Source organism: Dickeya sp. MK7 (assembly GCF_000406305.1).
Lineage (GTDB): Bacteria > Pseudomonadota > Gammaproteobacteria > Enterobacterales > Enterobacteriaceae > Dickeya > Dickeya fangzhongdai.
The window spans coordinates 1,155,533-1,196,820 of record NZ_CM001984.1 but is presented as its reverse complement, the minus strand read 5'-3'; the positions used below and the strand labels follow the sequence as shown (position 1 = coordinate 1,196,820).

The following is a 41,288-nucleotide window of genomic DNA, read 5'->3' as shown; positions in this document are numbered from 1 at the left end:
CCAGAAGAATCCCGCCAATCCACCACAGTACCGTGGTCGTGGCCATTTGACGCTGCGTTACGCCGTCGACAATGATGCCAACCAGTCTGGGCGGCAGCAATTGCAGGATAGCAATCACAATCAATAGGATTACCGCCCCCAGATAGCGCTTCCATTCACGGCGGAAATACCATCCTAGTTGAACAAAAAGTCTCACGCGATTTCAGTCCATTAGCTACAGAATTATGATGCAGGGAACAGATTATTATACATAAAGTGTATGGCGAATAAATTTTATACCTGCAGGGGCAAAGCCGTTGTCTGTTTCATGCACTCCATAGCGAAACTGGATGTGACATCAACCAACCCCGGAATGCCATTAACCAGCCGTTTGTAAAAAGCGTCATAGCTTTTCATATCCGCCACCTGAACCTGCATCAGATAATCGTATTCTCCCGCCATACGGTAAAACGCCAGCACCTCCGGCATATCGGAGACAAAATGGGAAAACTCCTGGTACCAGGCGCTATTGTGCTGCTGGGTTTTCAACAACACAAATGCCGTCAGCCCCAGCCCCAGCTTTTCATTATCCAGCAAAGCGACGCGGGACTTGATGTACCCGTCATCTTCCAGTCGTTTTAGCCGTTTCCAGCAAGGAGTGGACGTCAGGTTCACCGCCTCGGCCAGCGCCTGCAACGACAGAGTACAATCCTGCTGTAGCAATGACAGCAGCATACGATCGGTTTTATCCAGCATATCGACATAAAAGAGAAAAGTTTTCTCTCATTAGCCCTTTTTAAAAACAAAAAGGCAATCTTTTTTTCTGCAAAAAACGATACGCTAAATCCTATCCTCGCCATTGTGCGTACGCGTTGCGTCGGATGGCGAAACAGACTTTGAAAACATAATTCTTATTCAGCAGGACAACATCACATGACCAGCACCTGGGTACGCGACGCCGTCAGCGCGATTGAGGCCGATTTTCAACGTTCGGCAGACACTCACCTGATTCGCCTGACCTTGCCGGACTACCCCGGCATCTACTTTTACCTCAAGGATGAGAGCACGCATCCGAGCGGCAGTCTGAAACACCGCCTTGCCCGCTCCCTGTTTCTGTACGGTCTGTGCAACGGCTGGATTAACGAGGGCACGCCGATTATTGAGGCCTCGTCCGGCAGTACCGCCGTGTCGGAAGCCTATTTCGCCCGCTTGCTGGGACTGCCGTTTATTGCCGTGATGCCTGCCTGTACAGCCAGACGAAAAATCGAACAAATCACGTTCTATGGCGGGAATTGCCATTTCGTTGAACAATCCGGCCAGATTTACGCCGCCTCCGAAGCGCTGGCCAAAGAGCTGCACGGCCACTACATGGATCAGTTCACGTACGCCGAACGCGCTACCGACTGGCGCGGCAATAACAACATCGCGGACAGCATCTACCGGCAAATGGAACGTGAACCGTTCCCGGTACCGGACTATTTGGTGATGAGCGCGGGCACGGGCGGTACTTCCGCCACGCTGGGGCGCTACATCCGTTACAAAGGTTTAGATACGCAACTGGTGGTGGTGGATCCGGAAAACTCGGTGTTCTACGACTGCTATCGCCAGCAAGATCGCACACTCACCGGGAAATGCAGCAGCCGTATCGAAGGCATCGGCCGCCCGCGCGCCGAGCCGTCGTTTATCCCCGGCGTGATCGACGACATGATGAAAGTGCCCGACGCCGCCAGTATCGCCACCCTTTACTGGCTGGAACGGATTCTGGGGCGCAAGGTCGGCCCGTCCACCGGTACCAACGTCTGGGGTATGCTGCAACTGGCCGGGCAGATGGTGGCGGAGGGGCGCCGCGGTGCGATCGTCACGTTGCTGTGCGACAGCGGCGAGCGCTATCTCGACACTTACTACAATCAGGATTGGGTACGCGCCCAGATTGGCGATATCACCCCTTATCTTCAGCAACTGACTGAAGGATATCGAATTCCGTGACGCTATCCCGGGAGGCCGCGTTCCCCTTACGCTGAACTGCGCCGGGATTTCAGGTACCATAGCAGCCAGAATATGGTTGACGGATAGCGGCCGCCTGGCGGCTCCCACGCATGAGGGTGAACGAGAATGACAAGCGCAGTTGTAGTTTTCAGTGGTGGACAGGATTCCACCACCTGCCTGATACAGGCCCTGCAGCAGTATGATGAAGTCCATTGCGTCACATTTGATTACGGGCAACGCCACCGCGCTGAAATCGACGTCGCCGCGGAGCTGGCGCAGACGTTGGGAGCCAGAGCGCACAAGGTGCTGAATGTCGGCTTGCTCAACGAACTGGCGGTCAGTAGCCTGACCCGTGACAATATCCCTGTCCCCGAATTTGATGCCAATGCCGACGGATTGCCCAGTACCTTTGTTCCCGGTCGAAACATTCTTTTTCTGACGCTGGCCTCGATTTACGCCTATCAGGTGGGCGCGGATACCGTTATCACCGGCGTCTGCGAAACCGACTTTTCCGGCTACCCCGACTGCCGTGACGAATTCGTCAAGGCGTTGAATCAGGCGGTAACGTTGGGTCTGGCAAGAGACATTCGCTTTGTTACACCGCTGATGTGGCTCAACAAGGCAGAAACCTGGGCGCTGGCGGACTATTATCAACAGCTTGATACCGTTAAAAACCATACGCTTACCTGCTACAACGGCATTAAAGGAACGGGGTGCGGGCAGTGCGCCGCATGCCACCTGCGGGCAAAAGGGCTGGCGGAATACCAGCATAACCCATCGGCCGTGATGGCTTCCCTGAAGCACAAAACCGGTCTGAAATGAAGGTACCGGTACCAGACAAGCCAACGCTCGTCTGGTACTGATCTTTCACATTCAGTTTTCGCTACTGTCGGGGAATTGCGTTTTTGCCAGTTTTCCCCGACGATGCTCCGACTTACAGGCGCAAGCGGGATTGGTTACGCTCGATCAGCGCACTGCCGATTCCCGGCACTTCCTGCAGCTGTTCAATCTGGGTAAACGGCCCATTTTGCTCACGATAAGACACAATCGCCTGCGCCTTTTTCAGTCCTACCCCATTGAGCGCCGCGGCCAGTTGTTCCGCCGTTGCGGTGTTAATACTCACTTCCTCTTCATCTGTCGCCGACGTGGTCGCCTTTTCAAGCTTCTGCTCCGGCGAAGCGGATTTCACCGCAGCGACGCCGGTTTTATCCGGCGCCGTCACGGCTGGCGCGGCATGAAGCCACGTTGATACCCCGGCAAAACTCATCCCCACAATCAGACATAACGCTTTAATTCCTGAATTTTTCATGCTGCTTCCTCCTTGTGTTTGACAGCCCGGTCACAATGCCCGAGCCTTCAAAACACGGCAAACAGCAAACTAAAAATGTGGAAAAGGCCGCGAAAGCGGCCTTTGGATGTTGCAGTGATTTGCAAAATTCTGCGAGGTTTATTGCACTTCTTGTGCAGCGCTACCGTACTTGATCTTCGCCTGACTGCGCAGGCTCGTCAGCAGGGTGTCAAACAGCGCGCCGACAGAACTCTGTTCCACCTGGGCGCCGAACTGTTTCTTCTGATCATCCGACAAGACATGCGGTTTCACTGCGTCCAGCGCGATCAGCACGACATTGCCGGCCTGATCCTGAGCCACCGCGTAAGAAGGCTTGTCTTTCTTCGGCTGCTGCATCGCAAACACCGTTTCGGCCAGCGCATCGGTCTGTCCGGTAGAGGACATCTCTTTCGCTGCGCTAAAGCTCAGGCCAGCAGCCGTCATGCTGTCGGTTTTCCCCTGATAAAGATCAGCCATAATCTTTTCAGCTTCAACCTTGGCCTGTTGTTCGGCTTTCTGGCGTTTCAGCGTCTGAACCACCTGATCGCGCACCTGATCCAGCGACTGGGTCGCCTCCGGTTTATGTTCGGTCACGCGCAATACAAACGCACGGTCGCCTTCAACGCTGATCACATCCGAGTTATTACCCGGCGTGCCATTCTCGCCGACTAGCGAACCACCGAAAATAGCCTGGGTGACCGGCTGGAAGTTCAGTGCAGCCGGCACATTGTCACGCGTAAACCAGTCGGTCTGAACCGCTTTGATATTGGCGACTTTCTCAGCGGAGACCAACGATTCATTATCATTGCTGGCGGCTTCGCTGATTTTCTGCTGCAGAGAATAGAACGCATCCAGCGCTTTCTCGCGTTTTACCTTCTCCGCCAAATCGGCGCGAACCTCGTCCAGCGCCTTGACGCGCTGCGCCTGAATATCATCCAGACGAATAATCAGGTAGCCGACCGAGGATTTGATGACGTCAGACAGCTGGCCTTTCTCTTTCAGACCGGCCTGTTTGATTTCATCTACCGTAGAGCCGTTATCCATCCAACCCAGGTCACCGCCGTTGCGACGGGAAACGATGTCGGTAGATTTCTCTTTAGCCAACGCGGCAAAATCAGCGCCTTTCTTCAGTTGCTCCAGCGCGGCTCTGGCGTCTGCTTCGGTTTTCAACTGAATGACGCTGTATTTTTTACGTTCCGGCTGGGTGAACTCACTCTTATGCTGCTCGTAGTAGGCCGCGATATCGGTGTTATCCACCTTGGTTTTATCCATGATGGAAGCGGCATCCAGCATGATATAGCTGACTTTGAACTGTTCAGGCGCCAGATAGCGACCCTTGTTCTGATCGTAGAAGTTTTTCACTTCCTCATCAGAAACGGTCTGGTTCTTGGCGCGAGCGCTCAGATCGATAGTTGCCGTGCGAATGGTGCGATCCTGCGCCGCCATCGCCACCAGGTTATCGAGCTCCTGCTGCAATACGAAGTCAGTATTGCCCAGCCCGCGAATCAATTGCTGGGTTAACAGCTGCTTGCGCAGAAACTGCGCGTAGGCATCCGGCGTCAGCCCCAGCTGACTCACCTGCGCCAGGTATTTATCATTATCGAAACGGTTGTTGGTCTGGAACTCAGGCACGGAGAAAATCGCCTGTTTGACCTGTTCGTCGCTGATATTCAGTCCCAGATTATGGGAATATTGAACAACCAGCGTTTCGTCGATCAGCTGTGACAGTACCTGCCTGCGCAACTGCTGCATATACCCTTCGTTGGCAGCCAGCGCGGAGAAATTCTCTCCCAGCATCTCTTGCTGACGACTGCGTTCGTTCTGTACGCCCTGCTCTAGCTGAGCCCGGGTAATTTCCTGCCCATTCACCTTGGCCGCGTAATCGCCTGAACCTCGTATCAGGTAATCCCCCACGCCGGTCAACACGAATGAACCAATAATCAAGGCAAGAATAATTTTCAGCACGACGTTGTTAGCGGCCGCGCGTAAATTGTCCATCATAATGTGACAACACTCCGCTGTAGAATGGATAACACTTCCCCTGCGCAGGCCGTAGCCATGCCTCCCTGCTATTGCTATAGCCGCATTCGGCTAGGGCGCACTCAAGTATTTGCCTGATAACAGTAATCTTAATGACCTGTAAAAAAAGGCACATCATACCATGATGCGCCTTATATCTTACCCTACCCAGTACGCCGAGTCAGGTAGTTGTTTGGACTGGAAAACCGTCCCACCTCAGATTTTGCTACTTAATCATCAATTCACTGAGTCTTTCAGTGCTTTTCCAGCACGGAAACCCGGCACTTTAGCGGCCGGAATGCTGATTTCTTTCCCGGTTTGCGGGTTACGGCCGGTGCGTGCTGCGCGCTCACGCACGGAGAACGTACCAAAACCGACTAAAGCAACGTCATCCCCTGCTTTCAGAGATTCAGTAACAGACCCAATAATTGCATCCAACACACGCCCTGCTGCCGCTTTGGAAATATCAGCATCTGCGGCAATTTTGTCGATCAATTGTGACTTGTTCACACTCTCATCCCCTCTGAAATACTGTCATTACGCCAGAGCGCCCAGCGCAACACGTAGCTTTATCAATTCAGTCAAGCCGCAGACTACCAGCCAGCAGGCTCAACAGTGCTCTAACTTAGCGGCACGAAAAAAGGCTGGCAAGCACCATTTTACTTACCAGCCTTTATTTTCTCAGTGGTTTTTGCGATAGGTCACTATTTTTTGGCTACCGACTTCACCACATCCATGCCATAAGGCGAGTTCTGCAAAGCAATAGTGAGCACTTCCTCAATGCGTTTGACCGGGTGAATCTCCAGGTCGGCAATCACATTCTGCGGAATCTCTTCCAGATCGCGCTTGTTCTCTTCCGGAATCAGCACGGTCTTGATCCCGCCACGATGCGCGGCCAGCAGTTTCTCTTTCAACCCGCCAATCGGCAGTACCAGCCCGCGTAGGGTGATTTCACCGGTCATCGCCACATCGGCGCGCACCGGGTTGCCGGTCAGGCAGGACACCAGTGCGGTACACATGGCGATACCGGCGCTCGGACCGTCTTTCGGCGTAGCGCCTTCCGGCACATGCACATGGATATCGCGCTTTTCATAAAAGTCGGAGTTGATCCCCAGCTTTTCCGCTCTGGCGCGCACTACGGTCAGCGCAGCCTGAATCGACTCCTGCATGACCTCGCCCAGCGAACCGGTATAGGTCAGCTTGCCTTTGCCCGGCACACTGGCGGTTTCGATGGTCAGCAAGTCGCCGCCCACTTCCGTCCAGGCAAGGCCCGTTACCTGACCCACGCGGTTCTCTTCGTCCGCACGGCCGTAATCGTAACGTTGAACGCCGAGATATTCCTTCAGGTTATCGCCGGTGATCTGGATATGCTTGAGTGCTTTGTCCATCATCAGCGATTTCACCGCCTTACGGCACAGTTTAGAGATTTCGCGCTCCAGACTACGCACCCCGGCTTCGCGGGTGTAGTAGCGAATAATGCCGATAATGGCGCTATCTTCGACCGTCAGTTCGCCTTTTTTCAGAGCGTTGCGCTCAATCTGTTTCGGCAGCAAATGCTGGCGGGCGATATTGAGTTTTTCGTCCTCGGTATAACCGGACAGACGAATCACTTCCATACGATCCAGCAACGGCGCTGGAATATTCATGGAGTTGGACGTCGCCACAAACATCACGTCGGACAGGTCGTAATCTACTTCCAGATAGTGATCGTTAAACGCTACGTTCTGTTCCGGATCCAGCACTTCCAGCAAAGCGGAAGCCGGGTCGCCGCGCATATCGGAGGACATCTTATCGATCTCATCCAACAGGAACAGCGGGTTTTTCACCCCCACTTTGGCCATCTTCTGAATCAGCTTGCCCGGCATGGAACCGATATAGGTACGGCGGTGACCACGGATTTCCGCTTCATCACGCACGCCGCCCAGCGCCATACGTACATATTTACGACCGGTGGCTTTGGCGATCGACTGACCCAGAGAGGTTTTACCCACCCCCGGCGGCCCGACCAGACACAGGATCGGCCCTCTGATCTTGCTGACACGGCTCTGCACCGCCAGATATTCGAGGATGCGTTCCTTGACGCGTTCCAGACCATAGTGGTCGCTGTCCAGCATCTCCTGGGCTTTAAGCAGATCTTTCTTCACCTTGCTGCGCGCCTGCCACGGTACCTGCACCATCCAGTCGATGTAGCTGCGCACCACGGTCGCCTCAGCCGACATCGGCGACATCATACGCAGCTTCTGCAACTCGGCTTCAGCTTTTTCACGCGCCTCTTTCGGCATGCTGGCGGATTCGATCTTGCGTTTCAGCGCTTCCTGTTCGTCAGGCGCGTCATCCATTTCTCCCAGCTCTTTCTGAATAGCCTTCATCTGCTCATTCAGGTAATACTCGCGCTGGCTTTTTTCCATCTGTTTTTTAACGCGGCTGCGGATCCGTTTCTCCACCTGCAACAGGTCAATCTCGGACTCCATCATCGCCATCAGGTATTCCAGACGTTCGGTCACGTCGGACATTTCCAGCACAGACTGTTTGTCCGCCAGCTTCAGCGGCATGTGCGCGGCGATGGTATCGGCAAGACGCGCCGCATCATCAATACTATTAAGAGACGTTAATACTTCAGGGGGAATTTTCTTATTCAGTTTGATGTAGCCTTCAAACTGATTGATGGCCGTGCGCATGAGCACTTCCTGCTCACGCTCTTCAATTGCCGGCGACTCCAGGTATTCCGCCTGGGCCGCAAAATGTTCTCCGCTGTCAGAGAGTGTCGTGATGCGCGCTCGCTGCAAGCCTTCCACCAGCACCTTTACGGTACCATCAGGCAGTTTCAGCATTTGAAGAATAGAGGCGACCGTCCCTACCGAGAAAAGATCGTTAACACCAGGCTCATCCGTTGAGGCTTCTTTCTGTGCCACCAGCATGATCTTTTTGTCGTGATCCATAGCCGCTTCAAGGCACCGAATTGATTTCTCCCGACCAACAAACAACGGAATGACCATGTGCGGATAAACCACCACATCGCGCAACGGCAATACGGGGATTTCTATGCGTTCGGAACGCTCAGGGTTCATAGAGCTCTCTCTTAGTTTCGTTTCCGCCAGGTTAAGGGAATCCGTGAACGCGGGCATCACGGGTTTCACCTATAGGTAATCGAGTATATGGGGATAAATATCTCACATTCAACGACTGAACGTGTGTAAAAAAAATGGGGGGCTAAAACCCCCCATTTTATCGTTTACCGTTGTTTTTTAGGCTAATTATTCGCCAGATGCCTGCTGTGCTTCAGGCTTGCCGTAAATCAGCAGCGGCTCGGTTTGCCCCGAAATGACAGAATCGTCGATCACCACTTTATCCACGTTTTCCAGCGAAGGCAGGTCATACATGGTTTCCAGCAGCGCAGCTTCCACGATGGAGCGCAAACCACGAGCGCCGGTCTTACGCGCCATGGCTTTTTTCGCAATGGCGGTCAACGCTTCGTCACGGAACTCCAGCTCCGCGCCTTCCAGTTTGAAAAGCGCCTGATACTGTTTGGTCAGCGCATTCTTCGGCTCGCGCAGGATCTGGATCAACGCTTCCTCATCCAGTTCTTTCAGCGTCGCTACCACCGGCAAACGCCCGATAAACTCGGGGATAAGACCAAACTTGATCAAATCGCCCGGCTCTACCTGGCTCAGCAGTTCACCTTCTGTCGCCTTCTGGGACAGGCCCTTCACCGTGGCGTTGAAACCAATGCCGCGACCGGTATCGGTACGCTGTTCAATAACCTTGTCCAATCCGGCAAATGCACCGCCACAGATAAACAGGATTTTGGAGGTATCCACCTGCAAAAACTCCTGCTGCGGGTGCTTACGCCCGCCCTGCGGCGGAACGGCGGCGATAGTGCCTTCAATCAGCTTCAGCAACGCCTGCTGCACCCCTTCTCCGGACACGTCGCGAGTGATGGACGGGTTGTCGGATTTACGGGAAATCTTGTCGATCTCATCGATGTAGACAATACCGCGCTGCGCTTTCTGCACATCGTAGTCACACTTCTGCAGCAGCTTCTGGATAATGTTTTCAACGTCCTCGCCCACATAACCGGCTTCGGTCAATGTGGTGGCGTCAGCCATAGTGAAAGGCACATCCAGGAAACGAGCCAGCGTTTCCGCCAGCAATGTTTTCCCGCTACCGGTCGGACCGATCAGCAGGATGTTGCTTTTGCCCAGTTCGACGCCATTATTGCTGTCGCCATTACGCAGACGTTTGTAGTGGTTGTAGACAGCAACCGCCAGCACCTTTTTCGCCTGTTCCTGACCGATAACATAATCGTCCAGATGACGGCGGATTTCGTGTGGCGTCGGTAACGCACTGCGCTCACGGTGTGGCGCTACTTCTTTAATTTCTTCGCGAATAATGTCGTTACACAAGTCAACACATTCATCGCAGATATACACTGACGGCCCGGCGATCAGCTTACGAACCTCGTGTTGGCTTTTGCCGCAGAAAGAACAGTACAGCAGTTTTCCTGAACCGTCTTTGCGCTTATCTGTCATGAGTCAAACCTCTTCTCTAGTCTCTTGCCCGCAGGCCAACCACATAGCAATCGCGCCACAGCAAACGCCAGCCTACTACCATAATGGCCGGCACCCCGCGTCATCTGGCTATTTCGCATCCCTGACGTTATTCACGATGGGTAAGTACAGAATCTACCAACCCATAGTCTACTGCCTCGGCGGCAGAGAGGAAACGGTCACGCTCCGTGTCCCTTTCTATTGCTTCAAGAGGCTGACCGGTATGTTTGGCCATCAACTCGTTCATCCGAGCCTTCACCTTAAGGATCTCTTTAGCGTGAATCTCGATATCCGTCGCCTGTCCCTGGAATCCGCCCAGCGGCTGGTGGATCATCACCCGGGAATTCGGCAGGCAGAAGCGCTTGCCCTTGGTACCCGCCGTCAGCAGGAAAGCGCCCATCGACGCCGCTTGCCCCATACAGATGGTGCTGACATCCGGCTTAATAAATTGCATGGTGTCGTAAATCGACATGCCGGCGGTAATCACGCCCCCTGGAGAGTTAATGTACAGATAGATATCTTTTTCAGGGTTTTCGGCTTCCAGAAACAGCATCTGCGCCACAATCAGGTTAGCCATGTGATCCTCGACCTGACCGGTCAAAAAGATCACGCGTTCCTTCAGGAGTCGGGAATAGATATCGTAAGAACGCTCCCCACGCGAAGTCTGCTCAACCACCATCGGCACCAAGGCCATGTGAGGGGCCAGTTTTTCTTGTTCGCCACTGTATGACATTAACGTCTCCTAGATAAAATGCATTTGGCGCATACCGCCTGATTCTACTTGAGATGGAAAGTGATGACCATGCTCAGACACGCAGTTAGCCATCTCTCCGTCGCCGGAATCGGGCGAGTTTCCCTGACGATGCAATCTACGCGGTATTAACCAGTTGGGGACCGATGCATCCTTTTTCAAGCTTACACCAGCGATTCATTTTGGTTAAAGCGATATCCTGCGCTGAAAGCGGGTTTGATTGCGCCTTGATTAATCAGCCATAAATAGATTAATCGCTATTAATCATAGTGCAGATTTGGCAGGAGCTGGCGGCAGGCCGTTCAGTTTGTCGCATCAGGGAAGAAAAAGCCCGCAGCATAAACCGCGGGCTTTTGAAGAAACGATTTCAGGTGAAAAAGCGTGATTAGGCAGCGGTTGTCTGATTCATCAGCTCGTTGAAGCTGACCGCTTTTTCTACCACTTTCGCCTTGGACAACAGCGTTTCGATAGCCTGTTCTTCCAGGGCAACGTTACGCATATTGTTCATCATTTCTTTGTTTTTCTTGTAGTAGTCAACCACTTCACGCGGATCTTCGTACGCAGAGGCGATTTCGTCGATCAGCACGTTGACGCGGTCTTCATCGGCTTTCAGCTCGTTGGAAGCGATCACTTCGCCCAGCAGCAGGCCAACAACAACGCGGCGTTTAGCCTGCTCTTCGAACAGTTCGCGCGGCAGTTCCAGAGCCTGTTTCTCATTGCCGCCGAAACGCTGAGCAGCCTGACGACGCAGCACATCGACTTCGCCGTCGATCAGTGCGGCCGGCACATCAATGTCGTTCGCCTTGACCAGACCGTCGATAACCTGAGTTTTCACGCGGTTGCGGATCGCGCCTTTCAGCTCGCGTTCCATGTTCTTGCGGACTTCGGCGCGCAGGCCATCCAGAGAACCGTCTTCAACGCCAAAGCGTTTGATGAAATCGGCAGTCAGTTCCGGCAGTTCACGCTCTTCCACTTTCTTCAGCACGATGGCGAATTTAGCGTCCTGACCTTTCAGGTTTTCAGCGTGGTAGTCTTCCGGGAATTTCACCTCGATGGTGAACTCATCGCCCGCTTTGTGACCAACGATACCGTCTTCAAAGCCCGGGATCATACGGCCCTGGCCCATAGCCAGAACGAAATCGGAGGCTTTGCCGCCTTCGAATTCTTCACCGCCGACAGAACCGGTGAAATCGATGGTTACGCGATCTTCAGCAGTCGCGGCGCGATCGGTTTCTTTCCAGGTTGCCTGCTGTTTGCGCAGGGTATCCAGCATGCCGTCGACGTCGGATTCGGAAACGTCCACCAGCGGTTTTTCAACCTCGATGGTGTCCAGATCTTTCAGCTCGACTTCCGGATAAACTTCGAACTCTACGGAGTAGGTAAAATCACCACCGATCTGGTACTCGCCCGGAACATAGTTCGGCGCGCCAGCCGGATTGATTTTTTCTTTGATGATGGCATCAACGAAGTGACGCTGCATCAGATCGCCCAGCACGTCCTGACGGACGGATGCGCCGTAGCGCTGCTCAACAATTTTCGCCGGCACTTTGCCTTTGCGGAAACCATCGATACGAACTTTTTTAGCCACATTGACCAGTTCGCTCTTAACGGCATTCTCAATGCTGTCAGCAGCAACGGTAATCGTTACGCGGCGCCCAAGGCCTTGAGTGGTTTCAACTGAAACTTGCATCTTGTTACCTCAAAAAATCACAGTGCTCGGTCAACCTCAGAGGCCGTTTTCATAAAGCGCCCTGGGGCGACCTTGCTGATCACAGTCTCACAGAACCAGGACGGCCACTTTACCGGACCAGTTCCCTATAGTCAGAAGCGTCCCGAATACATTCCGGAAAATAAGACGCGGCATTATAGCGGCATCGATAGACCGAGTCGAGGAGAGTAACCAGACTATTGGCGGAGGGCTTTCACACTTTTTATCTGCAAACCGCCTGTAAATGGATCAACCGGCGTTGCCGGCGGTTCGTCGCCGGGCAGTTCAGGTCACTCAACGCTGCAATCCCGCGCCGCCACAGGGCGGAGACGAAGGCACCGCCATCTGCAGGTCCAGCCACTCTTTCGGCGTGTAGGTATGCAGCGCCAGCGCATGCACCGCTCCCGCCAGTTCATCAGCCAATACGCGGTAGATCGCGCGATGGCGGCCAATCACACGCTCGCCGGTAAAGCATTCGCTGACCAGCACCACCTTGAAATGACTTTCAGAGCCGGCAGGCACGTTATGACGATAACTTTCGTCAATAACTTCAATGTGTTGTGGTTCAAACTCCGAACGCAACTTGGCTTCTATCGTTTCACGAATCATAGGGTTACCTTTTTCAGGCGTCAGTGAAAATTGCGTCGATAACACGGCCTTTTATCACTGACTGCTCGCTTATCCACTTCAAATTTAGTCATTTTTTGATTATTAATGGGAATATATTGACCATCTGGATACGCGGCGACAGTCGGATTCATCAACCCGACATGCCATTCTCCGCTTCCAGACGTCATTCACGCATAGCACGCTGGAAAAAAGGAATGCAGCTCAGCAGGATACTGACCACTTTCTGCTCTTTCTCTTGTCCAAGACGATGATATGATACCGGACTATGTTTATCAGCCAACCACCGTTTCATGACGAGAAGACACGCATGTTAAAAAATTCATTTTCCCGTTGTTCGCCGCACTCGTGCTGGCAGGATGCGCCAGCAAGAGCAACACGCTGGATGTCACCCCGAAAATCGCCCTGCCGTCGCAGGATCCTACCCTGATGGGTGTCACCATCAGCATTAACGGCGCCGACCAGCGTGCCGATCAGTCGCTGGCGCGGGTCAACCGTGACGGCCAGTTGGTGACCCTGACGCCGTCGCGCGATTTGCGTTTCCTGCTGCAGGAAGTGCTGGAAAAACAGATGTCGACCCGCGGTTATATGATCGGCACCGGCGGCCCGGTGGCGCTGCAGGTGGTGGTTAATACCCTGTATGCTGATGTCGCCGAAGGCAATCTGCGTTACAACATCACCACCCGCGCGGATATCTCCATTATTGCGCAGGCCGCCAACGGCAATAAGCAGATTAAGAACTACCGCGCCAGCTATAATGTACAGGGCGCGCTTACCGCCACTAACAGCAAGATTACCGAGTCGGTCAATCAGGTGTTGAGTGATGTCATTAGCGATATGGCTCAGGACACCAGCATCAGTACCTTCATCAAAACCAACTCCCGGTAACAGTTTATTCCGCCTCACCTCCCTTGCCCTGTCAGGGCAAGGGAAAAGGACCTCGCATGCTCAGCCGTCTTTTTTCGCTTTTCCGTGAACGCAACAGTGTCATTCTTCTGATTTTGGGTTTTGCCTCGGGTTTACCGCTGGCACTGACTTCCGGCACGTTGCAGGCGTGGATGACGGTAGAAAATGTGGATCTGAAAACCATCGGCTTCTTCTCGCTGGTGGGGCAAGCCTATGTCTTCAAGTTCCTGTGGTCGCCGCTGATGGACCGCTATACGCCGCCGTTTATGGGGCGCCGCCGCGGCTGGCTGCTGGTGACGCAGCTGTCGCTGGTAGCGGCGATCGTCTTTATCGGTACGCTGAATCCCTCGCATCATTTATGGTGGCTGGCGATGCTGGCCGTCATCATCGCGTTCTGTTCCGCATCGCAGGACATCGTGTTTGATGCGTACAAAACCGATTTGTTGCCGCCGGAGGAACGCGGCAGCGGCGCGGCCATTTCCGTTCTAGGCTATCGGCTGGCTATGCTGGTTTCCGGCGGCCTGGCGTTGTGGATTGCCGATCGCTTTCTCGGCTGGCACGCCACCTACTGGCTGATGGCGGGTCTTTTGTTGCTGTGCACGCTGGCGACCTGGCTGTCGCCGGAGCCCGCCGTCAGCGAACCCGCTCCGCGCTCTCTTGAACAAGCGGTCTTCGCACCGCTGAAAGATTTTTTCAGCCGCAATAACGCCTGGCTGATTCTGATGCTGATTGTGCTGTATAAGCTGGGGGATGCGTTTGCCGTCAGCCTCAGCACTACCTTTCTGATCCGGGGGGTCGGTTTCAATCCAGGCGAAGTGGGGTTGGTCAACAAGACGCTGGGCCTGTTCGCCACGATTATCGGCGCGCTGTACGGCGGAGTGCTGATGCAACGCTGGACGCTGTTCCGGTCATTGATGTTGTTCGGCCTGCTGCAGGCCGTGTCGAATGCCGGTTACTGGCTGTTGGCTGTCACGGACAAGCAGTTATTCACCATGGCATCGGCGGTGTTTCTGGAAAACCTGTGCGGCGGCATGGGAACCGCGGCCTTTGTGGCGTTATTGATGATGCTTTGTAACAAATCGTTTTCCGCAACCCAGTTCGCTCTGCTGTCCGCTCTGTCGGCAGTCGGGCGGGTTTACGTCGGCCCGATTGCCGGCTGGTTTGTCGAACTGTACGGCTGGGCATGGTTTTACCTGTTTTCGATCATCATCGCCATTCCGGGGCTGTTCCTGTTGAAAATTTGCCGCCCATCGCTGGAACAGGCGCAATCGGGAGGCGCTTTCGCTCGTCGTAGCGCCTATCCACACCTTTATACGCTGGCTTCCCGCCTGTTTTTTATCGGCTGCGTACTGTTTGCCGGCGGTCTGCTTGTCTGGGGAATGATGGGTCTGGGCTGGTTAGGAAACACCGGCGCGGAAAACATGCTGATGACCGCCGGCGCTATACTGGCGGTACTGGCGATGCTACTTGGCGGCATGCTGGATTATCTGTCGTCACACCGCCTGTAAATCGGGCGGTTGTAAATCAATAAATGCAGGCTATCGCTAAAAAGCGCGCCGTCATTATCTATTATCACTTTATTAAATTATTTTTCTTCTCAGGCATCAGCGAGTAGAAACATTTATTTCATTATTCTTAATAATTCCGCCTGAGCACGTTATTTAACGCAACCTTATAGAAACGAAATATTAACACTAGAGCGAAATAGTATTCAGAAATAGTTGTAATTCCTGAAAAGCGATACATACTTTTTCTGTAGTCGGTTTACCCACTGTTTTTAAAAGTAATTTTGAGAAATGTATCTCAGATGTGACAGGTCAGGCAAAAACTGTAAACAGCAGGCTGACATCTCTTTAATCATGTTTACAGTGCGGTAACCTTCCCGTAAAATGCCCGCTCGCGTGAAATGACAATAGAGCCCTTGTAATTGAGGTCGCTAGATGAGACTCAGGAAATACAATAAAATTTTTGGGATGTTGTCTTTAATCGCAACCACACTGCTTCTCAGTGGTTGTGATATGGCATTGATGAACCCCAAAGGACAAGTCGGGTTAGAGCAACGTTCGTTGATACTGACAGCACTCGGTTTGATGCTGATCGTTGTTATCCCGGTGATCATTATGACGATTGCCTTCGCCTGGAAGTTCAGAGCTTCCAACGAAAAAGCGAAGTACACGCCAAACTGGTCGCACTCCAACAAAATCGAAGCCGTTGTCTGGACGGTTCCCATCATCATTATCATCATCCTTGGGACGATCACCTGGAAAACCACCCATTCGCTTGATCCCTACAAGCCTCTGGATTCCAATGTCAAACCCATCAATGTTGAAGTGGTGTCGCTGGACTGGAAATGGCTGTTCATCTACCCGGACCTTGGCATCGCCACGGTCAATGAACTGGCATTCCCGACCAATGTTCCGGTCAATTTCAAGATTACGTCCGATACGGTGATGAACTCCTTCTTTATTCCGCGTCTTGGTGGTCAGATCTATGCCATGGCCGGGATGCAGACCAAGCTGCACCTGATCGCCAACGAGCCGGGCAAGTACGACGGCATTTCCGGCGGTTACAGCGGCAAAGGGTTCTCCGGCATGAAATTCACCGCCATCGCGACCCCGGATCAGCAAGCGTTTGACCAATGGGTTGAGAATGTACGCAAGTCATCCAAGACGCTGAGCACGATGAATGACTTTAACAAACTGGCGCAACCGACCGAGTACCACCCGGTGGAGTACTACTCTCAGGTCCAACCTGAGCTGTTCAGCCAGATCATTACCAAATTCATTGGCAACAACATGAACATGCAGCACGGTGCCGAAGGCGAGCCTAAGAAAGAAGAAGGCATGCAGAATCACCAGGGCATGAACATGAGCGAGCACTCCTCTCATTAAAAGGAGTCGAGGGATAAACGATGTTCGGAAAATTAACTCTTGATGCGATCCCCTACCATGAGCCGATTATCATGGTCACGGTGGCGGCAATCATTTTAGGCGGATTGGCGCTGCTGGCTGCCGTTACCTATTTTGGTAAATGGAAATGGCTGTGGTCCGAGTGGTTCACCTCCGTAGACCACAAGAAAATCGGTATCATGTACATCATCGTCGGTCTGGTGATGATGCTGCGTGGTTTTGCCGATGCCGTCATGATGCGTGGTCAGCAGGTGCTGGCCTCCGCCGGTGAAGCGGGTTTCCTCAACCCTCACCACTATGACCAGATCTTCACCGCCCATGGCGTGATCATGATCTTCTTCGTGGCGACGCCGTTCGTGGTCGGCCTGATGAACCTGGCGGTTCCGCTGCAGATCGGCGCACGCGACGTAGCCTTCCCCTTCCTGAACTCACTCAGCTTCTGGCTGTTTGTAGTCGGCGTGATTCTTATCAACCTGTCTCTGGGGATAGGCGAGTTCGCCCAGACCGGTTGGGTAGCCTATCCGCCGTTGTCAGGTAAGGAATACAGTCCCGGCGTCGGGGTAGACTACTGGATCTGGAGTCTCCAGATTTCCGGTGTGGGTACCACGCTGACTGGCGTTAACTTCTTCGCCACCATCATGAAAATGCGTGCGCCTGGCATGACGCTGATGAAAATGCCGGTGTTCACCTGGACGGCGTTGTGCACCAACGTACTGATTATTGCCGCTTTCCCGATTCTGACGGTAACCATCGCTCTGCTGACGCTGGACCGTTACCTCGGCACCCATTTCTTCACCAATGATATGGGCGGCAACATGATGATGTACATCAACCTGATTTGGGCCTGGGGCCATCCGGAAGTGTACATCCTGGTGCTGCCGGTCTTCGGTATTTACTCCGAAGTGGTGGCAACCTTCTGTAAAAAGCGTCTGTTCGGTTATACCTCGCTGGTATGGGCGACTATCGCGATTACCGTTCTGTCGTTTATCGTCTGGCTGCACCACTTCTTCACTATGGGGTCGGGCGCCAACGTCAACGCCTTCTTCGGTATCGCGACGATGATTATTTCTATCCCGACCGGGGTTAAAATATTCAACTGGCTGTTCACCATGTACCAGGGGCGTATTCAGCCGCACTCCGCCATGCTGTGGACCACCGGCTTCATCATCACCTTCTCCATCGGTGGTATGACCGGGGTACTGCTGGCCGTGCCGGGCGCCAACTTTGTACTGCACAACAGTCTGTTCCTGATCGCTCACTTCCATAACGTGATCATCGGCGGCGTGGTGTTTGGCTGCTTTGCCGGTATCACCTACTGGTTCCCAAAAGCATTTGGCTTCAAGCTGAATGAAACCTGGGGCAAACGCGCCTTCTGGTTCTGGATCATCGGTTTCTTCGTAGCCTTTATGCCGCTGTACGTGCTGGGCTTCATGGGGATGACCCGTCGTCTGAGCCAGCAGATCAATCCGGAATTCCACCCGCTGCTGGTGGTGGCCTCTATCGGCGCCGGCCTGATTGCGCTGGGCGTCCTGTGCCAGATCATCCAGTTTGCCGTCAGTATCCGCGATCGCGACCAGAACCGCGACCTGACTGGCGACCCGTGGGATGCGCGTACGCTGGAATGGGCAACGTCTTCTCCGCCTCCGTTCTATAACTTTGCCATTGTGCCGCAGGTTCAGGAACGCGATGCATTCTGGGAAATCAAAGAAAAAGGCGATGCTTATCGCAAACCGGCCCAGTATGAAGAAATTCATATGCCGAAGAATACCGGCGCAGGCGTGATCATCTCCGCATTCAGCCTGGTATTTGGTTTCGCGATGATCTGGTACATCTGGTGGCTGGCGATTATCGGTTTTGTGGGCATGGTTGCGACCTGGATCGTGCACAGCTTTAATCAGGACGTGGATTACTACGTACCGGTTAAAGAGGTCGAACAAATCGAAAATCAAAACTTCGATAAACTCAGCAAAGCAGGCGTGAAAAATGTCCACTGATACGTTAACTCATCACAATGCAGCCCATGCCGAGCATGGGCACCACGACACCGGCGGCAATAAAGTCTTCGGTTTCTGGATCTACCTGATGAGCGACTGCATCCTGTTCGGGATGTTGTTCGCGACCTACGCCGTTCTGGTGAACGGCACCGCTGGCGGCCCGACCGGCAAGGAACTGTTCGATCTGAAGTTCGTGCTGGTGGAAACCTTCGCCCTGCTGTTCAGTAGTATCACCTACGGCATGGCGATGATCGCCATGAACAAAGGCAACAAGAGCCAGGTTAACGCCTGGCTGGGTTTGACCTTCCTGTTCGGGCTGGTGTTCATCGGTATGGAAATCTACGAATTCCATCACCTGATCGCAGAAGGCGCCGGTCCTGACCGCAGCGCGTTCCTGTCCGCGTTCTTTGCGCTGGTCGGCACCCACGGTATCCACGTGACCTCCGGTCTGATCTGGATCGCCATCATGATGATCCAGGTAACGAAATACGGCCTGACCAGCACCAACAAGACCCGTCTGATGTGTCTGAGCCTGTTCTGGCACTTCCTTGACGTGGTATGGATTTGTGTCTTCACTGTTGTTTATCTGATGGGGGCGATGTAATGAGTCATTCCACACACGATCATGCCGGCGCCAGCCACGGTAGCGTGAAGTCCTATCTGATTGGTTTCGTCCTGTCCATCATCCTGACCGTTATTCCGTTCGGTCTGGTGATGAACGGTTCGGCTTCCCACAGCGTCATTCTGCTGACCGTGCTGGGCTGCGCCGTTATCCAGATTCTGGTTCATCTGGTGTACTTCCTGCATCTCAATACCTCATCAGAAGAGCGTTGGAATGTGGTAGCCATTGTGTTTACCGCCCTGATTATCGCAATCGTGGTGGTGGGATCCCTGTGGATCATGATGAATGCGCACCACAACATGATGATTCAGTAACCGAGCCTTTTACATGATGATTAAGCAATACCTGCAGGTCACCAAACCCGGCATTATTTTTGGCAACCTGATTTCCGTTATCGGCGGATTTTTGCTGGCAGCCAAGGGCACCATCAACTATCCGCTGTTTGTCGCGACCCTGATCGGGGTGTCGCTGGTCGTTGCATCGGGTTGCGTCTTTAACAACGTTATCGATCGCGATATCGACAAAAAAATGGAGAGGACCAAGAATCGGGTTCTGGTGAAGGGGCTGATTCCGCTGAAGAACACGCTGATTTACGCTTCGATGTTGGGTATTGCTGGCTTCGCGTTACTGTACCTCGCGGCAAATCCGCTGGCCATGTGGCTGGCGGTGATGGGGTTTGTGGTATATGTCGGCGTTTACAGCCTGTACATGAAACGCCATTCGGTTTACGGCACGTTGATTGGCAGCCTGTCGGGTGCGGCGCCGCCGGTAATCGGCTATTGCGCTGTCAGCAATCAGTTTGACGCCGGCGCGCTGATTCTGCTGCTGATTTTCAGCCTGTGGCAGATGCCGCACTCCTATGCCATCGCGATTTTCCGCTTTAAGGATTATCAGGCCGCCAATATTCCGGTGCTGCCGGTCGTCAAAGGCATTTCCGTGGCGAAGCATCATATTACGCTTTATATTCTGGCGTTTATGATTGCGACCCTGATGCTGTCGCTGGGCGGTTACGCCGGCTACAAATACCTGGTGGTGGCGGCGGCGGTCAGCGTCTGGTGGCTTGGCATGGCGTTGTCCGGCTACAAAAGCCCGAACGACGATCGCGTATGGGCAAGAAAGCTGTTCGTGTTTTCCATCGTGGCCATCACCTCCCTGAGCGTCATGATGTCGGTGGATTCGATGGCGCCGATGCAGGAAAGCCTGCTGACTTACCTGCACTGATATCATCAGTACACGCTTACCGACAGACGGGCTTGCCCGTCTGTTTTTTTCATGCAGCGATCGGCACCGAATTGGCCGGTCTACACTGAGGCCCGCCACAGAGGGTTTTCCCAGTCATCAGCCTGACTGAAATCAAACTTACCACACCCGCCCTCTCCTCCCCCAGCAAGCCTCGCTGAGTGTGGCGCGAATCAGGGAACGCTGAAAAACCTGGCGCTAAAGTGCCGGACGTTTTAGGATAAAAAATCACTTTTATTTGCTAATCGTCCGCAAGCGCTGATGGATCCTCTTTCCGATGTTCTAGCCTTATTGAAGCCAGTTAACTACATGTCTGCCGGATTTGACGGCGGCGGCGACTGGGCGATTCAATTCCCTGACCAAACGGGAACGATCAAGAGCGGCGCGATAGTCACGGGGCGCTGCTGGCTAGCGGTGGAGGGGGTTGGCGAGCCGGTTCAACTCGAAAGCGGCGACTGTTTTGTTCTTCCGCGAGGGGAACCGTTTCACCTTGCCAGCCAAATGGACGTTAAGCCGGTGCAGGCGGCGGAGGTGTTCACGGGAGCGGAAAGCGGCGGCATAGTTAGCTGGAACGGCGGCGGCGACGTATTTATCGTCAGTAGCCGCTTCTCCGTTTCCGAACTGCATGCCGACATGCTGTTGAAACTTTTGCCCCGCATCGTTCACATCCGTAGCACCGCGGATCAAACAACACTACGGTGGCTGGTAGAACGAATGATGCAGGAACTGCGAGTACCGCAGCCCGGCGGCGTCCTCATCTTGCAGCATTTGGCGCACATGATCCTGGTGCAAGCGCTCAGGCTGCATCTGGATTGCCGTGACGTCGGGCTGCTGTCGGCTCTGGCCGACAAAAACGTTGGTGCGGCAATCGCCGCCATCCATGAAAAACCCGCCCTGAACTGGACGGTTCAGGAACTGGGCGAACTGACGGGTATGTCGCGCTCCTCATTCGCACAGCGTTTTAAAGAAGCCGTCGGTACGTCTCCAATCAATTACCTGACGCAATGGCGTATGCTGCTTGCCAGCGATCGACTAATGAACTCAGACGATCCGGTTTCCACCATCGCCTTTTCGCTTGGGTATGAATCGGAAAGCGCATTCAGCACCGCGTTCAAGCGAATTATAGGGCACTCCCCAAGGCGATATAGCCGCTCGGTAAGACCGGGCGCATAACTTGCCTCAGCCCTTACCCCCGGATGAAACCTCAAGGGCGTCATATCCCTCGCTCTTAATTCAGAGTAGCATTTCCCCAAAAACGTCACATCCCGACCCTGGACGATAGCGAAAGATATTTGGATTTTACGGTATAGATCGTACAAAACGAGTTCAATAGAATGCCCCAACGGCTTGAGATTGAGGCGCCTAATCACCCCGTCATCAGCCGTTTTTTCACCATGCTTTTTTCACCGGGAAATGAAAAAGGGGGCTCGACCATGCGAGTTTTTGTTACTGGAGCCAGCGGATTCGTCGGTTCCGCGGTTGTCCGCGAATTGATCGCTAATGGATACCAGGTTCTTGGGCTTGTCCGCTCAGACAAGTCCGCCGATGATTTACGGGCTATCGGCGGTTCGGCTCATCGCGGCGACATAGAGGATCTCGACAGCGTTCTCGCCGGAGCTGCGGTCTGTGATGGCATTATCCATACCGCCTTTGACAATGATTTTTCCAAATTTCAGGCCAACTGCGAAACTGACCGCCGCCTGATCGAGGCACTGGGATCAGTTATCGAAGGCTCCACCCGCCGGCTTGTGATTACATCAGCCATTGGCATTCTTCCCAAGAGCCAAAGAACCACCGAAGACTCAATGCCCGCAATGGGGCCTGCAGCGAATCCGCGTGCAGCAACGGAAGAAGCCGTCGACGCGGTCATAGCAAAGGGCGTCCATGCCTCGATCGTCCGGCTCGCCTCATCCGTTCACGGCGCAGGCGACCATGCGTTCGTGCCTTTACTGATCGACATTGCGCGCAAAACAGGGGTTTCGGCCTACATAGGAGACGGTCAAAATTGCTGGCCAGCCGTGCATCGTCTCGACGCTGCAATGCTGTATCGTCTCGCACTGGAACGAGGTACCTCGGGCGCTCGCTATCATGCCGTCACCGAGGAACGCATTCCGTTCAGAGACATCGCTATTGCTATCGGTCGTGGGTTAGGCGTACCCATTATTTCGAAGTCCGCAGCCGAAGCAGAAGCGCACTTCGGATGGTTCTCGCATTTTGTTTCATTCGACCTGGACGCATCAAACCGCCTGACGCGGGAAAGACTCGGCTGGAACCCGATTATGCCTTCGCTGCTTTCCGATCTCGAAGGAGAGATGTATTTCCAGACACCTGAATCTGCACACACCTAGCGTCGACTGAGCGGGCAATCCGGCCTGGAATGCAATCTGCTAAACAGACAGAAGAAATGCTAAACCGGCTTTGCTCCTTGCTATCAGGGTGAACCTGAGTTGCGCAGCTCACTTATGAATAATCGTTCACCAACGAGCACATGTTGCAGCGACTGGCGATGGAGCGAAATGCGTAGAACAGCGAAGGCGGCCGACCTCCATCGCACGTCGGCCTGGCAACAAAGGAGGCATGCATGAAACAGATTTATCCCGATCTCTGGCAGACCCGTGTGGAGCACCCATTCTCGGGCGTAAACTCCCACGCCTATCTGCTGGTACAAGACACCGGCAACATCCTCTTTTACAACTCTGGCTCGCGGCAGGAGTATCGACACATTCAAGCTCTGGGCGGGGTAGCCTATCAGTTTTTGAGCCACCGGGATGAAGTAGGCGGCGCACTCGCCGAGATAAAAACGCTTTTTGGCTCGAAACTCTGTTGCCACCGACTAGAGGAAGCGGACGCCAGAAAGGTAACGCCGGTCGATTACCTGTTCGATAGCCGGGAGACCCTTCAGGGCAACATTGAGGTGATACCAACCCCCGGTCATACCAAAGGCAGCGTGTGTTTTCTGGTTCATTCAGTTTATGGGCAAACATATCTCTTTACCGGAGACACTATCTATATGAACCACGGGATGTGGGAAACCCGCACCAATTGGTATGAAGGCGGCTCGAAATCGGACCTCAAGAGCAGCCTTATGCTTCTGCGCGACCTCGAACCCACGGTAGTTATTTCAAGCGCCTCGGTTGGCACCGTTCCGTTCAAAGCGGTCTTCGCAGAGGAATGGCGATCTGATATCGACAATGTCCTTCGCGCGCTGTCCTAACGTTTCTCAGCAGAGCGTCCGGATCTCACACTTTCGCTTTTGGCGGCAGGAGAAGGCGCACGTCACATGATGGAGGGCAAGAAGTGAGCTAGCGTGAACTAACCCGTGCCCTTCTGACTGCCGCCGCGATGCGCCACTGTGGCTCCCGGCCCATAAAACGCTGGCGCCGTACAAAGGTTAAAACCCTCGCTGATTCATTGCCTTATTTTATATTTATCGCCACTACCGACCGCGTAATGAACCTGGCGGCGGACATTTTTTATCCTCCCTCCCCTGTTTTGCCAAATACAGAAACAAACCTGTCGTTTACGCTTTTGGGCCCGGACACTAAAATAGCGCTAACGAAATGTCAGAGGTAGCAATGAACGATAATCGCATGACCCCTGTTGAGCAGAGGGCGACATGGGGACTGGGTCTGGTCTTTTCACTTCGCATGCTGGGCATGTTCATGGTGCTTCCGGTGCTGACCACTTACGGAATGGCCCTGCAGGGCGCCAGCGAATCACTGATTGGCGTAGCGATCGGCATTTATGGCCTGATGCAGGCGATCTTCCAAATCCCATTCGGGCTGATGTCCGACCGCATCGGACGTAAACCGCTGATTGTCGGCGGCCTGCTGATATTTGTGCTGGGCAGCGTCATCGCCGCGCTTAGCGATTCTATCTGGGGCATTATTCTGGGTCGCGCGCTGCAAGGCTCCGGCGCGATTTCCGCTGCGGTCATGGCGCTGCTGTCGGATTTAACCCGCGAACAAAACCGTACTAAAGCGATGGCGTTCATCGGCGTCAGCTTCGGCGTTACCTTTGCCATCGCCATGGTGGTCGGCCCGATCGTCACCCACGCGTTGGGTCTGAATGCGCTGTTCTGGGGGATCGCGTTGCTGGCGCTGCTGGCTATCGTTATTACCCTGGCAATCATCCCCTCGTCGTCATCCCATGTGTTGAATCGCGAGTCCGCTATCGTACGCGACGGCGTCAGCAAAGTGCTGGCCAACAGCCGGCTGCTGAAACTCAACTTCGGCATCATGTGCCTGCACATTCTACTGATGTCGAGCTTTGTGGCATTACCGCGGGTAATGGAGCAGGCAGGTCTGGCGCCGCAGCATCACTGGAAGGTCTATCTGGTGACGATGCTGGCGTCGTTCGCCGCCGTCGTGCCGTTCGTCATCTATGCCGAGGTCAAACGGCGGATGAAGCAGGTCTTTATTGCCTGCGTCATGATTCTGATTGCGGCAGAGCTGGTATTGCTGCAGGCGGGCAGCCATGCATTGTGGCAGATACTTATCGGCATTCAGCTGTTCTTCCTGGGGTTCAACGTTATGGAAGCGCTGTTGCCGTCACTGATCAGCAAGGAGTCGCCTGCCGGTTACAAAGGCACCGCGATGGGGGTTTATTCCACCACCCAGTTTATCGGGGTGGCGATTGGCGGCAGCCTCGGCGGCGCGCTGTATGACCTGCATGGCGCATCGCTGGTGTTCAGCGCCGGCGCGCTGCTGGGGCTGGCCTGGTTGCTGGTCAGCTTCACCATGCAGGAGCCGCCTTATCTGAGTAGCCTGCGCATTGCCCTGCCGGATGAAGCGCTGCGGGACAATGCGCTGTCCGATAAACTGCAGCAGCATCCGGGTGTGGCGGATGTGGTGATTGTGCCGGATGAACTCAGCGCCTACGTGAAAATCGATCGCAAAAAGACCAGCCGGCAGCAGTTGGAGCAGTTGGTCAGTCAATAAGGCTCGATGGCTTGCCCACGCCGGGCAAGCCGTATCAAAACATCCCGTTGGTGTTGGCGCTCGTTTCAGGTATCGGCTGAACCACATCCCAGTGCTCCACGATCTTACCGTTATCAACGCGCAGAATATCGACCACCGCCCGTCCCCGATCGTTGGGATCATTCCGTGCAAATACATGCAGATAGACCAGATTACCGTCAGTAGCGGTGCGGATAATACGGTGCTCGGATTGCGGATAACGACGGAATAAATCGGTGAAAAAGGCCACAAATGCCTCGCGCCCGGTCGCTGCATACGGATTATGCTGAATATAGTCTGCGCTCAGGTATTTATCCGCCAGATCGACCCGGCGATGGCTTAACACTTCCGTATAAAACCCAACCACCAACGCACGGTTCTTTTCTTCCTGCACCAGATCCCGCTTACCAGCCAGCCCGGCGATCTCCGCCTCACCTAGCGGGGATGCCGTCTGAGCCAGGGCAGGCAACATCGTTGACAGACTCAACGCCAATACAGCACACAATATTTTCATCCATCATGACCTTAATAACGTCTGGCGGAAAATGGGGCGCCGTACATCGATCGGGGTATCTACGGCGCGCTCAGGCTTGTCGGGCAATGCTCAGGCTGGCACGGGTGCATCTGACGCGATCAGCCCTTCGCGGCGTAGCGTGCTCCAGAATTCCGGCGGAATCGCCACTTTCATTGACTCGGCATTGGCGCGTACCTGTCCTGGAACCCGCGATCCTGGGATAACGGCGGATACAATCGAAGGCGCTGCCGCAAACTGTAATGCCGCCGTGCGAATGTCGATACCAAACCGATCGGCAATCGCCGCCAGCCGCGCACGTTTTTCTATCGCTCCCGGCGGAATGTTGTCGCTGAAGTGATAGCGGCTACGCCCGCCCAGAAAGCCGTCATTCAGCGGGGTGCCGACAACCACTGAGATTCCTTTTCTCTGTAACGTCGGGAAGGTGTTATGTAACGTTTCGGCATGATCGAGCAGTGAATACTGACAGGCCAATAGCACGATATCCGGCGTCGGCACGTCTGATTCGGCAGCCAGCACCGCGGCATTCGGCGTGTTGATGCCAAATCCCCAGCCACGGATCAGCCCTTCATCACGCATCCGCGATAATTCCACCATCGCGCCCTTGGCAGCCTGGGCGAAATGCTCCTGCCACGGGCGCGGCAGCTCGGTATTATCCGGTGATAAATCATGGATATAGACAATATCGAGTTTCGGCACCCCCAACCGTTGCAGACTATCTTCAACCGAACGACGTGTACCGGCGGCAGAGAAATCGTATTCATAACTGAATGGCGCAGGCGATGCCCACAATGCGGCATTGGCTGTAGGTTTTGTCGTCGGTCTCAGTACCCTGCCGACCTTAGTGGAAATAATGTATTCATCCGGGCGCTTACTGCGCAAAAATCGCCCAAGACGGTATTCACTTAAGCCATAGCCATAAAACGGCGACGTGTCGAAATAGCGCACCCCTGAATCCCAGGCGGCCTCCAGTACGCTATGCGCCTGCTCATCGCTGATCGCCGCAAAAATATTGCCGATTTGCGTCCCTCCCATACCAAATCGATACGGCGTACGGTAGCGCATGCCGGGTATCGACTGATTTAACGGCAGGCTGGTACGAATAATGTTTCCCCGGGTTGGCAAAATAGAACCACGTTCTTTCAGCGATGGTGGAAGCACCGCCGGAGTACCGTTATTACTTTGTGCTTGAGCGATGCCGTTAAAAGCCAGTGTCGTAATGGCACTGCCAGCGGCAACCTTGAGAAAGTGTCGACGATTCATTGCGCTCTCCTTGTAACAGACTTTTTGATGACTTCGGCACACTCAGCACGCAAGGCAGTAGGACATCCCTGTCCTCTGCTTTATGTTGTCCCAGACGTGGTATGAGTTCGCATTCTTTTACCGTCGACACCTACTGGCTGTGAAGTACTTACAGTCGTGTTAGCTGCATGAATACGTTTGTTTTTTATGTATCAATCTGATTTGAAAAGTTATTTATTTTTTGTCAACACAGACCGGGAGAGCTTTACAATGCGAAGGGAACAGAACCGGAAAATTGCAGCAAAACCATCACTACCTCCCCAGTAAATACTTTAAGGCTGGCAATGAAAAAGGCGCCTCAGGCGCCTTATCAACAAACCATGCATTTCTGTCGCTGATTAACCGCAACAGGGATAGCGTGGATCAATCGCGGAAGTTATTGAACTGGAAAGGTTGACCCAGATCGGCGCCGCGCACCAGCGCAATCACGCCCTGCAGGTCGTCGCGGGATTTCCCAGTAACGCGTACCTGTTCGCCCTGAATCTGCGCCTGAACCTTGAGCTTGCTGTCTTTGATCAGTTTGACGATCTTCTTCGCCAGCGTAGCTTCAATACCCTGTTTCAGCTTGGCTTCCACGCTGTAGGTTTTGCCGCTGTGCTCCATTTCTTCAGGGATTTCCAGCGAACCGCCTTCAATTCCGCGTTTTGCCAGCTTTTCCCGCAGAATTTCAATCAATTGCTTAACCTGAAAATCCGATTCGCTGGCCGCCTTGATGGTTTGTGCTTTTTCATTCAGATCGAAGCTGGCCGGCACATTACGAAAGTCCCAGCGGGTGCCCAGCTCGCGGGTGGCGTTTTCCACCGCATTGCGGACTTCCTGCATGTCGATTTCCGAAACAATATCGAAAGATGGCATAATTTTTTCTCCTGACAATAGCTGCCGAGCATGATAACCGCTCACGCCAAATAAGCAAAATTCGCCCGGCTTACTGCTACTCGCGCAACAAGCGGCGGCGGACGGCGGCGGAATACTTTATGATAAGCCGGATAAACACAGGCTGGCCCCCGACAAAGGAAACTGCGGATGAAAATTACTGTTCTTGGCTGTGGCGCCATCGGTCAACTCTGGCTCAATGCGTTACACCGGCAAGGGCATGATGTACAAGGCTGGCTACGTATCCCGCAAACGTCCTGTCAGGTTAACGTTACGATGCTCTCCGGCGAGCGTTGTAACCTTAATCTGACAGCCAATAACGCCGAACATCTGGCGCAAAGCGAACTGCTGCTGGTCACGCTGAAGGCCTGGCAGGTATCCGATGCGGTTTCCGCCCTGCTGCCCCGGCTACGCCCCGACTGCACCATTCTGCTGTTGCACAACGGAATGGGAACCTGGGAAGAGCTGCCGGCAATCAGCCGGCCATTGCTATTAGGGGTGACCACGCACGCGGCACGGCGGGATCCGACGACGGTGATGCATGTCGCGGCAGGCATCACCCATATCGGTACGCTCGACCGTTCGACAAATCGGGAAGAAGAACAAAGCCAACTGGCGGAAACGCTGCATCAGGCTCTGCCTGACGTCGCCTGGCATAACCACATTACCGCAACCTGCTGGCTGAAACTGGCCGCCAATTGCGTCATCAATCCGCTAACCGTGCTGTATCAATGTACCAACGGCGAATTGCAAGCTTACCCGGAGCAGGTTGAGACGCTCTGTCAGGAAGTGGCGCAGGTCATGGACCGCGAAGGCTTCCATACTTCGTCGGAAAGCCTGCAACTCTACGTCAATCAAATCATCCAGAACACGGCTGCCAATACCTCCTCGATGCGTCAGGACGTACTGGCGCAGCGCCATACGGAGATCGACTACATCACCGGTTACCTGCTGCGCCGCGCCCGCGCCCACGGGCTTTCCCTGCCGGAAAACAGCCGTCTGTTCGACTATATCAAACGAAAGGAGAGTGAATATGACCGCCTCGGTTCTGGTCTGTCTGGCGCCTGGTAGCGAAGAAATCGAAGCTGTGACCACCATCGATCTGCTGGTCAGAGCAGGAGTCCGCGTGACCACGGCCAGCGTGGCGAGCGATGGCAGTACGGAAATCACCTGCTCCCGCGGCGTAAAGCTGATTGCCGACGCGCCACTGGTGGCCGTTGCCGATCATGACTTTGACGCGGTCGTGCTGCCCGGCGGTCTGCAAGGCGCGGAGTGTTTCCGCGACAGCCCGCTGCTGGTCGAACGCCTGCGGCAAACCCATCAGGAAGGCAAAATCGTGGCGGCGATCTGCGCGTCTCCCGCGGTGGTGCTGGAGCACCACCAGTTGTTTCCGATCGGCAATATGACCGGCTATCCAACGCTAAAAGAGCGGATTTCACCGGAAAAATGGCTGGAAAAGCGCGTGGTGTTCGACCCACGCGTCAATCTGCTGACCAGCCAGGGCCCCGGCACCAGTATCGACTTTGCCCTGAAGCTGATCGATCTGTTGCTGGGTAAAGATAAGGCGGCAGAAATCGCCGCGCAGCTGGTGCTGCCGCCGGGAATCTACAACTATCAAGACCCGGCCTGAAGCACAGAGACAAAAAAAGCGCCGGGTTAGGCGCTTTTTTCTGGTTTACGTCATGAACGGTCTGTCAGGGGCGATAGACTTTGACGTTGTTGAACCCTTGTTCGCGCAGGTACAGCGCCTGCAAACGGCTCATCACTCCGCGCTCGCAATACAGCAGGTAGGTTTTGCTCTGATCAAGGTCGCCGAACTGCGTCCCCAGTTTGTAGAACGGCAGCGATTTTACCTCCACCTGTCCCAGCGCCAGCGGGTGCTCATCCTGCTCGTCCGGCGAACGAATATCCAGCAGAATATCGCTCGCGGCAAAGGCGCCGACCGTTTCCACTTCGGTCACATCCTGCCGGGTCTGTTCGGCAATATCGCGGATATCGATGTTACGCGCTTCCTCCACCACCCGTTCAAGAATCGAGAAATCAAACAGACTTTCTTCATGCTCGATTTTGGCCTTCACCGCCTTCACCGTCGGGCTTTTGGAAATCACGCCGCAGTATTCGGGCATGGTTTTGGCGAAATCTTCGGTGCCAAGCTCGCGCGCCATGCGGATGATGTGTTCTTTATCGTGAGAAATCAGTGGACGCAGGATCAGCGTATCCGAGGCGTTATCAATCAGCCGCAGGTTGGTCAGCGTCTGGCTGGATACCTGGCCTAGCGCTTCGCCGGTCACCAGCGCCTGCACGCCATAGCGTTCGGCAACGCGCGACGCCGCCCGCACCATCATGCGCTTGAGCACCACGCCCATCTGGCCGTCGTCCACCTTCTCCAGGATTTCACCGACCACCGGTTCGAAATCGATGGCGACAAAACGCACCCGGTGTGAACTGCCGAAACGGTTCCACAGGTAATGCGCGACCTGACGCACGCCGATTTCATGCGCGGCGCCGCCCAGATTGAAGAAGCAGTAATGCACCCGACAACCACGGCGCATCAGCATGTAGCTGGAAACACCGGAGTCAAATCCGCCGGAGATCAACGACAGCACGTCTTCCTGCGTGCCGATGGGGAAACCGCCGATCCCTTCGTAGCGCCCTTTAATCAGCAGCAGGCGATCCTGCTCGATTTCCAGATGCACCGTGACCTGCGGAGCAGTCAGATTAACGCGCGCGCTCTCGATATGCTGATTCAGTCCGCCGCCGACGTAGCGCTCCACATCCTGAGAGCTGAAATCGTGCTTGCCGCGGCGCTTCACCCGCACGCAGAAGGTTTTACCCTCCAGTTGCTCGCGGTAGGTGGTCAGCGTTTGTTCAAAAATATGGTGGACATCGGTGTAAGCGCACTCTTCCACTTCAAGAATGTGGTGAATGCCCGGGATACGCGTCAACGCATCACGTATCGCTATACGTTGATTTTCGTCTTTGGCGCGAACGTCGATATGATCCCAGTGACGGACAACCGCCAGCGTTTCATCATACTGTTTTAAAACGTTACGGATGTTACCGGTAAGAATTTTTATAAAGCGCAATCGCACAGATTGGCTCTTGATGGTGATTTCCGGGAACAATTTAATGATAAACTTCATGGCGGCTATCGTTAGTTGGTTCTGAGGGCGTAAAACAGGTACGCGGATAAAACGCAGGTACCCTGAGCGCTAAAATTACGTTATCGGTAAAACCATCCTTGTCCGGGTGGCGTTACCAATAGCATCCAGGGCGCGGAGTATACCACCATATTGCGGTAAGCTGCGCGGATTAAGCGCATAATTGCGTATCATTGAGGCGCTTGCCGTGACAATCCGGTGGCGTCGGCGCCGACAGGCGCGTATAAACAAGATCCGGAAACGAATATGCCGAAAAAAACTGAACAACCCGTCAGCTTTGAAAGCTCGCTCGCCGAACTGGAGCAGATCGTGTCGCGTCTGGAATCGGGCGAACTGCCGCTGGAAGAGGCGCTGAACGCCTTTGAGCAGGGTGTCCAGCTTGCCCGTCAGGGGCAATTGAAATTGCAGCAGGCCGAACAGCGCGTTCAGATTCTGCTGAATGACGATCCCGATGCCGCCCTGACACCTTTTACGCCGGATAATGAGTCGTTATGACAGATTTTCTCAAGCAGCTCACTGCTCACCATCAACGCATCAACGCCGCACTCAACCAGTTTATTTCCACCCTGCCTTTTCAGAGTAGTCCACTGGTGGAAGCTATGGCGCACGGCGCATTGTTAGGTGGCAAGCGTCTGCGTCCTTTTCTGGTCTATACCACCGGCCAGTTGTTCGGTATCTCGCAGGATAACCTCGACGCGCCGGCCGCCGCCGTTGAATGTATTCATGCCTACTCCCTGATTCACGATGATTTACCGGCCATGGATGATGACGATCTGCGGCGCGGTCAGCCTACCTGTCACGTCAGATTCGGCGAGGACAAGGCGATTCTGGCGGGCGATGCCTTACAGACGCTGGCGTTCTCCATTCTGGCGGACGCGCCGATGCCGCAAGTCAGCGACCGCGATCGGCTGGCGATGATTTCCGAACTGGCCAACGCCAGCGGCGTGGCCGGCATGTGCGGCGGTCAGGCGCTGGATCTGGAAGCGGAAGGCCATCAGGTTGACCTGCTGGCGCTGGAGCGCATCCACCGCCATAAAACCGGCGCGCTGATTAGGGCCTCGGTACGATTGGGCGCGCTGGCCGCCGGCGAGCGCGGGCGCCTCGCCCTGCCTTGCCTCGACCGCTACGCCAACGCTGTCGGACTGGCCTTTCAGGTGCAGGACGATATTCTTGATGTGATTGGCGACAGCGCCACCACCGGCAAACGCCAGGGCGCCGACCAGCAGCTCGGTAAAAGCACCTACCCGGCGTTGTTGGGACTTGAGCAGGCCAAAATCAAAGCCCGGGAACTGTGTCAGGAATCCCTCTCGGCGCTGAATGAACTGGAAGAAACGCTGGACAGACCCGCCGCTATTGCACCGTTGCGGGCGCTGGCGAACTATGTCGTTGAACGTGATAAATAATTTTAATATCAATACCGCTTGATGAGTATCCGATGACCTTTGATATAGCGAAATACCCCACGCTGGCGCTGGTGGAAAACCCCGAGGAACTGCGCCTGCTGCCAAGGGAAAGCCTGCCCAAATTGTGCGACGAGCTGCGACAGTATCTGCTGGACAGCGTCAGCCGCTCAAGCGGGCATTTTGCCTCGGGTCTGGGTACGGTCGAGCTGACCGTGGCATTGCATTACGTCTATAACACCCCGTTCGACCATCTGGTGTGGGACGTGGGCCACCAGGCTTACCCGCACAAAATCCTGACCGAACGACGCGACCGCATCGCCACCATCCGTCAGAAAGGCGGCCTGCACCCGTTTCCCTGGCGCGGCGAGAGCGAGTACGACGTGCTGAGCGTCGGTCACTCCTCGACGTCCATCAGCGCCGGCATCGGTATGGCCGTAGCTGCCGAACGTGAAGGACAGGGTCGCCGCACCGTCTGCGTGATCGGCGACGGCGCCATTACCGCCGGCATGGCGTTTGAAGCCATGAACCACGCCGGTGATATCAAACCGGATATGCTGGTCGTACTGAACGACAATGAAATGTCGATTTCCGAAAACGTCGGCGCGCTGAACAATCATCTGGCGCAATTGCTGTCCGGCAAGCTCTATTCCACCCTGCGCGAAGGCGGCAAGAAAGTGCTGTCCGGTCTGCCGCCCATCAAGGAACTGGTCAAACGCACCGAAGAGCACCTGAAAGGCATGGTAGTGCCCGGTACGTTGTTCGAAGAGCTGGGATTCAATTATATCGGCCCGGTGGATGGCCATGACGTGCAGTCGCTGGTCCAGACCCTGAAAAATATGCGCAGCCTGAAAGGCCCGCAGCTGCTGCATATCATGACCAAGAAAGGCAAAGGCTATGCGCCGGCCGAACAGGACCCGATCAGTTGGCATGCAGTGCCGAAATTCGATCCGGCCAGCGGTACGTTACCGAAGAACAAAGAAGCGCTGCCTACCTACTCCGCCGTTTTCGGCCAGTGGCTGAAGGAAACCGCCGCCGCGGATAACCGCCTGATGGCGATAACCCCGGCCATGCGCGAAGGCTCGGGCATGGTGTCGTTTTCGCGTGAATATCCGCAACAGTACTTCGACGTCGCCATCGCCGAGCAACACGCGGTGACCTTTGCCGCCGGGCTGGCGATCGGCGGTTATCGCCCGGTGGTGGCGATTTATTCCACCTTCCTGCAACGCGCCTATGACCAGGTTATTCATGACGTCGCTATCCAGAACCTGCCGGTGTTGTTCGCCATCGATCGCGGCGGCATCGTCGGTGCCGACGGTCAGACCCATCAGGGCGCGTTTGATCTTTCGTTCCTGCGCTGCATCCCCCAGATGGTGATCATGACGCCCAGCGACGAAAACGAGTGCCGGCTGATGCTGCATACCGGCTACCACTACCAGCAGGGGCCGTGTGCGGTACGCTACCCGCGCGGCAATGTGCTGGGTGTAGCGCTGACGCCGCTGGAAACCCTGCCGCTCGGCAAAGGCGTGATGAAGCGTCAGGGGGAGAAGGTCGCCATTCTGAATTTCGGTACCCTGCTGCCGGAAGCGCAACAGGCGGCTGAGGCGCTTAACGCCACGCTGGTGGATATGCGCTTCGTCAAACCGTTGGACGAGACGCTGATAGCCTCGCTGGCCGCCAGCCATGACGCGCTGGTCACGCTGGAAGAAAACGCCATTATGGGCGGCGCCGGCAGCGGCGTGAACGAGTACCTGATGGCGAAACGCCTGGCCGTGCCGGTGCTCAACCTCGGCCTGCCCGATATCTTCATTCCGCAAGGTACTCAGGCGGAAATCCGCGCCGACCTGGCGCTGGACGCGGCTGGCATCGAGCGCCGCATCCGCGACTGGCTGGCTTGACTGGCGCCAATTAGGCGGACATAAAAAAACCGGGGTAACCCGGTTTTTTTACAGCGGCAGATTTCTTACCGTCACGAGAAAAGCGGCGCTCGTGCGCACAGCTGCTATATCACATAGTGCCCGGCCACATACAAAACCGCGGCTGAAATCACCCCTGCGACAATATCGTCGACCATGATGCCCATACCGCCATGTACGTTGCGATCAAACCAGCGAATCGGCCAGGGCTTGAAAATGTCCAGAACCCGGAAAATCACAAACCCGGCGACCACCCATCCCCAGTGGGTCGACGGCACCGCCATCAGGGTGATCCACATCCCGACAAATTCGTCCCAAACGATGCTGCCGTGGTCATGCACGCCCATGTCTTTCGCGGTGCGATGACACAGATAAACGCCGATGCAAATACTGAGCATCACCAACAGCGAATAGAGCTGCAACGGCAACAGCATCAGCAGATACCACACCGGGATGGCCGCCAGCGAGCCTGCGGTGCCGGGCATCCACGGCGACAGGCCGCTGCCGAATCCGGTCGCCAGCAAATGCCACGGATTACTCATCCGCAGGCGGCTTTTGGCGACCAGCGATCCTTTGTTTTCATGCGCCAAAATGGTCATACCCTTTCAGATTAACAGTCACCGGTTGCCCTGAACGGAAGAAGCTCAGCCCTTCAGAAGCCGGCCCGATCTGGCCGATGCAGGTATAGCGAGCGCCCAGATGGCCGATCGCCACTTCCAGCGCACCCCGGTTCAGCTCCGGTACGGTAAAGCACAGTTCATAATCTTCACCGCCGCCGAGCGCCCATCGCATCACTTGTTCCGGGTCGTCATGGCGTAGCAACGCGCTGGAATACGGCAACGCATCCAGATTGATGCGCGCGCCGCAATCGCTGGCCTTAAGAATATGCCCCAAATCAGACGCCAGCCCGTCAGACAGATCGATAGCCGCACTGGCCAGATCGCGCAGCGCCTGCCCGTGCAGAATACGCGGCTGGGGGCGCAAATGGCGCTGCAGCAGCCATTGACGATCGTCGGCGTCGGACACCTGAAGTCGATCCTGCAAAATAGCCAAACCGGCGGCGCTGTCGCCCAGCGTTCCGGTGACGTAAATCCAGTCGCCGATGCGCGCTCCGCTGCGTTTCAGCGCCCGGCCCGACGGCACCAGCCCCTGAATGGTTAGCGTCATGCTGAGCGGCCCACGGGTAGTGTCGCCGCCAATCAGTTGCATATCGTAGTAAGAAAGCTGTTCAAACAGGCTATCGCTGTAGGCGGCGAGCCAGTCGGCATCGATACCAGGCAAAGTCAGCGCCAGCGAGACAAAAGCCGGGTCGGCTCCCATTGCCGCCAGATCGCTCAGATTGACCGCCAGAGATTTGTACGCCAGATCGGCCGGATCGATGTCGGGCAGGAAATGAATACCGGATACCAGCGTATCCGTGCTGACCGCCAGCAACTGTTTGTCCGGAATGTTCAGCAGGGCGCAGTCATCGCCGATCCCCAGTTCAACATCCCGTCGTGAATAGCCCACCCGGTTGAAATAGCGGGCAATCACATCAAACTCACCTTGAGCCATAATCTTTCCAGATCGTGGTAACCTAAAAAACCAAGGCCGGAAAACCGGCCCTGACTGACTTATCTTTTACCCGGCCGCAGGTGAGGCCCGGCTTTGTCCAGCACACCGTTCACGAACTTGTGGCTGTCTTCGGCGCCAAACACTTTGGCCAGCTCAATCGCTTCGTTGATGGCAACCTTGTAAGGCACATCCTCGCGTTTGCTGAGCTCATACACCGCCAGACGCAGAATGGCTCTCTCCACCTGCCCGAGTTCGTCCAACTGACGGGAAAGATACGGCGCCATCTGGGCATCCAGCTTTTCCGCCTGGGTGGCAACGCCCGCCAGCAACTCGCGGAAATAGGCGATGTCCACGCCTTTGACATCCTGCTCGCTCAGGAACTGGAGTTCAACATCGGCAATATCGTTTTTGGACAACTGCCAGGAATAAAGCGCTTGAACCGCACATTCACGAGCGCGGCGACGAGCAGCAGGTTTCACGGAATACCCCTTACAAAATAAATCAGGCTGACTTGATTGAGTGTAATACATTGATCATTTCAAGCGCGGTCAGAGCGGCTTCCGCCCCTTTGTTCCCCGCTTTGGTGCCGGCGCGCTCAATGGCCTGCTCGATACTTTCCGTAGTCAGCACACCGAAGGCGACCGGAATGTCGCTGTTCATCGCGACGTGAGACAGACCGGAGCTGCATTCGCCGGCAACAAATTCAAAATGCGCGGTACCGCCGCGGATCACCGTACCCAGCGCCACTACGGCGTCATATTTCTGGCTGTTGGCCAGCGCACGCACGGTCAGCGGCAATTCATAGGCGCCCGGCACCCACACGACGGTGACGTTTTCTTCTTTCACCTGGCCGATACGCTTGAGAGCGTCCAGCGCGCCTTCCAGCAGGCTGTCATTGATGAAGTGATTGAAACGGGCAATAGCAATCGCCACGCGGGCATTCGGAGCGGCAACAACACCTTCAATAATGTTCATAGCTTTCCTTTGACTGTTTTACGACCCCGCAGGGGGGCGGATTCTATCATATTCTTCCGGGCGCGTATCCGCTTTTGACCCAGTGGCGGATATCCATCGCATGACACGCGCAGGGATGTGTTATTGAGGCTTCAGCGTCAGGCGGATATCCGGCCCCACCTGACAGAGGTCCGTCATAGCAAACGCGGGCGCCTGCGACAGCTGCTCCAGCCCCGGCAGCACGCACAGCGGCCGGGCCGCTTCCCCCAGCAATCTGGGCGCGAGATAGACGATCAGCTCATCCACCACGCCGGCCTGCAACAATGCGCCGGCCAGACGAGGGCCCGCTTCCACCCACACCGTATTGATCTGACGTTTGCCCAGCGACATCATCAGGGCGACCAAATCAATGCCGCCGCCGTGCAGCGGCATATCCAGTTGCTCCACGCCGTCCGGCCATGACTGACCATCCTGACGCGGACGCGCCAGCCAGGTTTGTCCCGGCTGGCTGACCAGACGATGCTGCGGGGTCACGCGCGACTGGCTATCGACAATGACGCGCACCGGCTGGCGCACGGCGTTTTCAGGGTAAAGCCGCTGGGTATCCGCATCCAGTTCCGACCAGCGCACGGTCAGCGACGGGTCATCCGCCAGCACGGTGGCGCTGCTGCTGAGGATCGCCGAACTCTGCGCCCGAAAACGCTGCACATCCTGGCGGGACTGCGGCGACGTGATCCACTGGCTTTCGCCGGACGCCATCGCCGTACGGCCATCCAGCGAGGCACCGAGTTTAAGCTGCACGTAAGGGAAACCGGTGCGCATCCGTTTCAGAAAGCCACGGTTAATTTTTTCCGCCTGTTCCATCATCACACTGTGCCGCACCTCGATGCCGGCCTGTTGCAGACGGTGCAGACCGCGACCAGCCACCTGCGGATTCGGGTCCTGCATCGCCGCCACTACCCGCGCCACACCGGCTGCGATCAGCGCATCGGCGCACGGAGGCGTGCGGCCGTGATGACTGCACGGCTCAAGCGTCACATAGGCGGTGGCGCCGCGCGCTTTGTCGCCCGCCATGCGCAGCGCATGCACTTCCGCATGCGGCTCACCCGCTTTCTGGTGATACCCTTCCCCCACGATCTCGTCATCTCTGACGATCACGCACCCGACGTTCGGGTTCGGCGCCGTCGTGAAGCGCCCGCGGCGAGCAAGCTCCAGCGCGCGGGCCATGTAAAATTCATCAGCGTGTGTAGCCATCCTGTGCGTATCCTGGATTCAGAGCCATATAGGGAGCGCGCGATGCGTAGAAACCAACGCGCTGTTAATCCTGCAGACGGGCGATCTCTTCGCCAAACTCGCGGATATCCTCGAAACTGCGGTACACCGACGCAAAACGGATGTAGGCCACCTTGTCGAGCTTTCTCAGCGCATCCATCACCAGATTGCCCACCATTTTGGCGGTCACTTCCCGCTCGCCGGTCGCGCGCAGCTGAGATTTGATGTGAGTGATGGCCATTTCCACGTCGTCAGAGCTGACCGGACGTTTCTCCAACGCCTTCAGCATACCGCTGCGCAGTTTGTCCTCATTGAACGGCTCGCGCACATCATTACTCTTGATGACGCGCGGCATCACCAGTTCCGCCACTTCAAAGGTGGTAAAGCGCTCGTTGCACACCAGACACTGCCGGCGACGACGAACCTGAGAACCTTCCCCCACCAGACGGGAATCAATCACTTTGGTATCCACTGCGGCACAAAAAGGACAATGCATAACGTTTCCAGACCATAGCCTTATAACCTTGGCCTAGTTTACCCCGAATTTCGCCTATAACCCAAATCCCGACATGACGCGTTTTTTTCCCGCCGACCTTATCGCGGTTTAGGTTCGATTGAAGTGACTTACGCTAAAGTAGCGCCGCATTCTGGTCATACTGTTTGCAAACGACACGTGGATTGCCACCGCCGTTTAGCATGCCCAGACAATCAAACGGAAACCGCCCCGGTTTCGCATTGTTTCACTACCGGAGACCCCCTCAATGGGACCTGACCCTAATCCTCACCCAGGACAAAGCGTCATTCACCGGTAAGTCAGCTTTTACGCTGCCTTGCCGGTTACTACAGGCAAGGCAGCGACGCCCCGATCGTCCCTGCTGATTGCGTTATAAGCCACACGCGGATGGGTTGCCTCTGCGTGTTATCAGGCCGCAGCCCTTCTCTGGCTGCGGCAGGGAGATATTTGTATGCGTTTAATTCGACTCACACAGCAATGGCTCTCACAGCTCGGTCATCATTTGCCGCGTCGTCTGTTCCAGCGCGATCCCATGCCGGACGGAAAAGCGACCGTCGGTCAGGCCATGAGCGACGCTATGGCGTCGCGTTGTCTGCTTCTGGCGCGTCTTGACGAAACCAGCCTGTATCAGGAATTCAATAGCCATCCTGAAGGGTTGCTGCCGGCTGAAGCCGAGCAGGCGCGGGTGCGCCACGGCGATAACCGGATTCCCGGCGAGCAAGCAGCGCCCTGGTGGCGACACTTATGGCGTTGCTATCGCAACCCGTTCAACCTGCTGCTGACATTGCTGGGCCTGATTTCTTACGCCACGGAAGACCTGACCGCCGCGCTGGTCATCGCGCTGATGGTGCTGATTTCCACCCTGCTTAATTTCATTCAGGAAGCGCGTTCCGGCAAAGCCGCCGATGCGCTGAAAGCGATGGTCAGCAACAAGGTGACCGTGCTGCGCAGCGATACCCAGACCGATTACAGCGACTATCAGGACATTCCATTGGATCAACTGGTGCCGGGCGATATCGTCAAACTGGCGGCGGGCGACATGATCCCGGCCGACCTGCGTATCCTGCAGGCCCGTGATCTGTTCATCAGCCAGGCATCGCTGACCGGCGAATCGCTGCCGGTGGAAAAAGTGGCGCACAGCCGCCAGAGCGAGCAAGCGGCGGCGCTGGAATGCGACACGCTCTGCTTTATGGGCACCAACGTGGTCAGCGGCACTGCGCTGGCGATGGTGATTGCCACCGGCGGCAATACCTGGTTCGGCCAGTTGGCCGGCCGCGTGGTGCAGCAGCCCGGCGAAGCAAACGCCTTCCAGCAAGGCATCAGCCGCGTCAGCTGGCTGCTGATCCGTTTCATGCTGGTGATGACGCCGATTGTATTGCTTATCAATGGCTACACCAAAGGCGACTGGTGGGAAGCCGCGCTGTTCGCCCTGTCGGTCGCCGTCGGTCTGACGCCGGAAATGCTGCCGATGATCGTCACCTCGACGCTGGCTAAAGGCGCAGTCAAACTGTCGCGTCAAAAAGTCATCGTCAAACGCCTGGATGCCATCCAGAACTTCGGCGCTATGGATATCCTGTGTACCGACAAGACCGGCACGCTGACGCAGGATAAGATCGTGCTGGAATGCCATACCGATGCGTTTGGCAACGCCAGCCAGCGGGTGCTGCGCCACGCCTGGCTGAACAGCGCCTACCAGACCGGGTTGCGCAATTTGCTGGATCAGGCGGTGCTGGAGGGAATCCCGCCGCAGGAACAACAGGTCGCCTTGTCCCGCTGGCGCAAAGTGGACGAAATCCCGTTTGATTTTGAGCGCCGCCGCATGTCGGTGGTGGTGGCGGAAAACGATGACGAGCACTGGCTGATCTGTAAAGGCGCGCTGGAAGAAACCCTTGGCGCCTGCGCTCGGGTGCGTCACGGCGAGCAACTGTTGCCGCTGGATGCGCCCCTGTTGTCGCGCATCCGCCATTTAACGGATGACCTTAACCGTCAGGGACTGCGCGTAGTGGCAGTCGCCAGCAAAGTAATGCCCGCCGATCGTCAGGATTACGGCCGGGTGGATGAATCCGACCTGATTCTGGAAGGCTATATCGCTTTTCTCGATCCGCCGAAAGAGAGCACCGCGCCTGCGCTGAAGGCGCTGAAAGACCACGGCGTGACGGTGAAAATCCTCACCGGCGACAGCGAACTGGTAGCCGCCAAGGTGTGCCGTGAAGTGGATATTGAACTGACCGGCGTCCT

At 55.4% G+C, this 41,288-nt stretch carries 38 protein-coding genes and 1 pseudogene (1 of these 39 cut by a window edge); 19 read left to right on the top strand and 20 right to left on the bottom strand.

Annotated features, from left to right (window positions below):
- Window positions 1–196 (bottom strand): annotated as a pseudogene (locus DXXMK7_RS22525) (multidrug ABC transporter permease/ATP-binding protein); the annotation flags it as partial.
- Between the two features lie 77 nt (window positions 197–273).
- The gene (locus tag DXXMK7_RS05390; protein WP_013316862.1) at window positions 274–735 is read right to left on the bottom strand and encodes an Lrp/AsnC family transcriptional regulator; all 462 of its coding nucleotides are present in this window, start codon (window positions 733–735) and stop codon (window positions 274–276) included.
- A 177-nt stretch (window positions 736–912) separates the two neighbouring features.
- Here DXXMK7_RS05390 and DXXMK7_RS05385 point away from each other — a divergent pair, with 177 nt between their 5' ends.
- A complete protein-coding gene (locus DXXMK7_RS05385; RefSeq protein WP_038661218.1) occupies window positions 913–1,965 on the top strand; it encodes a PLP-dependent cysteine synthase family protein in 1,053 nt (350 codons plus the stop codon).
- A 126-nt stretch (window positions 1,966–2,091) separates the two neighbouring features.
- On the top strand, window positions 2,092–2,787 hold the full coding sequence (queC, locus tag DXXMK7_RS05380; RefSeq protein WP_022632566.1) for a 7-cyano-7-deazaguanine synthase QueC: 696 nt from the start codon (window positions 2,092–2,094) through the stop codon (window positions 2,785–2,787).
- Window positions 2,788–2,899: 112 nt separating this feature from the next.
- Here the strand turns inward: queC and DXXMK7_RS05375 are convergent, their stop codons facing one another.
- From DXXMK7_RS05375 to bolA, 8 genes are all read right to left on the bottom strand, one after another.
- Window positions 2,900–3,274, bottom strand: coding sequence for a helix-hairpin-helix domain-containing protein (locus DXXMK7_RS05375; protein WP_038918192.1), 375 nt, complete (start codon window positions 3,272–3,274; stop codon window positions 2,900–2,902).
- 138 nt (window positions 3,275–3,412) lie between these two features.
- Window positions 3,413–5,293, bottom strand: a complete 1,881-nt coding sequence (gene ppiD, locus DXXMK7_RS05370) for a peptidylprolyl isomerase (RefSeq protein ID WP_038918191.1) — start codon at window positions 5,291–5,293, stop codon at window positions 3,413–3,415.
- 255 nt (window positions 5,294–5,548) lie between these two features.
- Entirely contained in the window at window positions 5,549–5,821 is a 273-nt protein-coding gene (hupB, locus tag DXXMK7_RS21670; RefSeq protein ID WP_012770737.1) for a nucleoid-associated protein HU-beta, read from the bottom strand.
- A 194-nt stretch (window positions 5,822–6,015) separates the two neighbouring features.
- On the bottom strand, window positions 6,016–8,379 hold the full coding sequence (gene lon / locus DXXMK7_RS05365) for an endopeptidase La (protein ID WP_038918190.1): 2,364 nt from the start codon (window positions 8,377–8,379) through the stop codon (window positions 6,016–6,018).
- 186 nt (window positions 8,380–8,565) lie between these two features.
- On the bottom strand, window positions 8,566–9,840 hold the full coding sequence (gene clpX, locus DXXMK7_RS05360) for an ATP-dependent protease ATP-binding subunit ClpX (RefSeq protein ID WP_038661234.1): 1,275 nt from the start codon (window positions 9,838–9,840) through the stop codon (window positions 8,566–8,568).
- Between the two features lie 127 nt (window positions 9,841–9,967).
- On the bottom strand, window positions 9,968–10,591 hold the full coding sequence (clpP, locus tag DXXMK7_RS05355) for an ATP-dependent Clp endopeptidase proteolytic subunit ClpP (protein ID WP_038918189.1): 624 nt from the start codon (window positions 10,589–10,591) through the stop codon (window positions 9,968–9,970).
- A 403-nt stretch (window positions 10,592–10,994) separates the two neighbouring features.
- Window positions 10,995–12,299 (bottom strand): trigger factor, encoded by a 1,305-nt coding sequence (tig, locus tag DXXMK7_RS05350; RefSeq protein ID WP_038918188.1) that lies wholly within the window; start codon window positions 12,297–12,299, stop codon window positions 10,995–10,997.
- 312 nt (window positions 12,300–12,611) lie between these two features.
- Window positions 12,612–12,926: a transcriptional regulator BolA gene (bolA, locus tag DXXMK7_RS05345; protein ID WP_038918187.1), complete on the bottom strand. Its 315-nt coding sequence runs from the start codon at window positions 12,924–12,926 to the stop codon at window positions 12,612–12,614.
- Between the two features lie 342 nt (window positions 12,927–13,268).
- Here bolA and DXXMK7_RS05340 point away from each other — a divergent pair, with 342 nt between their 5' ends.
- The 11 genes from DXXMK7_RS05340 to DXXMK7_RS05290 all read left to right on the top strand — a co-directional run bounded on the left by DXXMK7_RS05340 (window position 13,269) and on the right by DXXMK7_RS05290 (window position 25,554).
- Window positions 13,269–13,832 carry a lipoprotein gene (locus tag DXXMK7_RS05340; RefSeq protein WP_071605172.1) on the top strand — a complete coding sequence of 188 codons (564 nt, stop codon included), beginning with the start codon at window positions 13,269–13,271 and terminating at the stop codon, window positions 13,830–13,832.
- Window positions 13,833–13,888: 56 nt separating this feature from the next.
- Entirely contained in the window at window positions 13,889–15,358 is a 1,470-nt protein-coding gene (ampG, locus tag DXXMK7_RS05335; RefSeq protein ID WP_038918184.1) for a muropeptide MFS transporter AmpG, read from the top strand.
- Window positions 15,359–15,790: 432 nt separating this feature from the next.
- Window positions 15,791–16,741 carry a cytochrome o ubiquinol oxidase subunit II gene (cyoA, locus tag DXXMK7_RS05330; RefSeq protein ID WP_038661247.1) on the top strand — a complete coding sequence of 317 codons (951 nt, stop codon included), beginning with the start codon at window positions 15,791–15,793 and terminating at the stop codon, window positions 16,739–16,741.
- Window positions 16,742–16,761: 20 nt separating this feature from the next.
- Entirely contained in the window at window positions 16,762–18,753 is a 1,992-nt protein-coding gene (gene cyoB / locus DXXMK7_RS05325) for a cytochrome o ubiquinol oxidase subunit I (protein WP_038918183.1), read from the top strand.
- Entirely contained in the window at window positions 18,743–19,357 is a 615-nt protein-coding gene (locus DXXMK7_RS05320; RefSeq protein ID WP_038918182.1) for a cytochrome o ubiquinol oxidase subunit III, read from the top strand. Before cyoB ends, DXXMK7_RS05320 begins: the two co-directional genes overlap by 11 nt.
- Window positions 19,357–19,689 (top strand): cytochrome o ubiquinol oxidase subunit IV, encoded by a 333-nt coding sequence (locus DXXMK7_RS05315; RefSeq protein WP_022632553.1) that lies wholly within the window; start codon window positions 19,357–19,359, stop codon window positions 19,687–19,689. Before DXXMK7_RS05320 ends, DXXMK7_RS05315 begins: the two co-directional genes overlap by 1 nt.
- Before the next feature lie 16 nt (window positions 19,690–19,705).
- Window positions 19,706–20,596, top strand: a complete 891-nt coding sequence (gene cyoE, locus DXXMK7_RS05310) for a heme o synthase (protein WP_038920841.1) — start codon at window positions 19,706–19,708, stop codon at window positions 20,594–20,596.
- 279 nt (window positions 20,597–20,875) lie between these two features.
- Window positions 20,876–21,787, top strand: a complete 912-nt coding sequence (locus DXXMK7_RS05305; RefSeq protein WP_038918181.1) for an AraC family transcriptional regulator — start codon at window positions 20,876–20,878, stop codon at window positions 21,785–21,787.
- A gap of 161 nt (window positions 21,788–21,948) precedes the next feature.
- Window positions 21,949–22,962, top strand: coding sequence for an SDR family oxidoreductase (locus tag DXXMK7_RS05300; protein ID WP_310795526.1), 1,014 nt, complete (start codon window positions 21,949–21,951; stop codon window positions 22,960–22,962).
- A 233-nt stretch (window positions 22,963–23,195) separates the two neighbouring features.
- The gene (locus DXXMK7_RS05295; protein ID WP_038918179.1) at window positions 23,196–23,828 is read left to right on the top strand and encodes an MBL fold metallo-hydrolase; all 633 of its coding nucleotides are present in this window, start codon (window positions 23,196–23,198) and stop codon (window positions 23,826–23,828) included.
- Window positions 23,829–24,189: 361 nt separating this feature from the next.
- Window positions 24,190–25,554 (top strand): MFS transporter, encoded by a 1,365-nt coding sequence (locus DXXMK7_RS05290; RefSeq protein ID WP_038918178.1) that lies wholly within the window; start codon window positions 24,190–24,192, stop codon window positions 25,552–25,554.
- Between the two features lie 34 nt (window positions 25,555–25,588).
- Here the strand turns inward: DXXMK7_RS05290 and DXXMK7_RS05285 are convergent, their stop codons facing one another.
- From DXXMK7_RS05285 to DXXMK7_RS05275, 3 genes are all read right to left on the bottom strand, one after another.
- The gene (locus DXXMK7_RS05285) at window positions 25,589–26,086 is read right to left on the bottom strand and encodes an ester cyclase (protein WP_038918177.1); all 498 of its coding nucleotides are present in this window, start codon (window positions 26,084–26,086) and stop codon (window positions 25,589–25,591) included.
- Window positions 26,087–26,176: 90 nt separating this feature from the next.
- On the bottom strand, window positions 26,177–27,367 hold the full coding sequence (locus DXXMK7_RS05280) for an aldo/keto reductase (protein WP_038918175.1): 1,191 nt from the start codon (window positions 27,365–27,367) through the stop codon (window positions 26,177–26,179).
- A 402-nt stretch (window positions 27,368–27,769) separates the two neighbouring features.
- Window positions 27,770–28,261 carry a YajQ family cyclic di-GMP-binding protein gene (locus DXXMK7_RS05275; RefSeq protein WP_038918174.1) on the bottom strand — a complete coding sequence of 164 codons (492 nt, stop codon included), beginning with the start codon at window positions 28,259–28,261 and terminating at the stop codon, window positions 27,770–27,772.
- A gap of 168 nt (window positions 28,262–28,429) precedes the next feature.
- Here DXXMK7_RS05275 and panE point away from each other — a divergent pair, with 168 nt between their 5' ends.
- Window positions 28,430–29,350 (top strand): 2-dehydropantoate 2-reductase, encoded by a 921-nt coding sequence (gene panE / locus DXXMK7_RS05270; protein WP_038918173.1) that lies wholly within the window; start codon window positions 28,430–28,432, stop codon window positions 29,348–29,350.
- Window positions 29,313–29,909, top strand: a complete 597-nt coding sequence (gene yajL, locus DXXMK7_RS05265; protein WP_038918172.1) for a protein deglycase YajL — start codon at window positions 29,313–29,315, stop codon at window positions 29,907–29,909. The genes panE and yajL overlap by 38 nt, the downstream gene beginning before the upstream one ends.
- A 64-nt stretch (window positions 29,910–29,973) precedes the next feature.
- On the opposite strand, the gene thiI is transcribed toward yajL, so the two are convergent.
- Window positions 29,974–31,422, bottom strand: coding sequence for a tRNA uracil 4-sulfurtransferase ThiI (gene thiI, locus DXXMK7_RS05260; protein WP_038918170.1), 1,449 nt, complete (start codon window positions 31,420–31,422; stop codon window positions 29,974–29,976).
- 264 nt (window positions 31,423–31,686) lie between these two features.
- Between thiI and xseB the strand changes: the two genes are divergently transcribed.
- The 3 genes from xseB to dxs are packed head-to-tail and all read left to right on the top strand — an operon-like array spanning window position 31,687 to window position 34,738.
- On the top strand, window positions 31,687–31,935 hold the full coding sequence (xseB, locus tag DXXMK7_RS05255) for an exodeoxyribonuclease VII small subunit (RefSeq protein WP_013316834.1): 249 nt from the start codon (window positions 31,687–31,689) through the stop codon (window positions 31,933–31,935).
- The gene (ispA, locus tag DXXMK7_RS05250; RefSeq protein ID WP_038918169.1) at window positions 31,932–32,843 is read left to right on the top strand and encodes a (2E,6E)-farnesyl diphosphate synthase; all 912 of its coding nucleotides are present in this window, start codon (window positions 31,932–31,934) and stop codon (window positions 32,841–32,843) included. Before xseB ends, ispA begins: the two co-directional genes overlap by 4 nt.
- A 32-nt stretch (window positions 32,844–32,875) precedes the next feature.
- Window positions 32,876–34,738 (top strand): 1-deoxy-D-xylulose-5-phosphate synthase, encoded by a 1,863-nt coding sequence (gene dxs, locus DXXMK7_RS05245; RefSeq protein ID WP_038918167.1) that lies wholly within the window; start codon window positions 32,876–32,878, stop codon window positions 34,736–34,738.
- A 104-nt stretch (window positions 34,739–34,842) separates the two neighbouring features.
- On the opposite strand, the gene pgpA is transcribed toward dxs, so the two are convergent.
- The 6 genes from pgpA to nrdR form a co-directional block, all read right to left on the bottom strand.
- On the bottom strand, window positions 34,843–35,355 hold the full coding sequence (gene pgpA / locus DXXMK7_RS05240) for a phosphatidylglycerophosphatase A (protein WP_038661278.1): 513 nt from the start codon (window positions 35,353–35,355) through the stop codon (window positions 34,843–34,845).
- On the bottom strand, window positions 35,336–36,310 hold the full coding sequence (gene thiL / locus DXXMK7_RS05235; protein ID WP_038918166.1) for a thiamine-phosphate kinase: 975 nt from the start codon (window positions 36,308–36,310) through the stop codon (window positions 35,336–35,338). Before thiL ends, pgpA begins: the two co-directional genes overlap by 20 nt.
- A gap of 59 nt (window positions 36,311–36,369) precedes the next feature.
- Entirely contained in the window at window positions 36,370–36,789 is a 420-nt protein-coding gene (gene nusB, locus DXXMK7_RS05230; RefSeq protein ID WP_038918165.1) for a transcription antitermination factor NusB, read from the bottom strand.
- Between the two features lie 22 nt (window positions 36,790–36,811).
- A complete protein-coding gene (gene ribE, locus DXXMK7_RS05225; protein ID WP_016941767.1) occupies window positions 36,812–37,285 on the bottom strand; it encodes a 6,7-dimethyl-8-ribityllumazine synthase in 474 nt (157 codons plus the stop codon).
- A 120-nt stretch (window positions 37,286–37,405) separates the two neighbouring features.
- Window positions 37,406–38,518, bottom strand: a complete 1,113-nt coding sequence (gene ribD, locus DXXMK7_RS05220) for a bifunctional diaminohydroxyphosphoribosylaminopyrimidine deaminase/5-amino-6-(5-phosphoribosylamino)uracil reductase RibD (RefSeq protein WP_038918163.1) — start codon at window positions 38,516–38,518, stop codon at window positions 37,406–37,408.
- Between the two features lie 64 nt (window positions 38,519–38,582).
- Window positions 38,583–39,032, bottom strand: coding sequence for a transcriptional regulator NrdR (gene nrdR / locus DXXMK7_RS05215; RefSeq protein ID WP_012883737.1), 450 nt, complete (start codon window positions 39,030–39,032; stop codon window positions 38,583–38,585).
- Window positions 39,033–39,501: 469 nt separating this feature from the next.
- Between nrdR and mgtA the strand changes: the two genes are divergently transcribed.
- Window positions 39,502–41,288, top strand: the 5' portion of a protein-coding gene (mgtA, locus tag DXXMK7_RS05210) for a magnesium-translocating P-type ATPase (protein WP_038918162.1). The gene runs 925 nt beyond the window's last position; 1,787 of the gene's 2,712 nt are visible here — the first part of the coding sequence; the start codon lies at window positions 39,502–39,504; the stop codon falls past the right edge of the window.

Bases quoted from the DNA above. Each gene is read 5' to 3' on its own strand.
- panE (WP_038918173.1), top strand. From the start codon at position 28,430: ATGAAAATTACTGTTCTTGGCTGTGGCGCCATCGGTCAACTCTGGCTC.
- DXXMK7_RS05295 (WP_038918179.1), top strand. From the start codon at position 23,196: ATGAAACAGATTTATCCCGATCTCTGGCAGACCCGTGTGGAGCACCCA.
- queC (WP_022632566.1), top strand. From the start codon at position 2,092: ATGACAAGCGCAGTTGTAGTTTTCAGTGGTGGACAGGATTCCACCACC.
- pgpA (WP_038661278.1), bottom strand. From the start codon at position 35,355: ATGACCATTTTGGCGCATGAAAACAAAGGATCGCTGGTCGCCAAAAGC.
- DXXMK7_RS05385 (WP_038661218.1), top strand. From the start codon at position 913: ATGACCAGCACCTGGGTACGCGACGCCGTCAGCGCGATTGAGGCCGAT.
- ppiD (WP_038918191.1), bottom strand. From the start codon at position 5,293: ATGATGGACAATTTACGCGCGGCCGCTAACAACGTCGTGCTGAAAATT.
- DXXMK7_RS05285 (WP_038918177.1), bottom strand. From the start codon at position 26,086: ATGAAAATATTGTGTGCTGTATTGGCGTTGAGTCTGTCAACGATGTTG.
- DXXMK7_RS05300 (WP_310795526.1), top strand. From the start codon at position 21,949: ATGCCCCAACGGCTTGAGATTGAGGCGCCTAATCACCCCGTCATCAGC.
- ribD (WP_038918163.1), bottom strand. From the start codon at position 38,518: ATGGCTACACACGCTGATGAATTTTACATGGCCCGCGCGCTGGAGCTT.
- DXXMK7_RS05290 (WP_038918178.1), top strand. From the start codon at position 24,190: ATGAACGATAATCGCATGACCCCTGTTGAGCAGAGGGCGACATGGGGA.
- bolA (WP_038918187.1), bottom strand. From the start codon at position 12,926: ATGATTCGTGAAACGATAGAAGCCAAGTTGCGTTCGGAGTTTGAACCA.
- cyoA (WP_038661247.1), top strand. From the start codon at position 15,791: ATGAGACTCAGGAAATACAATAAAATTTTTGGGATGTTGTCTTTAATC.
- nrdR (WP_012883737.1), bottom strand. From the start codon at position 39,032: ATGCATTGTCCTTTTTGTGCCGCAGTGGATACCAAAGTGATTGATTCC.
- DXXMK7_RS05305 (WP_038918181.1), top strand. From the start codon at position 20,876: ATGGATCCTCTTTCCGATGTTCTAGCCTTATTGAAGCCAGTTAACTAC.
- thiL (WP_038918166.1), bottom strand. From the start codon at position 36,310: ATGGCTCAAGGTGAGTTTGATGTGATTGCCCGCTATTTCAACCGGGTG.
- yajL (WP_038918172.1), top strand. From the start codon at position 29,313: ATGACCGCCTCGGTTCTGGTCTGTCTGGCGCCTGGTAGCGAAGAAATC.
- DXXMK7_RS05275 (WP_038918174.1), bottom strand. From the start codon at position 28,261: ATGCCATCTTTCGATATTGTTTCGGAAATCGACATGCAGGAAGTCCGC.
- tig (WP_038918188.1), bottom strand. From the start codon at position 12,299: ATGCAAGTTTCAGTTGAAACCACTCAAGGCCTTGGGCGCCGCGTAACG.
- lon (WP_038918190.1), bottom strand. From the start codon at position 8,379: ATGAACCCTGAGCGTTCCGAACGCATAGAAATCCCCGTATTGCCGTTG.
- xseB (WP_013316834.1), top strand. From the start codon at position 31,687: ATGCCGAAAAAAACTGAACAACCCGTCAGCTTTGAAAGCTCGCTCGCC.
- DXXMK7_RS05320 (WP_038918182.1), top strand. From the start codon at position 18,743: ATGTCCACTGATACGTTAACTCATCACAATGCAGCCCATGCCGAGCAT.
- ispA (WP_038918169.1), top strand. From the start codon at position 31,932: ATGACAGATTTTCTCAAGCAGCTCACTGCTCACCATCAACGCATCAAC.
- cyoE (WP_038920841.1), top strand. From the start codon at position 19,706: ATGATTAAGCAATACCTGCAGGTCACCAAACCCGGCATTATTTTTGGC.
- thiI (WP_038918170.1), bottom strand. From the start codon at position 31,422: ATGAAGTTTATCATTAAATTGTTCCCGGAAATCACCATCAAGAGCCAA.
- cyoB (WP_038918183.1), top strand. From the start codon at position 16,762: ATGTTCGGAAAATTAACTCTTGATGCGATCCCCTACCATGAGCCGATT.
- DXXMK7_RS05280 (WP_038918175.1), bottom strand. From the start codon at position 27,367: ATGAATCGTCGACACTTTCTCAAGGTTGCCGCTGGCAGTGCCATTACG.
- ampG (WP_038918184.1), top strand. From the start codon at position 13,889: ATGCTCAGCCGTCTTTTTTCGCTTTTCCGTGAACGCAACAGTGTCATT.
- dxs (WP_038918167.1), top strand. From the start codon at position 32,876: ATGACCTTTGATATAGCGAAATACCCCACGCTGGCGCTGGTGGAAAAC.
- DXXMK7_RS05390 (WP_013316862.1), bottom strand. From the start codon at position 735: ATGCTGGATAAAACCGATCGTATGCTGCTGTCATTGCTACAGCAGGAT.
- ribE (WP_016941767.1), bottom strand. From the start codon at position 37,285: ATGAACATTATTGAAGGTGTTGTTGCCGCTCCGAATGCCCGCGTGGCG.
- DXXMK7_RS05315 (WP_022632553.1), top strand. From the start codon at position 19,357: ATGAGTCATTCCACACACGATCATGCCGGCGCCAGCCACGGTAGCGTG.
- clpP (WP_038918189.1), bottom strand. From the start codon at position 10,591: ATGTCATACAGTGGCGAACAAGAAAAACTGGCCCCTCACATGGCCTTG.
- DXXMK7_RS05375 (WP_038918192.1), bottom strand. From the start codon at position 3,274: ATGAAAAATTCAGGAATTAAAGCGTTATGTCTGATTGTGGGGATGAGT.
- clpX (WP_038661234.1), bottom strand. From the start codon at position 9,840: ATGACAGATAAGCGCAAAGACGGTTCAGGAAAACTGCTGTACTGTTCT.